The 56,332-nt window shown below is 73.6% G+C and carries 56 protein-coding genes (1 of these 56 only partly in view); 5 read left to right on the top strand and 51 right to left on the bottom strand.

The genetic code is table 11. The features are described from left to right. Window positions 1-28: 28 nt before the first annotated feature. The 29 genes from ACWEPX_RS26345 to pyrR form a co-directional block, all read right to left on the bottom strand. Window positions 29-652 (bottom strand): DNA-3-methyladenine glycosylase, encoded by a 624-nt coding sequence (locus ACWEPX_RS26345; RefSeq protein ID WP_451899924.1) that lies wholly within the window; start codon window positions 650-652, stop codon window positions 29-31. Then, the gene (argH, locus tag ACWEPX_RS26340; protein ID WP_451899933.1) at window positions 625-2,058 is read right to left on the bottom strand and encodes an argininosuccinate lyase; all 1,434 of its coding nucleotides are present in this window, start codon (window positions 2,056-2,058) and stop codon (window positions 625-627) included. Before argH ends, ACWEPX_RS26345 begins: the two co-directional genes overlap by 28 nt. Beyond that, window positions 2,055-3,254: an argininosuccinate synthase gene (locus ACWEPX_RS26335; RefSeq protein WP_451899923.1), complete on the bottom strand. Its 1,200-nt coding sequence runs from the start codon at window positions 3,252-3,254 to the stop codon at window positions 2,055-2,057. Before ACWEPX_RS26335 ends, argH begins: the two co-directional genes overlap by 4 nt. After that, window positions 3,247-3,753 carry an arginine repressor gene (locus tag ACWEPX_RS26330; protein ID WP_451899922.1) on the bottom strand — a complete coding sequence of 169 codons (507 nt, stop codon included), beginning with the start codon at window positions 3,751-3,753 and terminating at the stop codon, window positions 3,247-3,249. The genes ACWEPX_RS26335 and ACWEPX_RS26330 overlap by 8 nt, the downstream gene beginning before the upstream one ends. Next, window positions 3,753-4,670, bottom strand: a complete 918-nt coding sequence (gene argF, locus ACWEPX_RS26325; RefSeq protein ID WP_451899921.1) for an ornithine carbamoyltransferase — start codon at window positions 4,668-4,670, stop codon at window positions 3,753-3,755. Before argF ends, ACWEPX_RS26330 begins: the two co-directional genes overlap by 1 nt. Further along, window positions 4,670-5,851 carry an acetylornithine transaminase gene (locus ACWEPX_RS26320; RefSeq protein ID WP_451899920.1) on the bottom strand — a complete coding sequence of 394 codons (1,182 nt, stop codon included), beginning with the start codon at window positions 5,849-5,851 and terminating at the stop codon, window positions 4,670-4,672. Before ACWEPX_RS26320 ends, argF begins: the two co-directional genes overlap by 1 nt. After that, complete coding sequence (gene argB / locus ACWEPX_RS26315) at window positions 5,848-6,729, bottom strand: acetylglutamate kinase (RefSeq protein WP_451899919.1); 882 nt, start codon at window positions 6,727-6,729, stop codon at window positions 5,848-5,850. The genes ACWEPX_RS26320 and argB overlap by 4 nt, the downstream gene beginning before the upstream one ends. After that, window positions 6,726-7,904, bottom strand: a complete 1,179-nt coding sequence (gene argJ, locus ACWEPX_RS26310; protein WP_451899918.1) for a bifunctional glutamate N-acetyltransferase/amino-acid acetyltransferase ArgJ — start codon at window positions 7,902-7,904, stop codon at window positions 6,726-6,728. The genes argB and argJ overlap by 4 nt, the downstream gene beginning before the upstream one ends. Then, the gene (gene argC, locus ACWEPX_RS26305) at window positions 7,901-8,917 is read right to left on the bottom strand and encodes an N-acetyl-gamma-glutamyl-phosphate reductase (RefSeq protein WP_451899917.1); all 1,017 of its coding nucleotides are present in this window, start codon (window positions 8,915-8,917) and stop codon (window positions 7,901-7,903) included. Before argC ends, argJ begins: the two co-directional genes overlap by 4 nt. 220 nt (window positions 8,918-9,137) lie before the next feature. Continuing rightward, entirely contained in the window at window positions 9,138-9,785 is a 648-nt protein-coding gene (locus ACWEPX_RS26300) for an O-methyltransferase (protein ID WP_451899916.1), read from the bottom strand. A 9-nt stretch (window positions 9,786-9,794) separates the two neighbouring features. Beyond that, window positions 9,795-10,766, bottom strand: a complete 972-nt coding sequence (locus ACWEPX_RS26295; RefSeq protein WP_451899915.1) for an asparaginase — start codon at window positions 10,764-10,766, stop codon at window positions 9,795-9,797. Next, window positions 10,763-11,263, bottom strand: a complete 501-nt coding sequence (locus tag ACWEPX_RS26290; RefSeq protein WP_451899914.1) for a flavoprotein — start codon at window positions 11,261-11,263, stop codon at window positions 10,763-10,765. The genes ACWEPX_RS26295 and ACWEPX_RS26290 overlap by 4 nt, the downstream gene beginning before the upstream one ends. Next, a complete protein-coding gene (locus ACWEPX_RS26285; protein ID WP_451899913.1) occupies window positions 11,260-12,660 on the bottom strand; it encodes an RsmB/NOP family class I SAM-dependent RNA methyltransferase in 1,401 nt (466 codons plus the stop codon). Before ACWEPX_RS26285 ends, ACWEPX_RS26290 begins: the two co-directional genes overlap by 4 nt. Then, entirely contained in the window at window positions 12,657-13,583 is a 927-nt protein-coding gene (gene fmt, locus ACWEPX_RS26280; RefSeq protein WP_451899912.1) for a methionyl-tRNA formyltransferase, read from the bottom strand. Before fmt ends, ACWEPX_RS26285 begins: the two co-directional genes overlap by 4 nt. Further along, a complete protein-coding gene (def, locus tag ACWEPX_RS26275; RefSeq protein ID WP_451899911.1) occupies window positions 13,583-14,128 on the bottom strand; it encodes a peptide deformylase in 546 nt (181 codons plus the stop codon). Before def ends, fmt begins: the two co-directional genes overlap by 1 nt. A 42-nt stretch (window positions 14,129-14,170) precedes the next feature. Further along, window positions 14,171-16,186 (bottom strand): primosomal protein N', encoded by a 2,016-nt coding sequence (locus ACWEPX_RS26270; RefSeq protein ID WP_451899910.1) that lies wholly within the window; start codon window positions 16,184-16,186, stop codon window positions 14,171-14,173. 29 nt (window positions 16,187-16,215) lie between these two features. After that, window positions 16,216-16,623 (bottom strand): DUF5313 family protein, encoded by a 408-nt coding sequence (locus ACWEPX_RS26265; RefSeq protein ID WP_451899909.1) that lies wholly within the window; start codon window positions 16,621-16,623, stop codon window positions 16,216-16,218. 105 nt (window positions 16,624-16,728) lie between these two features. Further along, a complete protein-coding gene (metK, locus tag ACWEPX_RS26260) occupies window positions 16,729-17,910 on the bottom strand; it encodes a methionine adenosyltransferase (protein ID WP_451899932.1) in 1,182 nt (393 codons plus the stop codon). A gap of 82 nt (window positions 17,911-17,992) precedes the next feature. After that, window positions 17,993-19,240 (bottom strand): bifunctional phosphopantothenoylcysteine decarboxylase/phosphopantothenate--cysteine ligase CoaBC, encoded by a 1,248-nt coding sequence (coaBC, locus tag ACWEPX_RS26255; RefSeq protein ID WP_451899908.1) that lies wholly within the window; start codon window positions 19,238-19,240, stop codon window positions 17,993-17,995. Continuing rightward, a complete protein-coding gene (gene rpoZ, locus ACWEPX_RS26250) occupies window positions 19,237-19,521 on the bottom strand; it encodes a DNA-directed RNA polymerase subunit omega (RefSeq protein WP_451899907.1) in 285 nt (94 codons plus the stop codon). The genes coaBC and rpoZ overlap by 4 nt, the downstream gene beginning before the upstream one ends. Continuing rightward, window positions 19,518-20,132 carry a guanylate kinase gene (gmk, locus tag ACWEPX_RS26245; protein WP_451899906.1) on the bottom strand — a complete coding sequence of 205 codons (615 nt, stop codon included), beginning with the start codon at window positions 20,130-20,132 and terminating at the stop codon, window positions 19,518-19,520. Before gmk ends, rpoZ begins: the two co-directional genes overlap by 4 nt. Before the next feature lie 8 nt (window positions 20,133-20,140). After that, entirely contained in the window at window positions 20,141-20,458 is a 318-nt protein-coding gene (gene mihF / locus ACWEPX_RS26240; protein WP_189214409.1) for an integration host factor, actinobacterial type, read from the bottom strand. Between the two features lie 355 nt (window positions 20,459-20,813). Beyond that, entirely contained in the window at window positions 20,814-21,626 is an 813-nt protein-coding gene (gene pyrF, locus ACWEPX_RS26235; protein WP_451899905.1) for an orotidine-5'-phosphate decarboxylase, read from the bottom strand. Continuing rightward, the gene (gene carB, locus ACWEPX_RS26230; protein ID WP_451899904.1) at window positions 21,623-24,925 is read right to left on the bottom strand and encodes a carbamoyl-phosphate synthase large subunit; all 3,303 of its coding nucleotides are present in this window, start codon (window positions 24,923-24,925) and stop codon (window positions 21,623-21,625) included. Before carB ends, pyrF begins: the two co-directional genes overlap by 4 nt. Further along, window positions 24,925-26,049: a glutamine-hydrolyzing carbamoyl-phosphate synthase small subunit gene (carA, locus tag ACWEPX_RS26225; RefSeq protein ID WP_451899903.1), complete on the bottom strand. Its 1,125-nt coding sequence runs from the start codon at window positions 26,047-26,049 to the stop codon at window positions 24,925-24,927. Before carA ends, carB begins: the two co-directional genes overlap by 1 nt. Then, window positions 26,046-26,567, bottom strand: coding sequence for a PH-like domain-containing protein (locus ACWEPX_RS26220; protein ID WP_451899902.1), 522 nt, complete (start codon window positions 26,565-26,567; stop codon window positions 26,046-26,048). Before ACWEPX_RS26220 ends, carA begins: the two co-directional genes overlap by 4 nt. After that, on the bottom strand, window positions 26,567-27,841 hold the full coding sequence (locus tag ACWEPX_RS26215; protein ID WP_451899901.1) for a dihydroorotase: 1,275 nt from the start codon (window positions 27,839-27,841) through the stop codon (window positions 26,567-26,569). Before ACWEPX_RS26215 ends, ACWEPX_RS26220 begins: the two co-directional genes overlap by 1 nt. Further along, window positions 27,838-28,779, bottom strand: a complete 942-nt coding sequence (locus ACWEPX_RS26210; protein ID WP_451899900.1) for an aspartate carbamoyltransferase catalytic subunit — start codon at window positions 28,777-28,779, stop codon at window positions 27,838-27,840. The genes ACWEPX_RS26215 and ACWEPX_RS26210 overlap by 4 nt, the downstream gene beginning before the upstream one ends. Further along, complete coding sequence (pyrR, locus tag ACWEPX_RS26205) at window positions 28,776-29,363, bottom strand: bifunctional pyr operon transcriptional regulator/uracil phosphoribosyltransferase PyrR (RefSeq protein WP_451899899.1); 588 nt, start codon at window positions 29,361-29,363, stop codon at window positions 28,776-28,778. Before pyrR ends, ACWEPX_RS26210 begins: the two co-directional genes overlap by 4 nt. Before the next feature lie 251 nt (window positions 29,364-29,614). Here pyrR and bldD point away from each other — a divergent pair, with 251 nt between their 5' ends. Next, complete coding sequence (gene bldD / locus ACWEPX_RS26200; protein ID WP_018686187.1) at window positions 29,615-30,103, top strand: transcriptional regulator BldD; 489 nt, start codon at window positions 29,615-29,617, stop codon at window positions 30,101-30,103. Window positions 30,104-30,148: 45 nt separating this feature from the next. On the opposite strand, the gene nusB is transcribed toward bldD, so the two are convergent. From nusB to ACWEPX_RS26185, 3 genes are read right to left on the bottom strand one after another with little or no spacing between them, the layout of a single operon-like run. Then, a complete protein-coding gene (gene nusB / locus ACWEPX_RS26195; protein WP_451899898.1) occupies window positions 30,149-30,568 on the bottom strand; it encodes a transcription antitermination factor NusB in 420 nt (139 codons plus the stop codon). 1 nt (window position 30,569) lies between these two features. Continuing rightward, window positions 30,570-31,133 carry an elongation factor P gene (efp, locus tag ACWEPX_RS26190; RefSeq protein WP_451899897.1) on the bottom strand — a complete coding sequence of 188 codons (564 nt, stop codon included), beginning with the start codon at window positions 31,131-31,133 and terminating at the stop codon, window positions 30,570-30,572. 51 nt (window positions 31,134-31,184) lie between these two features. After that, the gene (locus tag ACWEPX_RS26185) at window positions 31,185-32,255 is read right to left on the bottom strand and encodes a M24 family metallopeptidase (protein ID WP_451899896.1); all 1,071 of its coding nucleotides are present in this window, start codon (window positions 32,253-32,255) and stop codon (window positions 31,185-31,187) included. Between the two features lie 39 nt (window positions 32,256-32,294). Between ACWEPX_RS26185 and ACWEPX_RS26180 the strand changes: the two genes are divergently transcribed. Beyond that, window positions 32,295-32,690 (top strand): B-4DMT family transporter, encoded by a 396-nt coding sequence (locus tag ACWEPX_RS26180; RefSeq protein WP_451899895.1) that lies wholly within the window; start codon window positions 32,295-32,297, stop codon window positions 32,688-32,690. Between the two features lie 473 nt (window positions 32,691-33,163). Here the strand turns inward: ACWEPX_RS26180 and ACWEPX_RS26175 are convergent, their stop codons facing one another. The 14 genes from ACWEPX_RS26175 to ACWEPX_RS26110 form a co-directional block, all read right to left on the bottom strand. Beyond that, entirely contained in the window at window positions 33,164-34,543 is a 1,380-nt protein-coding gene (locus ACWEPX_RS26175; protein WP_451899894.1) for a beta-xylosidase, read from the bottom strand. Between the two features lie 239 nt (window positions 34,544-34,782). Beyond that, the gene (aroQ, locus tag ACWEPX_RS26170; protein ID WP_451899931.1) at window positions 34,783-35,211 is read right to left on the bottom strand and encodes a type II 3-dehydroquinate dehydratase; all 429 of its coding nucleotides are present in this window, start codon (window positions 35,209-35,211) and stop codon (window positions 34,783-34,785) included. Next, window positions 35,211-36,320, bottom strand: a complete 1,110-nt coding sequence (gene aroB / locus ACWEPX_RS26165; protein ID WP_451899893.1) for a 3-dehydroquinate synthase — start codon at window positions 36,318-36,320, stop codon at window positions 35,211-35,213. The genes aroQ and aroB overlap by 1 nt, the downstream gene beginning before the upstream one ends. Before the next feature lie 29 nt (window positions 36,321-36,349). Then, window positions 36,350-36,892, bottom strand: coding sequence for a shikimate kinase (locus tag ACWEPX_RS26160; RefSeq protein WP_451899892.1), 543 nt, complete (start codon window positions 36,890-36,892; stop codon window positions 36,350-36,352). Continuing rightward, the gene (gene aroC, locus ACWEPX_RS26155; protein WP_451899891.1) at window positions 36,889-38,079 is read right to left on the bottom strand and encodes a chorismate synthase; all 1,191 of its coding nucleotides are present in this window, start codon (window positions 38,077-38,079) and stop codon (window positions 36,889-36,891) included. Before aroC ends, ACWEPX_RS26160 begins: the two co-directional genes overlap by 4 nt. 236 nt (window positions 38,080-38,315) lie before the next feature. Continuing rightward, the gene (locus tag ACWEPX_RS26150) at window positions 38,316-38,969 is read right to left on the bottom strand and encodes a prepilin peptidase (RefSeq protein ID WP_451899890.1); all 654 of its coding nucleotides are present in this window, start codon (window positions 38,967-38,969) and stop codon (window positions 38,316-38,318) included. A 114-nt stretch (window positions 38,970-39,083) separates the two neighbouring features. Next, window positions 39,084-39,914 (bottom strand): shikimate dehydrogenase, encoded by an 831-nt coding sequence (locus tag ACWEPX_RS26145; protein WP_451899889.1) that lies wholly within the window; start codon window positions 39,912-39,914, stop codon window positions 39,084-39,086. Further along, complete coding sequence (gene mltG, locus ACWEPX_RS26140) at window positions 39,914-41,089, bottom strand: endolytic transglycosylase MltG (protein ID WP_451899888.1); 1,176 nt, start codon at window positions 41,087-41,089, stop codon at window positions 39,914-39,916. Before mltG ends, ACWEPX_RS26145 begins: the two co-directional genes overlap by 1 nt. Then, window positions 41,086-41,574: a Holliday junction resolvase RuvX gene (ruvX, locus tag ACWEPX_RS26135; protein WP_451899887.1), complete on the bottom strand. Its 489-nt coding sequence runs from the start codon at window positions 41,572-41,574 to the stop codon at window positions 41,086-41,088. The genes mltG and ruvX overlap by 4 nt, the downstream gene beginning before the upstream one ends. After that, complete coding sequence (alaS, locus tag ACWEPX_RS26130) at window positions 41,571-44,225, bottom strand: alanine--tRNA ligase (protein ID WP_451899930.1); 2,655 nt, start codon at window positions 44,223-44,225, stop codon at window positions 41,571-41,573. The genes ruvX and alaS overlap by 4 nt, the downstream gene beginning before the upstream one ends. Before the next feature lie 52 nt (window positions 44,226-44,277). After that, entirely contained in the window at window positions 44,278-44,556 is a 279-nt protein-coding gene (locus ACWEPX_RS26125) for a hypothetical protein (protein ID WP_451899886.1), read from the bottom strand. After that, window positions 44,553-44,960, bottom strand: a complete 408-nt coding sequence (locus ACWEPX_RS26120; protein ID WP_451899885.1) for a DUF948 domain-containing protein — start codon at window positions 44,958-44,960, stop codon at window positions 44,553-44,555. Before ACWEPX_RS26120 ends, ACWEPX_RS26125 begins: the two co-directional genes overlap by 4 nt. Window positions 44,961-45,127: 167 nt before the next feature. Beyond that, entirely contained in the window at window positions 45,128-46,471 is a 1,344-nt protein-coding gene (locus tag ACWEPX_RS26115; protein WP_451899884.1) for a replication-associated recombination protein A, read from the bottom strand. Between the two features lie 237 nt (window positions 46,472-46,708). After that, entirely contained in the window at window positions 46,709-47,227 is a 519-nt protein-coding gene (locus ACWEPX_RS26110) for a cupin domain-containing protein (protein ID WP_451899883.1), read from the bottom strand. Window positions 47,228-47,318: 91 nt separating this feature from the next. On the opposite strand from ACWEPX_RS26110, the gene ACWEPX_RS26105 reads away from it, so the two are divergent. Both ACWEPX_RS26105 and ACWEPX_RS26100 read left to right on the top strand, forming a co-directional pair. Continuing rightward, window positions 47,319-47,927 (top strand): uridine kinase family protein, encoded by a 609-nt coding sequence (locus tag ACWEPX_RS26105; RefSeq protein ID WP_451899882.1) that lies wholly within the window; start codon window positions 47,319-47,321, stop codon window positions 47,925-47,927. 342 nt (window positions 47,928-48,269) lie between these two features. Further along, window positions 48,270-49,358 carry a pyridoxal-phosphate-dependent aminotransferase family protein gene (locus ACWEPX_RS26100; RefSeq protein ID WP_451899881.1) on the top strand — a complete coding sequence of 363 codons (1,089 nt, stop codon included), beginning with the start codon at window positions 48,270-48,272 and terminating at the stop codon, window positions 49,356-49,358. Here the strand turns inward: ACWEPX_RS26100 and ACWEPX_RS26095 are convergent. The 3 genes from ACWEPX_RS26095 to aspS form a co-directional block, all read right to left on the bottom strand. Continuing rightward, window positions 49,348-50,550, bottom strand: a complete 1,203-nt coding sequence (locus ACWEPX_RS26095; RefSeq protein WP_451899880.1) for a hypothetical protein — start codon at window positions 50,548-50,550, stop codon at window positions 49,348-49,350. The genes ACWEPX_RS26100 and ACWEPX_RS26095 overlap by 11 nt on opposite strands. A gap of 124 nt (window positions 50,551-50,674) precedes the next feature. Continuing rightward, complete coding sequence (locus ACWEPX_RS26090) at window positions 50,675-51,613, bottom strand: DUF389 domain-containing protein (protein ID WP_451899879.1); 939 nt, start codon at window positions 51,611-51,613, stop codon at window positions 50,675-50,677. Continuing rightward, window positions 51,613-53,397, bottom strand: coding sequence for an aspartate--tRNA ligase (aspS, locus tag ACWEPX_RS26085; protein ID WP_451899878.1), 1,785 nt, complete (start codon window positions 53,395-53,397; stop codon window positions 51,613-51,615). Before aspS ends, ACWEPX_RS26090 begins: the two co-directional genes overlap by 1 nt. Window positions 53,398-53,765: 368 nt before the next feature. Here aspS and ACWEPX_RS26080 point away from each other — a divergent pair, with 368 nt between their 5' ends. Beyond that, complete coding sequence (locus tag ACWEPX_RS26080; protein WP_451899877.1) at window positions 53,766-54,689, top strand: helix-turn-helix domain-containing protein; 924 nt, start codon at window positions 53,766-53,768, stop codon at window positions 54,687-54,689. A gap of 38 nt (window positions 54,690-54,727) precedes the next feature. Here ACWEPX_RS26080 and ACWEPX_RS26075 read toward each other — a convergent pair whose 3' ends face one another. Both ACWEPX_RS26075 and ACWEPX_RS26070 read right to left on the bottom strand, forming a co-directional pair. Beyond that, window positions 54,728-55,093 (bottom strand): hypothetical protein, encoded by a 366-nt coding sequence (locus ACWEPX_RS26075; RefSeq protein WP_451899876.1) that lies wholly within the window; start codon window positions 55,091-55,093, stop codon window positions 54,728-54,730. An 86-nt stretch (window positions 55,094-55,179) separates the two neighbouring features. Next, window positions 55,180-56,332, bottom strand: partial view of an intein-containing Rv2578c family radical SAM protein gene (locus ACWEPX_RS26070; RefSeq protein ID WP_451899875.1) — the 3' portion only. The gene runs 743 nt beyond the window's last position; only the last 1,153 of its 1,896 coding nucleotides appear in the window; its start codon lies off the right edge, out of view; it ends in the stop codon at window positions 55,180-55,182.

Here is a 56,332-nt window from a genome sequence, read left to right as displayed (position 1 = left end):
CTGGTACCGGATCGGTCACGTGCTGTCGTTAGGCCGGACGTGCCCTGGTGCCGCGCCGGTAGGTGCTGACCGCGGTCGACCCGGTGACCCAGAACCGCCACGGCACGTCCACCGCGACGGCCACGCCCACGCGCGGGCCGACCGACACGTCCTCGACCGGCTCGCCCTTGTAGAGGCGCACCGGCGAAGACGGCGAGGTCAGGTCGACGCCGTTGTGCCCGCGGTCGAGGTCGAGGACCCCGCACAGCTTGGCCGGGCCGCGCGCCAGGTCGGCCGCCGAACGGGCCGCGGGCCTGCGCGAGCGGGCGATGTCCACGCCGGACACCACCTCACCCGCGCGGAGGAGGACCGCGCCGGGCACGCCGTCGGTCAGCGAGACCACGTTCGCGCAGAAGTGCATCCCGTAGACGAAGTACACGTAGAGGTGCCCAGCGGGGCCGAACATCACGTCGTTGCGCGGTGTCCGGCCCCGGTAGCAGTGCGACGCCGGGTCGTCGCCGCCCCGGTACGCCTCGACCTCCACGATGCGCACGGTGACGCCCGCGCTCTCCAGGTACGAGCCCAGCAGCAGCCGGGCGGCGTCGAGCGGGTCGATGGCCAGCTCGTCCCGGGTGAACGCCGGTCCTACTTGCGCACGATCTCCTCGGCCCACGCCCGGTGCTCCTCGATCCGCCGCTCGACGCGCGTCCGCTGCTCGGCGACCCGAGGCGACGCGGTGCCACCGTACGCGGCCCGCGAGGCGATCGAGCCACCGACCGTGAGCACGTCGCGCACCGCGGGGGTCAGGGCGGGGTTGATCGCGGCGAACTCCTCGTCGGTGAGGTCTTCCAGCCCGACCCCGCGGCCCTCGGCGACGCGCACGCACGCGCCCGCGGCCTCGTGCGCCACCCGGAACGGCACCCCCTGGCGGACCAGCCACTCGGCGATGTCGGTGGCCAGGGTGAACCCGGCGGGGGCCAGCTCGGCGAGCCGGTCGGTGTGGAAGGTGAGCGTGCCGACCATGCCCGCGATCGCCGGGAGGAGCAGGCCCAGCTGCTCGACGGCGTCGAACAGCGGCTCCTTGTCCTCCTGCAGGTCGCGGTTGTAGGCCAGCGGCTGGGCCTTGAGGGTGGCCAGCAGGCCGGTCAGGTTGCCGATGAGCCTGCCCGCCTTGCCCCTGGTCAGCTCGGCGACGTCGGGGTTCTTCTTCTGCGGCATGATCGAGCTGCCGGTGGCCCAGGCGTCGTCGAGGGTCGCGTAGCCGAACTCGGCGGTCGTCCAGATGACGACCTCCTCGGCGATGCGCGAGAGGTTGACCCCGAGCATCGCCAGCACGAAGGCGATCTCGGCGGCGAAGTCGCGCGAGGCCGTGCCGTCGATGGAGTTCTCCACCGGCCCGTCGAAGCCCAGCTCCTCGGCGACGGCGGCCGGGTCCAGCCCCAGCGATGAGCCCGCGAGCGCGCCCGAGCCGTACGGCGACACCGCGGCCCGCTTGTCCCAGTCGCGCAGCCGCTCGACGTCGCGCAGCAGGGCCTGGGTGTGGGCGAGCAGGTGGTGGGCCAGCAGGACCGGCTGGGCGTGCTGCAGGTGGGTGCGCCCGGGCATCACCGCGTCGGCGTGGCGGCGGGCCTGGTCGGTCAGCGCCTCCACCACGTCCAGGACGCCGCCCGCGACCTGCCGGGCCGCGTCGCGCAGCCACATGCGGAACAGGGTGGCCACCTGGTCGTTGCGGGAGCGGCCCGCGCGGAGCTTGCCGCCCAGCTCGGGGCCCGCGCGCTCGATCAGGCCGCGTTCGAGGGCGGTGTGCACGTCCTCGTCGGCGACGACGGGCGTGAACGCCCCGGAGGCCACGTCGGCCTCCAGGGCGTCCAGCGCGGCGAGCATGCCGGAGAGCTCGGCGTCGGTCAGCAGGTCGGCGCGGTGCAGGACCCGGGCGTGCGCCCGCGACCCGGCGATGTCGTAGCGGGCCAGCCGCCAGTCGAAGTGCGTCGACAGGCTCAGCGCCGCCATCGCCTCGGCGGGGCCGCTGTCGAACCGCCCGCCCCAAAGACCGTTGCTCACTTCTCTCCCTAGCGTCAGTGGTGGGCCTGGTCGCGCTTGGCCGCGATCTTGCTGGGCAGGCCCCAGAGCTGGACGAAGCCCTTGGCCAGCGACTGGTCGAAGGAGTCGCCCTCGTCGTAGGTGGCCAGGTTGAAGTCGTACAGGCTCTGCTCGGACCGGCGCCCGGTGACCACGGCGCGGCCGCCGTGCAGGGTGAGCCGGACGTCGCCGCTGACGTGCTCCTGGGTCTTGGCGATGAAGGCGTCGAGTGCGTCCTTGAGCGGGGAGAACCACAGGCCGTCGTAGACCAGCTCGCCCCAGCGCTGCTCGACGGTCCGCTTGAACCGGGCGAGGTCGCGCTCGACGGTGACGTTCTCCAGCTCCTGGTGGGCGGTGATCAGCGCGATCGCGCCGGGGGCCTCGTAGACCTCGCGGCTCTTGATGCCGACCAGCCGGTCCTCGACCATGTCCAGGCGGCCCACGCCCTGGGCGCCCGCGCGCCGGTTGAGCTCCTGGATCGCCTGCAGCACGGTGACGGTCTCGCCGTCGATGGCGACCGGGACGCCCTTGTCGAAGGTGATGACCAGCTCGTCGGGGTCGCGGGGCTCCAGCGGGTTGGCGGTGTAGGAGTACACGTCCTCGATGGGCGCGTTCCAGATGTCCTCCAGGAACCCGGTCTCCACCGCGCGGCCCCAGACGTTCTGGTCGATGGAGTACGGCGACTTCTTCGACACGTCGATGGGCAGGTTGCGCTCCTCGGCCCAGGCGATGGCCTTCTCCCGGGTCCACGCGAAGTCGCGCACCGGGGCGATGACCTTCAGGTCGGGGGCGAGCGCGCCGATGCCGACCTCGAAGCGGACCTGGTCGTTGCCCTTGCCGGTGCAGCCGTGGGAGACGGTGCTGGCGCCGTGGTACTTCGCGGCCTCGACCAGGTGCTTGACGATCACCGGGCGGGAGAGCGCCGAGACCAGCGGGTAGCGGTCCATGTAGAGGGCGTTGGCCTGCAGCGCGGGCAGGCAGTACTGCTCGGCGAACTCGTCGCGGGCGTCGGCGACGACCGCCTCCACCGCGCCGCACTCCAGGGCGCGCTTGCGGATCGTGTCCATGTCCTCGCCGCCCTGGCCGACGTCGACGGCCACGGCGACGACCTCGGCGCCGGTCTCCTCGGCGATCCAGCCGATGCCGACGGAGGTGTCGAGTCCGCCGGAGTAGGCCAGCACCACCCTGTCACTCATTGCTCTCTCCTTGATCTGCACCGTTGGGCCGGGCGGCCAAAGCGGTGAACTTGTCGGCCAGCGCGCGGCCGGTCACGGGCTCGCGGGCGATGACCGCGAGGGTGTCGTCGCCCGCGATGGTGCCGACGACGTCGTGCAGCGCGGCGCGGTCGATGGCGCTGGCCAGGAACTGGGCGGCGCCGGGCGGGGTGCGCAGCACCGCGAGGTTGCCCGAGGCGTCGGCGGCGACGAGCAGCTCGCCGAGCAGGCGGGTCAGCCGGGAGGTGCCGCCCTCGATGCCGCGCACCGGGCTGCCGTCCTCGGGGATGACGTAGACCGGCGCGCCGCCGTCGATGCCGCGCAGCTTGACCGCGCCGAGCTCGTCGAGGTCGCGCGACAGGGTCGCCTGGGTGACCTCGACGCCCTCGGCGGCCAGCAGCTTGGCCAGCTCGGTCTGGCTGCGGATGGCCTGGTTGGCTACGATGGCGGTGATGCGCGCCTGCCGCGCGGTGCGGGTCATCATGCCGAGACCAGCCAGGTCAGCAGCGCCTTCTGGGCGTGCAGGCGGTTCTCGGCCTCGTCCCAGACGGCGCTCGCCGGGCCGTCGAGGACCTCGTCGGTGATCTCCCAGCCGCGGTGGGCGGGCAGGCAGTGCAGGGCGATGGCGCCGGGGGCGGCGCGGTCCATCAGCTCGGCGTTGACCTGGAGCCTGCGGAACGGGCTGACCCGGTCGCGGCCGTCGTTCTCCTGGCCCATCGACGTCCAGGTGTCGGTGACGATGACGTCGGTGCCGTCGACGGCGGCGTGCGGGTCGGTGAACTGGGTGATGCTGCCGCCGGTCTCGGCGGCGCGCTTCTCTGCGGCGGCGACGATGTCCGGGTGCGGCTGGAAGCCCTCGGGGGCCACGACCCGCACGTGCATGCCCGCGGTGGCCCCGCCGAGCAGCAGCGAGTGGGACATGTTGTTCGCGCCGTCGCCGAGGTAGGTCGCGGTGACGCCCGCGAGCCTGCCGTGCCGCTCCTCGATGGTCTGCAGGTCGGCGAGGACCTGGCAGGGGTGGAACTCGTCGGTCAGGGCGTTGATCACCGGGATGCGCGACGCCGAGGCCATGGCGTCCATGCGCTTCTGGGCGAAGGTCCGCCAGACGACGACGTCGACGTAGCGCGACAGCACGCGGGAGGTGTCCTCGATGGTCTCCTCGCGGCCGAGCTGCATCGTGCGCCCGTCGACCACGATCGGCTGGCCGCCGAGCTGGGCGATGCCGACCTCGAAGGACAGCCGGGTGCGGGTGGAGTTCTTCTCGAAGATCGCCGCGACCGACTTGCCCGCCAGCGGCTTGGCGCCCAGCGGGTCGGCCTTGCACGCCTTGGCCAGGTCGAGGACCGCCCGCTGCTCGTCGGGGGTCAGGTCGTCGTCGCGGAGGAAGTGCCGGACCATCAGGTGCCCTCCAGGATCGACGGCAGCGCGTCGATGAACTCGGCCGCCTGGGCGTCGGTGAGCACCAGCGGCGGGGCCAGCCGGACCGCGTCCGGCTGGACGTTGTTGACCAGGAAACCCGCGCCGAGCGCGGCGGCGGCGACGTCGGCCGACACCGGCCGGGTCAGGGCGATGCCCAGCAGCAGGCCGGTGCCGCGCACCCCGGCGATGAGCGGGTGGTCGACCGCCTCGATGCCCGCGGCCAGGTCCTTGCCGACCGCCGCGGCGTGGTCGAGCAGGCCGTCGGCGGCGATGGTGCGCAGCACGGCCAGCCCGGCGGCGCAGGCGACCGGGTTGCCGCCGAAGGTGGTGCCGTGGTGGCCGGGGCCGAACAGCTCGGCCGCCGCGCCGACGGCCACACAGGCGCCCAGCGGCAGCCCGCCGCCGAGGCCCTTGGCCAGGGTGAACACGTCCGGGACCACCCCGGCCTGCTGGAAGGCGAACCAGGAGCCGAGCCTGCCGATGCCGGTCTGCACCTCGTCGAGCACCAGCAGCGCGCCCGCGTCGGCGGTGATCTCGCGGGCGGCGTGCAGGTAGCCGTCCGGGGCGGGGACCACGCCGCCCTCGCCGAGGACGGGCTCGATGAACACCGCGGCGGTGTCGGCGTCGACCGCGGCGCGCAGGGCGTCCACGTCGCCGAACGGGATGTGCTCGACCCCGGGCACCAGCGGCTCGAACGGGGTGCGCTTGGGCGGCTGGCCGGTGAGGGTCAGCGCGCCCATCGTGCGGCCGTGGAAGGCGCCGGTGCAGGCGATGACCTTGGGGCGGCCGGTGAGGCGGGCGAGCTTGAGCGCGGCCTCGTTGGCCTCCGCGCCGGAGTTGCAGAAGACCACGCGGGCCTGCCCGGCGAGCCCGGCGACGTCGAGCAGCGCGTCGGCCAGCTCGACGGCGACCGGGTTGACGTAGAGGTTGGAGGTGTGGCCGAGCGTGGCGACCTGCGCGCTCACAGCCTCGACCACCGCCGGGTGGGCGTGGCCGAGGACGTTGGTGGCGATGCCCGCGACGAGGTCGGTGTAGCGGGCGCCGTCGGCGTCCCAGACGTGCGCGCCCTCGCCGCGCACGAGCGTCAGCGCGGGCGTGCCGTAGTTGTCCATCATCGCGCCCTGCCAGCGCGACCGGCCTTCGGCGTTGGAGCCGATCATGATTCCCCCTCGTCCGGGAGCACCAGGGTGCCGACCCCGGTGCTGGTGAAGACCTCCAGCAGCACCGAGTGGGCGAGCCGCCCATCGATGACGTGGGCGCGCGGGACGCCGCCGCGGACGGCGCGCAGGCACGCCTCCATCTTCGGGACCATCCCGCTCTCCAGGCCGGGCAGCAGCTCGGCCAGCTCGGCGGCGCGGATCTCGTGCCGCAGCGAGGACTGGTCGGGCCAGTCGGCGTAGAGGCCCTCGACGTCGGTGAGCACGACCAGCTTCTCCGCGCCCAGCGCGACGGCCAGCGCGGCGGCGGCGGTGTCGGCGTTGACGTTGTGCGGGACGCCGTCCGCGTCCGGGGCCACCGTGGACACCACCGGGATGCGGCCCGCGGCGACGATGTCCAGCACGGCGGCCGGGTCGACGGCCACGACGTCGCCGACCTGCCCGAGGTCGACCTCCTGGCCGTCGACGACCGCGGTGCGCTTCTCGGCGGTGAACAGGCGCGCGTCCTCGCCGGAGATGCCGACGGCGTAGGGGCCGTGCTGGTTGATCAGGCCGACGATCTCCCGGCCAACCTGCCCGGTGAGCACCATGCGCACGACGTCCATCGCCTCGGCGGTGGTGATCCGCAGGCCCGCGGCGCGCTCGGTCGGGATGCCGAGCCGGTCGAGCATCGCCGAGATCTGCGGGCCGCCGCCGTGCACGACGACCGGGCGCAGGCCCACCAGGCGCAGGAAGACCATGTCCTCGGCGAACGCCTGCTTGAGCGCGTCGTCGACCATCGCGTTGCCGCCGTACTTGACCACCACGAGCGCGCCGTGGAACCGGCGCAGCCACGGCAGCGCCTCGATCAGGATTGCGGCCTTGGCGGCGGGGCTGGTCATGAGCTGTACGCGCTGTTCTCTTCGACGTACCCGTGCGAGAGGTCGGTGGTCAGGACCGTGCCCGCACCGCTGCCCGCGTGCAAGTCGATCTCCACGGTGATCTCCCGCCCGGACAGGTCGGCCAGCGAGCGGTCCTCGCCGCGCCCGCCAGCGCGGCACACCGCGACGCCGTTGATGGTGATGTCGAGCGCCTGGGGGTCGAACGCGGTGGGGGCGTTGCCGACGGCCATCGCGATGCGGCCCCAGTTGGGGTCGCTGCCGAAGAAGGCGGTCTTGCACAGCGGGTCGCGGGCCACCGCGCGGGCCGCGGCGACGGCCTCGGCGTCGGTCGCCGCGCCGCGCACGGTGATCGAGACGTGCTTGGTGACGCCCTCGGCGTCGGCCTGCAGCTGGGCCACCAGGTCCGCGCACACGGCTTCGAGGGCCTGGGCGAACTCGTCGCCGTCCGGCTTGACCCCGGACGCGCCGGAGGCCAGCAGCAGCACGGTGTCGTTGGTGGACGTGCCGCCGTCGACGTCGAGGCGGTTGAAGGTCTTGGCGACGGCGGCTTTGAGGGCGGCGTCCAGCGCGGGCTGGTCGACGTCGGCGTCGGTGGTGATGACGGAGAGCATGGTCGCCATGTTGGGCGCGCACATGCCCGCCCCCTTGGCGAAGCCGCCGACGGTGAAACCGGACTGCCGCAGGGCGACCTGCTTGGGCACGGTGTCGGTGGTCATGACCGCGGTCGCGGCGGCCAGGCTGGCTTCCGCCCCTGCCGCAAGCCCTTTCGCCGCGATGTCCACACCGGACTTCACCGCGTCCATGGGCAGGCGCTCGCCGATGAGCCCGGTCGAGCACACCGCGACCTCGACCGCCCCGACGCCGAGCACGTCGGCGACCTTCTCGGCGGTGGCGTGGCTGTCCTGGAAGCCCTCCGGGCCGGTGCAGGCGTTCGCGCCGCCGGAGTTGAGGACGACGGCCCGCAGCTTGCCGGTCGTCAGCACCTGCTGCGACCAGAGCACGGGGGCGGCCTTCACCTTGTTGGTGGTGAACACCCCCGCGGCCGCCTGCGACGGGCCGTCGTTGACCACCAGGGCCAGGTCGGGGTTGCCCGACGCCTTGATCCCCGCGGCCACGCCCGCGGCGCGGAATCCCTGGGCGGCGGCGACTCCGGTGGTGCGGTCGAGAGCGGTCACGGGGCGACTCCCACAGTGGACAGGCCGGTGGTCTCCGGCAGGCCGAGCGCGATGTTCATGGACTGCACGGCGGCCCCCGCCGTGCCCTTGGTGAGGTTGTCGACCGCACCGACGGCGATCAGCCGGTTGGTGTCGGGGTCGGCGGTCACCTGGATCTGGACGGCGTTGGAACCGAGGACGGCGGCGGTGGTCGGCCACTGCCCCTCTGGCAGCACGTGCACGAAGGGCTCGTCGGCGTACGCCTGGGTGTAGACCTCGCGGACGTCGTGCGCGCCGGTCAGCTGGGCGCTGCAGGTGGCGAGGATGCCGCGGGGCAGCGGCGCGAGGACGGGGGTGAAGGAGACGCCGACCTTGCGGTTCGCCACCTTCCCCAGGTTCTGCGCGATCTCGGGCGTGTGCCGGTGCGCGCCGCCGACCCCGTAGACGCTGAGGGAGCCCATGACCTCGGAACCGAGCAGATGCGGCTTGAGCGACTTCCCAGCGCCCGAGGTCCCGGACACGGCGACCACGACGACCTCGGGCTCGACCAGACCTGCGGCGAGGGCGGGCGCCAGGGCGAGGGAGCTGACCGTCGGGTAGCACCCCGGCACGGCGATCCTGCGCGCGCCTTTGAGGGCGTCGCGCCCGCCCGGCAGCTCGGGGAGCCCGTACGGCCAGGTCCCGGCGTGCTCCCCGCCGTACCAGCGGGTCCAGTCGGCCGCGTCCTCCAGCCGGTGGTCTGCGCCGCAGTCGATGACGAGGGCGTCGGTCAGCTCGGCGGCGATGGCCGCGGAGTGGCCGTGCGGGAGCGCCAGGAAGACGACGTCGTGGTCGGCGAAGTTCTCGGCGGTGGTCTCTTGGAGGACCCGGTCGGCCAGCGGCAGCAGATGCGGCTGGTGCTCCCCCAGCCTGCTCCCGGCGTTCCCCCCGGCGGTCAGCGCGCCGATCTCGACGTCCGGGTGCGCGAGCAGCAGCCGGAGCACCTCGCCCCCGGCATACCCACTGGCCCCTGCGACCCCGACCCGAACCGTCATACGAATGATTATGCACAGTCATGCAAGGTCAATCAAGCGGGGGGCGAGGGCTGGGGCAGAGGGTGGTGCGGCGGAGAAGCTCCGGCCCGAGGAGCATGAGCGCGGGAGGGCACGGGTGAGGCGGGAAAGGGCGAGGCTGATACGGGAAGGACCGGGCCGGGGAGCGTCTGCGCTCGAGGGCCCGGGAGGGGCGGGAGGGGCGGCGAGCCGCCCCCAGCCGTCAGCGCTTTCGTGCGATGGTTACGCCGTCTCGCAGCGGGAGCATCACCACGTCTACCCGGGAATCCGCTACCACCAGCTCATTCGTCCGCAGGATTGCTGCCGTTGCCTCGTCTGCCGGGTCCGGGTTCAGCACCCGGCCGCCTCGCAGCACGTTGTCGAGCAGCACGACCCCGCCAGGTCGCAGCCGGGTGACGATCTCCTCGTAGTACGCCGGGTACGACACCTTGTCGGCGTCGATGAAGGCGATGTCGTATGACTCCTCTAGCGGCAGCCCCTGCAGCGTCTCCAGCGCGGGCGCGAGGCGGAGGTCGATCTTCTCGGCGACGCCTGCGCGCTCCCAGTAGCGTCGGGCCACCGCCGTCCACTCTTCGCTCACGTCGCACGCGAGCAGCGTCCCGTCCTCAGGCAGCCCCCGCGCGATGCAGATGGAGGAGTAGCCGGTGAACACGCCCACCTCGATGGCCCGGCGCGCGCCGGTGAGGCGGACCAGCATCGTCAGGAACTCGCCTTCGTCGTGCGAGATCTGCATGCTCAGGGCGTCGGGGAAGGTGCGGGCGGTTTCGGCGGCCAGGTCGCGGAGGACGGGGTCCGCGGGGGTGGAGTGGGCCAGCAGGTAGTTGGACAGCTCGGCGGGCAGGACGTCCATCGGGATCCCCTATCGGTACTGGTCGAACGCCTCGGTGATGCGGTCGCGGTCGGCGCCGTCGGCGAGCAGGAGGTGCAGGAGCACGCGGGCCTTGGCCGGGTCGAGGAAGCCAGCGTGGACCAGGCCGCGGTCGAGCAGGTCGCGCTCGGAGCCGGGGTAGCCGTAGGTCTGGCGCAGGACCGAGCCCGAGCCGGTGCGCGAGGCCAGCACGACCGGGATGCGGGCGGCGACCTCGGCGACCAGCGGCACCATCCCGGCCGGGACGTGACCGGCGCCCAGGCCCGCCAGCACCACGCCGTCGAAGGCGGGGGCCGCGCAGCGCAGCAGGCCGCCGTCGTCGCCGAGGGCGACGGTGACCAGGGCGATGCGGACCTCCTCGACCCGGGGGCCGATCGGCAGGGCCAGGCCGACCCGGGGGGTGCCGCGCAGCCGCGGCTCGCCCTCCACGACCAGGCCGAGCGGGCCGAACCCGGGGGAGGCGAACGCGCCGGTGCTGCTGGTGTGGTTCTTGCGCACGAACCGCGCGCCGTGGACCTCGTCGGCCATGACCACCAGGACGCCGAGGCCGCGGGCGTCCGCGGAGGTGGCCACCTTGACCGCGGCGAACAGGTTCGCTGGCCCGTCCGCGCCCGGTGAGGCGGGCGGGCGCATCGCCCCGGTGACGACCACGGGGGTGTCGCCGGGGACGGTGAGGTCGAGGAAGATCGCCGTCTCCTCGATGGTGTCGGTGCCGTGGGTGACGACGACGCCGTCGGCTCCCCCGGCGATCTCCTCCCGGACGGCTTCGCCCAGGGCCACAAGGTCGGCGAACCCGATCGACGGGCTCGGCAGAGTGCGGACGGTTCGCGCGGTGATCTCGACGTCGAGGTCGGGCAGCGCCTTGACCAGGTCGTCGGCGCCCAGCGCCGGGACGACGCCGCCGTCGGGGGCGGGGACCATCGCGATGGTCCCGCCCATCGCCAGGATGGAAACGCGCTTCACAGGGCCTCGATCAGGTCGAGCAGGGGCTCCCACGGGTCGTCCCGCGGGCCGTCTGCGATGTGGACGCCGCAGGACAGCAGCGTCTCCAGGTGCGCCTCCCACGCCGGGTGGGCGCGCTGGGCCGGGTCGGCCTGCGGTCGGACGACGACCGGGACGCCGGGGGTGCCGATGGCCTCGGTGAGCGCGGTGAGGGCCTGGTTGTCGGCGATGCCGGTGGCCAGCTTGGCCACCGAGTTCGCGGTGGCGGGCACGAACAGGAAGGCGTCCGGGATCGGGTAGGGCTTGGGCTGGTCGGGCAGCCGCGACTCCCAGCGCACCGGCAGGTCGGTCAGCGACTGCAGCCGCGCGGCCTCGCCCGCGGCCTGCATCCAGCGCGCCGCGGTCGGGGTGAAGGTGATCGCCAGCCGCCAGCCGCGGCGGGCCGCCGGGACGGCGACCTCGACCCGCAGCCGGTGCTCGACGCCGCCGCCCGCGGCCGACACCAACCCGAGGATCATGTCCTGACCAGCGCGCAGAACATGGCGTCGGTGCCGTGCCGGTGCGGCCAGAGCTGCACGGCCGGGCCGGGGCCGAGGTCGGGCACGCCGGGGAAGAACTCGCGCGCGTCGAGCTGGGTCACCCCGGTCGTGCGCACGACGTCGGCCACCACGCCCTCGGTCTCGGCCAGGTGCGGCGAGCACACGACGTAGGCGACGACCCCGCCCGGCCGGGCCAGCGCGATCGCGGCGGTGAACAGCTCCCGCTGCAGCTTGGTGAGGTCCCCCACGTCGCTGGGCTGGCGCCGCCAGCGCGCCTCCGGGCGCCTGCGCAGCGCGCCCAGCCCGGTGCACGGCGCGTCGACGAGGATCCGGTCGAAGCCCGGCTCCAAGCCGGAGTCGCGGCCGTCGGCGACGTGCACGGTGACCGGCATCCCCGCGGTGGACTGCTCGACCAGCCGGGCGCGGTGCGGCGCCTGCTCCACCGCGTCGAGCGTGCCGCCGTTGATGCCGACCAGCGCGCCCAGCAGGGCCGCCTTGCCGCCCGGGCCCGCGCACAGGTCCAGCCAGCGGGTGTCCGGCCCCTCGACCGGCACGCGGGTCAGGGCCAGCGCGCACAGCTGGCTGCCCTCGTCCTGCACGCCCGCCAGGTTCTCGCGCACGGGCGGCAGGTCGCCGGGGTCGCCAGCGCCCGCCTCCAGCCGCACGCCGTAGGGCGAGTACGGGGCCGGGTCGCCGCCGGTGAGCGCGGCCAGCTCCTCGGCGCTCAGCTCGCCGGGCCGGGCGACCAGGTGCACGGCGGGCCGCTCGTCGTCGGCGCGCAGGGCGGCGGCGAGCTCGTCGCCGGTGCTGCCCAGGGCGTCGGCGAAGGCGCGGGCGATCCAGTGCGGGTGGGCGGTGCGGGCGGCCAGGTTGCCGACCGGGTCCTGCGGGGCGAGCTTGTCCAGCCAGGCGTCCTGGTCGTGCTCGGCGACCCGGCGCAGCACGGCGTTGGCGAAGCCGGTGACCCGGGAGCCGAGGTCGGCGCGCACCAGGTCGACGGTCGCGGCGACGGCGGCGTGCGCGGGGATGCGGGTGCGCAGCAGCTGGTAGGCGCCCAGCCGCAGGGCGTCCAGCAGCGGCGGCTCCACTTTGGACAGCGGTCGGTCGATGCAGGCGGCCAGGACCTCGTCCAGCAGGCCCCAGGCGCGGCAGGTGCCGTAGGCCAGCTCGGTGGCCAGGGCCGCGTCGCGGGTGGACAGCTTGCGCTCGCGCAGCAGCTTGGGCAGCACCAGGTTGGCGTAGGCGTCGTCGGCGCGCACCGCGCGGACGACGTCGAGCGCCGCGCGGCGGGCCGGGTCGTCGATCGGCGGGCGGGCGGGGCCGTCGGTGCGGCGCGGCGGGTGCGAGCGGCGCGGGCGGGCGGGGCGGCGGTTCATGCCAGCGCCTCCCCCGGCTCGGGCCGGACGCCGCGCGCCCAGTCGGTGGCCGCCATCCGCTTCTTGCCCTGCGCCTGCACCTGGCCCAGCGCGACGGCGTGGGTCGCGGTGCCGACCAGGACGCGCTTGCGCTCCACGGCCAGCTCGCCCGGGGCCAGCTCGACCTCGGGGACGGCGGTGACCGGGCCGAGCTTGACCCGCTCGCCGCGGAACTGCGCCCACGCGCCGGGGTCCGGGGTCACCGAGCGGACCAGCCGGTCCACCGCGAGCGCCGGGTGCTTGAAGTCCACCTTGGCGTCCTCCACGAGCACCTTCGGCGCGAAGCTGACCCCGTCGGCCGACTGCTCCACCGCGGCCAGCGCGCCTGCGGCGATGCCGTCCAGTGTGGACACCAGCAGGCCAGCGCCCGCCTCGGCCAGCCTGGCCAGCAGGTCGCCCGCGGTGTCGTCGGGGCGGATCGGCTCGGTGAGCACGCCGTAGACCGGACCGGCGTCCAGCTCCTTGACGATGCGGAAGGTGCTCGCGCCGGTGATCTCGTCGCCGTGCTTGATGGCCGCCTGCACCGGGGCCGCGCCGCGCCAGGCGGGCAGGATCGAGAAGTGCAGGTTGATCCAGCCGTGCGCGGGGATGTCGAGCACCGAGCGGGGCAGCAGGTTGCCGTAGGCGACGACCGGGCAGCAGTCCGGGGCCAGCTCGGCCAGCCGCGCCTTGAAGTCCGGGTCGGCGGCCTTGGCGGGCGTCAGCACCTCGATGCCGTGCTCGTCGGCCAGCGCCCCGACCGGCGAGCGAACCAGGCCGCGGCCGCGGCCCGCGGGCGCGTCGGGACGGGTGACGACGGCGACGACCTCGTGGCGGTCGCTGGCCAGGAAGGCGCGCAGCGAGGGCAGGGCGGCTTCGGGGGTTCCCGCGAACACCACCCGCATCAGCGCCCCCCGAACAGCGGGTGCGGGTTCTGCTTCATGGTCGGCACGGTCCCGTCGAACCAGGACGCCGAGCGGATCTCGGCCATCGCCCGCTTGCGGGTGGCCTCGTCGAGCCGGTCGAGGAAGAGCACGCCGTCGAGGTGGTCGGTCTCGTGCTGGATGGCCCTGGCCAGCAGGTCGCTGCCCTGGACCTCCACCGGCTCGCCGTGCATGTTCCAGCCGCGCGCGACGACGTTCTTGGCGCGGACGCAGTCCCAGTACAGCCCGGGGATCGACAGGCAGCCCTCCTGCCCGTCCTGCTCCTCGTCGCCCACCGCCGTCCACACCGGGTTGACCAGGTGGCCCCCGACGCCATCGCAGTTGTAGGTGAACACCCGCAGCCCGACGCCGATCTGCGGGGCCGCGAGGCCCGCGCCGCCCTGGGCCTGCATGGTGTCCCAGAGGTCGCTCACCAGCGTGCGCAGTTCCTTGTCGAAGTCCACCACCTCGACGGCCGGTGTGCGCAGCACCGGATCACCGAAGAGCCGGATCGGCTGGACGGTCACACCTTCTCCCTACGGTCGGCAGGCCGCCAGTCTATTCGGGGTTCAGATCAGGTCGAGCGGGTCTACCCGCACGCGCAACGGCTCTTGGTCCTTGCGCATCGTCCGGCCGCGCTGGGCGTGGTTGAGCGCCTCGGTGAGCGCCCGGCCGCCTGCGCGCGGAACGCGGACCAGGACGCGCTCGCGGGACTCGGCGAGCGGGACCGGGCCCAGCACCTCCCCGTCCGGGGGCAGGCGCAATTCGGCCAGCAGCCCGGCGACGGCGTCCGGGCTGCCCTCCACCGACGCCATCCGCACCGCGGGCGGGAAGCCCAGCTCGACGCGGCCGGACAGCTCCAGGTCGGCGTGCCAGACCGGGTCCCAGCGGACCAGCGCCTGCACCGCGGGCAGCGCCGAGTCGGCGACCACCACGACCCGCCCGCCCTCGGCGCCCGGGCGCACCAGGGCCGCGGCGGTCATCCAGCGGCGCAGGGCCTCCTCGGCGGCGCGCAGGTCGGCCCTGGCCAGCAGCGCCCAGCCGTCGAGCAGCAGGGCGGCGCCGTAGCCGCCGTCGGCGACCGGCTCCGCGCCCGGGGTGGCCACGACCAGGGCGGGCTCGGCGTCGACGCGGGCCAGCACCTCGGCGGCCCCGGAGGTGCGCACCGGGACGTCGGCGAAGGCGCGGCCCAGCTCCTCGGCCGTGCGCTTGGCGCCGACGACCACCGCGCGCAGCCTGCGCGAGCCGCACGCCGAGCAGCGGAAGTCGGCCGCGGGCGTCGCGCACCAGCGGCAGACCGGCGGGCGGTCGGCCCCGCCCAGCAGGCCCAGCGGCCCGGCGCAGCGGCGGCAGCGGGCGGGGGTGCGGCAGTCCTGGCAGGTCACCGCGGGCACGTAGCCGCGCCGGGGCACCTGGACCAGCACCGGGCGGCCCGCCTTGATCGAGGCGCGGGCGGCGTCGAAGGCCAGGGAGGGGATGCGGGCGGTGCGGGCGGCCGGGTCGCGGGCGAGCTGGGAGTCGTGCTCGCCGACCGCGCTCACCCGCGGCGCGCTGGCCCGCACCCGGTCGCGCCCGGCGATGATCTGCGGGGCCCAGCCGGACTCGGTCAGCAGGTGCGCCTCCGCGGTGCGCGCGAACCCGGCGACCAGCACGCCCGCGCCGCCCAGCCGGGCCCGCTCGATGAGCACCTCCCGCACGTGCGGGTAGGGCGCGCGCTGGTCGGCGTGCTGGTCGTCGCCGTCGTCCCAGACCACCAGCACGCCGGGGTCGGCGACCGGCGCGTAGGCCGCGGCGCGGGTGCCTACCACGATCCGGGCCCCGCCGCGGCGCACCTTCAACCACGCCCGGTACCGCTTGGCAGGCCCCAGGTCGGCCGACAGCGCCACGACGGCGTCCTCCCCCGCGAGCGCCACGCAGGCGGCGTGCAGCCGGGCCACGTCGCGGTGGTCGGGCACGACCAGCACCGCGCCCCGGCCCGCTGAAGCCGCCGTGACCGCGACCTCGGCCAGCCGGGCGGGCCAGTCCTCCCCCGGCAGCGCCTGCCACACCGCGTTGGCCTGCCTGCCCGCCCGGATGGCGTCGAGGAAGGCCCGCCCGCGCGGGTACTCGGCCCAGCCGTCGGCGGGCGGGGCAGGCGGGACCGGGGCGGGCTCGCCGGGGGGCTCGGCCTCGACCCGGGCGTGCCGGGGCGGGATGGCCAGGCGCAGGACGTCGATCATCGCGCCCGCGTAGCGGTCGGCCACCGCGCGGCACAGGGCGGCGATCTCCGGGGCGAGCACCGGCTCCGGGGAGATCACCTTGTCCAGGAACGACGGGTTGCGGTGCTCGGAGCGCTCGACCCGCTCGATGAGGAAGGCGTCGACGAGCTGCCCGGCGAAGCGCACGCGCACCCGCGCGCCGGGCACGGCCTCGGCGTCGAAGCGGGCGGGGACGAGGTAGTCGAAGAGCTGGTCGAGGTGGGCCAGCGGCACGTCGACGTACACCTTCGCCACCGGCAGCCGGGCCGCGGGCTCCGGGCGGCCCTTCGGCGGCGGCGGGGCGGGGACCTCGACGGTGAACAGCGCGTCGGGGTCGGCGTCAGGCATGCCCGTGGTGTACCAGACCGGGGCGACGCTCAGTCGGCTCGGGGGTCGCGCCGCGACGCCTCGGAAGTGTCGTGGTAGGCCGCGTACATGGCCGCCACCTCGGCCCGGTCTTGCGGGGCCGCCTCCTCCCGGATGCGCCGGTTGAGGCCGACCGGGTAGCCGTGCTTGATCAGCCTGCGCTCGGAGGCGTCCTCCATGAACGACAGGGAGAAGTACAGCCCGGTGACGTAGCCAGCGGCGATCATGGACAGCCGCAGGCTCAGCGGGCCGGGGACGAGCAGGAGCAGCCACAGCGGCAGGAACAGCACCATCACCCGGGCGAAGTGGCGCGCCACCCAGGTGGGCGCGGTGAGGTCCCACAGCACCCACGGCCGGTACCGCTCGGGCAGCGTGCCGCCGACGGCGTACCGGAGCCACTGCACTGGACCTGGCCGCACGGTCTCGATGTTATGCCGGGTCACGCCGTCCGGTTAGCCCGGGTCGGGCCGGGCGAAACACAGCGGGCCGCCCCGGTCGGGGCGGCCCGCTGCGCAGGGGGTCGGTCAGGAGCCGACGGCCTGCTTGAGGTCGTCGGCGCGGTCGGTCCGCTCCCAGGGCAGGTCGACGTCGGTGCGGCCGAAGTGGCCGTAGGCCGCCGTCGGGGCGTAGATCGGGCGCAGCAGGTCCAGGTCGCGGATGATCGCGGCGGGCCGCAGGTCGAAGACCTCGCGGATGGCATCCTGGATGCGCACCGGGTCGGCGTTCTCGGTGCCGAAGGTCTCCACGAACAGCCCGACCGGGGCCGCCTTGCCGATCGCGTAGGCGATCTGCACCTCGATGCGCGAGGCCAGGCCAGCGGCCACGGCGTTCTTGGCCACCCAGCGCATGGCGTAGGCCGCCGAGCGGTCGACCTTCGACGGGTCCTTGCCGGAGAACGCGCCGCCGCCGTGGCGGGCCATGCCGCCGTAGGTGTCGACGATGATCTTGCGGCCGGTCAGGCCCGCGTCGCCCATCGGGCCGCCGATGACGAAGCGGCCGGTCGGGTTGACCAGCAGCCGCACGCCCTCGGTGTCCAGCTCCAGGTTCGCCAGCTCGGGCAGCACGACCTGCTCGCGGACGTCGGCGCCGAGCAGCTTCTCCAGGTCGATGCCGTCGGCGTGCTGGCTGGAGACGACCACGGTGTCCAGGCGCACCGGCTTGTCACCGGCGTACTCGATGGTGACCTGGGTCTTGCCGTCCGGGCGCAGGTAGGGCAGCACGCCGTCCTTGCGGACCTTGGTCAGCCGCCGGGCCAGGCGGTGGGCCAGGGCGATCGGCAGCGGCATCAGCTCGGGGGTGTCGTTGCAGGCGTAGCCGAACATCAGGCCCTGGTCGCCCGCGCCCTGCCGGGCGATCTCGTCCTCGACGTTCTCCACGCGCGACTCGTAGGCGGTGTCGACGCCCTGGGCGATGTCGGGCGACTGCGCGCCGATGGCGATGTTGACGCCGCAGGAGTTGCCGTCGAAGCCCTTGGCCGAGGAGTCGTAGCCGATCTCCAGGATCTTCTCCCGCACGATGGTCGGGATGTCGGCGTAGGCCTCGGTGGTCACCTCGCCGGCGACGTGCACCTGGCCCGTCGTCACCAGCGTCTCCACCGCCACCCGGGACCGGGGGTCCTGGGCGAGCAGGGCGTCGAGCACCGAGTCGCTGATGGCGTCGCAGATCTTGTCCGGATGCCCTTCGGTGACCGACTCCGAGGTGAACAGTCGGCGGCTGCCTGTTTCAGTCACGGGGTACCCCACTCATCCGTACGGGTTTGGCTCGTTGCGACCATTATCCGGCCCGGCATCAATCCGGCGACGAACCGAGCATGTTGGCGACTGCGTCCCACACTTCGGTCGCCATTTGCGCTTTCGACCCCAACGCGATGGGCTGTTCTGTCCCGTCGGCGGCCAGCAGCCACCCGGAGTTGTCCTCGGTCCCGAAGGCCTTGCCCTCGCCCACCGCGTTGACAACCAGCAGGTCACAGCCCTTGCGGGCGAGCTTGGCGCGGGCGTGGTCGAGCACGTCGGCCCCGCTGTCGCCGGTCTCGGCGGCGAAGCCGACGATCACCTGCCCCGTGCGCGCCGGGTTGTTCGACCGTGCTTCCACCAGCTCGGCGAGCACGTCCGCATTGCGCACGAGCGCGATGGGGTCCGGGTCGCGGGCGGTCTTCTTGATCTTGTACTCGGCCCGCTCGGCAGGCCGGAAGTCGGCCACCGCGGCGGCCATCACCACCACGTCGGCGTCCTCGGCCGCCGCGTGCACGGCCACCCGCAGCTGCTCGGCGGTGCCCACCCGGACCAGGTGGACCCCGGCGGGCTCGGGCAGCGGCAGCGTGTGCGCGGACACCAGCGTCACCTCGGCGCCGCGGGCGGCGGCCGTGCGGGCCAGCGCGTAGCCCTGCTTGCCCGAGGATCGGTTGCCCAGGTAGCGCACCGGGTCCAGCGGCTCGCGCGTGCCGCCCGCGGAGACCACGACCCGGCGCCCGACCAGGTCGCGCGGCAGCGCGCCCGGCCTGCTCAGCAGCAGCCGGGCCAGGTCGACGATCTCGGCGGGGTCGGCCAGCCTGCCCTTGCCGGTGTCCGCGCCGGTCAGCCTGCCCGCGGCGGGCTCGGGCACGATGACGCCGCGCTCGCGCAGCGTCGCCACGTTGGCGCGGGTGGCCGGGTGCTCCCACATCTCGGTGTGCATGGCCGGGGCCATCAGCACCGGGCAGCGCGCGGTGAGCAGGGTGCTGGTGAGCAGGTCGTCGGCCAGGCCGGTCGCGGCCTTGGCCAGCAGGTCGGCCGTGGCCGGGACGACCACGACGAGGTCGGCTTCCTGTCCGAGCCGCACGTGCGGCACCTCGGGCACGTCGGCGAAGACGCCGGTGGCGACCTTCTGCCCGGACAGCGCCTCGAACGTCGCCGCCCCCACGAACCGCAGGGCCGCCTCGGTCGGCACGACGCGCACGTCGTGCCCGGTCTCGGTGAGACCGCGCAGCACCTCGCACGCCTTGTAGGCGGCGATGCCGCCGCCGACGCCGAGGACGACGCGGGGACGGCCGGGGGTCACTCGCCCTCGGTGTGCTCGAGCAGGCCCGAGTGGATCTCCCGCAGCGCGATCGACAGCGGCTTCTCCCGGGGGCCGGGCTCGACCAGCGGGCCGACGTACTCCAGCAGGCCCTCGCCCAGCTGGGCGTAGTAGTCGTTGATCTGGCGGGCGCGCTTGGCCGCGTAGATCACCAGGGCGTACTTCGAGCTGACCTTGTCGAGCAGGTCGTCGATCGGGGGGTTGGTGATGCCTTCCAGCGGGGTGCCGGCCTGCTCGATGCCCAGCTCGGTGGGGGTGATCACTCGCAACGCTCCAGCTTGTCAGACGAATCCGTGAGCACCAAGGTTAGCAACTCGGCGGCGGCGGTCCGGACGTCGGCGTTGACCACGACGGCGTCGAACTCCTCGGCGGCGGCCAGCTCGCGCTTGGCGACCGCCAGCCTACGCGCCACCACCTCGTCCGGCTCGGTCCCGCGGCCGGTGAGCCTGGCCACGAGCGTCTCCCAGCTGGGCGGCATCAGCATGACCAGCTGCGCGTCGGGCATCGCCGCGCGCACCTGGCGGGCGCCCTGCAGCTCGATCTCCAGCACCGCGGGCCTGCCCGCGGCGAGCGCGGCCACCACCGGCCCGCGCGGGGTGCCGTAGCAGTTGCCCGCGTACTCGGCGTGCTCCAGCAGCTCGCCCGCGGCGACCATGCGGTCGAACTCCGGGCGGTCGATGAAGTGGTAGTGCGCGCCGTCGACCTCCCCGGGCCGGGCGGCCCGGGTGGTCACCGACACGCTGAAGTACAGGTCCGGGTGGAGGCGGCGCAGCTCCGCCACCACGCTGGACTTGCCGACCCCGGATGGCCCGGACACGACAGTGAGCCGGGGTCGGGCGATGTGCTCGCCCGACCCCGGCCCACGGCCGCTCATCGACTCGGTCACTCGCCGGAGAACTCGGCGAGCAGCGCCTTGCGCTGGCGGTCGCCCAGGCCGCGCAGCCTGCGGCTGGGCGCGATCTCCAGGCGCTCGATGATCTGCTGGGCACGCACCTTGCCGACGCCCGGTAGGGCCTCCAGCAGCGCGGTGACCTTCATCTTGCCCAGCACCTCGTCGTTGTCGGACTGGGCCAGGACGTCCTTGAGGGTGGTGCCGCCTCGCTTCAGGCGCTCCTTGAGCTCGGCGCGGGCGCGTCGGGCGGCAGCCGCCTTCTCCAGCGCTGCGGCCCGCTGCTCGTCGGTCAGCTGGGGAAGGGCCACGATTTCCTCCGTGGGGTGGGATTTCCGGATCGGTGCCGCGACGTTACCGACCCCTGGCCTGCGACGACAACGCGGGGGCCGGGTTGCACCGGGTGTGACCGCACCGCTAAAGTTGATCAACGATCGGTGACTGTTCGCAGGCCTGACCAGGGAAAACGGGACTAAACCGGACAGCGGCGGATTTCGTCACCGAGCGCGCTCGCCCGCCCACGTGCTGCGCACGGTGAGGCGTGCGCCACTCGCCAGGCGGCCGGAGTCCACCCGGACAGAGCAACGTCGCCACCTGCGCTAATGATGTGAATGGGGACAAAGAGGACCCGAACGGCCGCGGGTCCCCTTGCCCGCTCCGGACAAATCAGGCCACGGCGTCGCGCAGCCGCAGCGCGGCCGCCCGCAGCGCGCCCGCGTCGGGACCATGCCGCAGCACGTCGCGGGAGCTGGTGGGCAGCACGTGCCGTCCCTTGCCGAACAGGCGCGCCAGGTCGGCCGGACCCGCGCCCTGCGCGCCCACCCCGGGGGCCAGGATCGGGCCGTTGAGCGCGGACAGGTCGACCCCGGTCGCGGTCAGCGTGGCACCGATGACCAGGCCGACCGGGCCCAGCGGCTCGACGCCCGCGTTGCGGGCCGTCGCCTCGTCCACCACGGCCTGCGCCACCGACTTGCCGCCCGACTCCGCCCGCTGCACCTGCGCGCCCTCCGGGTTCGACGTCAGGGCCAGCACGAAGACCCCCCGTCCGGTGGCCTCCGCCGCGGCGATGGCGGGCTCCAGCGAGCCGAACCCCAGGTACGGCGAGAGCGTCACGGCGTCGCCCGCCAGCGGGGAGCCGTCGGACAGGTACGCCTGGGCGTAGGCGGTCATGGTGGAGCCGATGTCGCCGCGCTTGGCGTCGACCAGGACCAGCGCCCCGGCCGCCCGCGCCTCGGCGATGAGCCGCTCCAGCACGGCCACCCCGCGGGAGCCGTGCGCCTCGAAGAAGGCCGACTGCGGCTTGAGCACCGCGACCTCCCCCGCCAGCGCCTCGACGCAGGTCAGCGCGAACCGCTCCAGCCCGCTCGCGTCGCCGGGCAGCCCCCACGCGGCCAGCAGGGCCGGGTGGGGGTCGATGCCGACGCAGAGCGCCCCGCGCGCGGCGACGGTCTGCGCCAGCCGCGCGCCGAAGCCGGTCACCGGGACGCCCGCAGGGCGGTCTGCATGGCCTGCAGCGGCTGCACGCCGATCTCGTCGCGGATCAGCGCCTCGATGCCGTGCACCGCGGCCGCCGCGCCCTGGATCGTCGTCACGCACGGGATGTCGCGGGCCACCGCGGCGGTGCGGATCTCGTAGCCGTCCACGCGCGGGCCGTGGTTGCCGTACGGGGTGTTGATCACCATGTCGACCCCGCCGGAGTGGATCAGCTCCACGATGTTGTCCTTGCCCTCGAAGTGCTTGCGCACCACCGTGCACGGGATACCGTTGCGGCGCAGGACTTCCGCGGTGCCCGAGGTCGCCAGGACCTCGAAGCCCAGGTCCGCCAGGCGCTTGACCGGGAACACCATCGCCCGCTTGTCGCGGTTGGCCACCGAGACGAAGACCTTGCCGGAGGTCGGCAGCGAGCCGTAGGAGGCCGTCTGGGACTTGGCGAAGGCCTTGCCGAAGGACTCGTCGATGCCCATGACCTCGCCGGTGGACTTCATCTCCGGGCCCAGCAGCGAGTCGACGCCGTGCCCCTCGGGGGTGCGGAACCGGTGGAAGGGCAGCACCGCCTCCTTGACCGCGACCGGCGCGCCCTCGGCGAACTCGGCCCCGTCGCCCTCGGCCGGGAGCAGGCCCTCGGCGCGCAGGTCGGCGATGGTCGCGCCGAGCATGATCCGGGCCGCGGCCTTGGCCAGCGGCACCGCGGTCGCCTTGGACACGAACGGCACCGTCCGGCTGGCGCGCGGGTTGGCCTCCAGGACGTAGAGCACGTCGTCCTTGAGGGCGTACTGCACGTTCAGCAGCCCGCGCACGCCGATGCCCTTGGCGATGGCCTCGGTGGAGCGGCGCACGGCCTCCAGGTCGGTGCGGCCCAGGGTGATCGGCGGCAGCGCGCAGGAGGAGTCGCCGGAGTGGATGCCCGCCTCCTCGATGTGCTCCATGACCCCGCCGAGGTAGACCTCCTCGCCGTCGCACAGGGCGTCGACGTCGATCTCGATGGCGTCGTCGAGGAACCGGTCGACCAGCACCGGGTGCTCGGGGGTGATCTCCGTCGCGCGCTGGATATAGCCGGCCAGGGAGTCCTCGTCGTAGACGATCTCCATGCCGCGCCCGCCCAGCACGTACGACGGGCGCACCAGCACCGGGTAGCCGATCTCGTCGGCGATGCGCTTGGCCGCGGCGAAGGAGGTCGCCGTGCCGTACTTGGGCGCGGGCAGCCCGGCCGAGGTCAGCACCTCGCCGAACGCGCCGCGGTCCTCGGCCAGGTGGATGGCCTGCGGCGAGGTGCCCACGACCGGCACGCCCGCCTCCGCCAGCCGCCGGGCCAGGCCCAGCGGGGTCTGCCCGCCGAGCTGCACGACCACGCCCGCGACCGTGCCGGACATGCGCTCGGAGTGCACGACCTCCAGCACGTCCTCGAAGGTCAGCGGCTCGAAGTAGAGCCGGTCGGAGGTGTCGTAGTCGGTCGACACGGTCTCCGGGTTGCAGTTGACCATCACCGTCTCGTACCCGGCCTCGCGCAGCGCCATCGCCGCGTGCACGCAGGAGTAGTCGAACTCGATGCCCTGCCCGATGCGGTTGGGCCCGGAGCCCAGGATCAGCACCTTGGGCTTGTCGTGCTGCGGGGCGACCTCGGACTCCGCGGCGGGGTCGAGCTCGTAGGCCGAGTAGTGGTACGGCGTCCGGGCGGCGAACTCGGCGGCGCAGGTGTCGACAGTCTTGAACACCGGCCGCACGCCCAGGCGGTGCCGCAGGGCGCGCACGCCGTCCTCGCCTGCCAGCTCCGGCCGCAGCGCGGCGATCTGGCGGTCGGAGAGCCCGTTGTGCTTGGCCCGCCGCAGCAGGTCCTCGTCCAGCACCGGCGCGGCCTCGATCTCCCGGCGCAGCTCGACCAGCATCGCGATCTGGTCGATGAACCACGGGTCGATGCCGGAGGCGTCGTGCACGTCCTCGACGGACGCGCCCATCCGCAGCGCCCGCTCGACGGTGTAGAGGCGGCCGTCGTGGCCGGTGCGCAGGGCGTCGAGGGCGGACTCCTGGGTCATGGTGTCCGGGTCGGGGGTGGTCCAGAAGCCCACGGCCTTGGTCTCCATCGACCGCAGCGCCTTGCCCAGCGCCTCGGCGAAGTTGCGGCCCAGGCTCATCGCCTCGCCCACGGACTTCATCGTGGTGGTCAGCGTCGGGTCCGCGCCGGGGAACTTCTCGAAGGCGAACCGCGGCACCTTCACCACCACGTAGTCCAGCGTCGGCTCGAAGGACGCCGGGGTCTCGCCGGTGATGTCGTTGGTGATCTCGTCGAGGGTGTAGCCGATGGCCAGCTTGGCGGCGATCTTGGCGATCGGGAAGCCGGTGGCCTTGGAGGCCAGCGCGCTGGAGCGCGACACCCGCGGGTTCATCTCGATGACGACCATGCGCCCGGTCTGCGGGTGGATGGCGAACTGGATGTTGCAGCCGCCGGTGTCCACCCCGACCGCGCGCAGCACGGCGATGCCGGTGTCGCGCATGACCTGGTACTCGCGGTCGGTCAGCGTCATCGCCGGGGCGACGGTCACCGAGTCGCCGGTGTGCACGCCCATCGGGTCGATGTTCTCGATGGAGCAGATGACGACCACGTTGTCGCGGCGGTCGCGCATCAGCTCCAGCTCGTACTCCTTCCAGCCGAGGACGCTCTCCTCGATGAGCACCTCGGTGACCGGGCTCTCGGCCAGGCCGGTGGAGGCCAGCCGCTCCAGCTCCTCGTGGGTGTGGGCCATGCCCGAGCCCAGCCCGCCCATGGTGAACGAGGGCCGGATGACCACCGGCAGGCCCAGCTCGGCGACGGTCTCGCGGACCTCGGCCATCGAGTGGCACACCCGGCTGCGCGGGGTCTCGCCGCCGACCTCGGCGACGATGTCCTTGAACTTCTGCCGGTCCTCGCCGCGCTGGATGGCGTCGATGTCGGCGCCGATCAGCTCGACGCCGTACTTCTCCAGCACGCCGCGCTCGTGCAGCGCGACGGCGGTGTTCAGGGCGGTCTGCCCGCCCAGGGTCGCCAGGATCGCGTCCGGGCGCTCCTTGGCGATGACCTTCTCCACGAAGTCCGGGGTGATCGGCTCGACGTAGGTGGCGTCGGCGAACTCCGGGTCGGTCATGATCGTGGCCGGGTTGGAGTTGACCAGGCTGACCCGGATGCCCTCGGCGCGCAGGACGCGGCAGGCCTGGGTGCCGGAGTAGTCGAACTCGCACGCCTGCCCGATGACGATCGGACCGGAGCCGATGACCAGCACGTGCTGGATGTCGTCGCGCTTGGGCATCAGCGACCGCCCTCCATCAGGTTCGCGAACCGGTCGAACAGGTCCGCGGCGTCGTGCGGGCCCGCGGCGGCCTCGGGGTGGTACTGCACGGAGAACGCGGGCACGTCTAGCGCCCGCAGCCCCTCGACCGTGCCGTCGTTGGGGCAGACGTGGCTGACCTTGGCGCGGCCGTAGGGGGTGTCGAACTCCTCGCCTGCCTCGCCTTCCAGAGCGAACCCGTGGTTCTGCGAGGTGATGGCGACCGCGCCGGTCTCCACGTCGATCACCGGTATGTTGATGCCGCGGTGGCCGTAGCGCATCTTGTAGGTCGACCGGCCCAGGGCCCGGCCCAGGATCTGGTTGCCGAAGCAGATGCCGAACAGCGGGATGCGCCGCTCCAGCGCGGCCTTGGTCACCGCCACCGCGTGGTCCATCGTCGCCGGGTCGCCCGGGCCGTTGGACAGGAAGACCCCGTCCGGCTCGACGGCGAGCAGGTCGTCGATGGCGCTGGTGGCGGGCAGCACGTGGGTCTCGATGCCGCGGGCGGCCAGCATCCGCGGGGTGTTGGCCTTGATGCCCAGGTCCAGCGCGGCCACCCGGAACCGGGTCGGGCCGTCGGCCGGGACGACGTAGGGCTCGCGGGTGGTGACCTCGTCGGCCAGCGCCGCGCCCAGCATCCGCGGGCTCTCCAGCACCCGGACGACCATCGCGTCCTCGCTGGTCAGCTCGCCGCCGGAGAACACCCCGGCGCGCATCGCCCCGCGCTCGCGGATGTGGCGGGTCAGCGCGCGGGTGTCGACCCCGCTGATGCCGACCACGCCCTGGTTGTCCAGTTCCTCGGCCAGCGGGCGGCGGGAGCGCCAGTTCGACGGCACCCGCGCGGGGTCGCGGACGACGTAGCCCGCCACCCAGATGCGCTTGGACTCGTCGTCCTCGTCGTTCCAGCCGGTGTTGCCGATCTGCGGGGCCGTGGCCACCACGATCTGGCGGTGGTAGGAGGGGTCGGTCAGCGTCTCCTGGTAGCCGGTCATGGCGGTGCAGAAGACGACCTCGCCGAAGGTCGAGCCGAGCGCGCCGAAGGCGGAGCCGCGGAAGACCCGGCCGTCCTCCAGCACGAGCGCGGCCGGGGTGCGTGTGGTGGTCATGGGGTACCTCCGGTGAGCGAGCGCAGCGCGGGCACCCACGTCTGGTAGTCGTCCTTGTCGTCGGCGCGGAAGCCGGTGTCGAACTCGTGGTCGCCGATGCGCCAGCGCACGACCAGCAGCCCGGCGCCGCCCATCACCTTCCCGGCGATGCCGGGCTCGGTGCGGGCGTCGACCACGTCCGCGGCGGGGATCCAGACCGGCTGCGCGCCGGTCCGGTCGAACAGCACGCCCTCGGCGAGCAGGTGCGCGGTCGCCTCCGCGCGGAAGCCGATGTCGCCGATGGCGACCCGGTCCTGCCAGCCTGCATCGGTGACCGTGCTGGCGTAGAGGCCGGTGCTCGGCGGCAGCAGGTCGGGCGCGGTGCCCGCCCGGACCGCGGCCAGCAGCTCGGCGGGCGCCTGCGGGAAGGCGGGCAGGTGGGCCTGGCGCTTGCGGCGGTTGCGGTAGCCCCACCACATCAGCGCGGCCAGGCCGACCAGCACGGCCAGGGTGAGCAGGGTGAGCAGAGCCCGGGTCATCAGGCCACCTTCCCGTCCCGGGCGGTGAACCGCCCGCGCAGCAGGGTCGCCACGACCGCGCCCGGCAGCTCCATGCCCTCGTAGGGGGTGTTGGCCGCGATGCTGGCCAGCTCCGCGCCGCGGACCGTCCAGCGGGCGCCCGGGTCGACCAGGGCCAGCGTGGCGGGCTCGCCCACGGCGATGGGGCGGCCCTGGTCGGGCAGCCCGGCGATCTCGGCGGGCCGCTCGCTCATCACCCGGGCGACGCCGCGCCAGTCGAGCAGGCCGGGCTCGACCATCGTCTTGACGACGATGCCCAGCGCGGTCTGCAGGCCGAGCATGCCCGGGCGCGCCGCCGACCACTCGCAGTCCTTGTCCTGCGGGGCGTGCGGGGCGTGGTCGGTGGCCACGCAGTCGACGACCCCGTCGGCCAGCGCCTGGCGCAGGGCCGCGGCGTCGCCGCTCCCGCGCAGCGGCGGGTTGACCTTGTTGACCGGGTCGTAGCTGGTCAGCCGGGAGTCGTCGAGGAGCAGGTGGTGCGGGGTGACCTCGGCCGAGACCCGGGTGCCGCGGGCCTTGGCCCAGGCCAGGACGTCGACGGTGCCCGCGGTGGAGACGTGGCAGACGTGCAGGCGGGCCCCGACGTGGCGGGCCAGCAGGCAGTCGCGGGCGACGATGGCCTCCTCGGCCACCGCAGGCCAGCCCGCCAGGCCGAGCCGGGCGGCGGTCTCGCCCTCGTGCGCCTGCGCGCCGACGGTCAGCCGGGGCTCCTCGGCGTGCTGGGCGATCACCGCGTCGAGCGCCTTGGTGTACTCCAGGGCCCGGCGCATGATCAGCGGGTCGGCGACGCAGAGCCCGTCGTCGGAGAACAGCCGCACGCCCGCCTGGGAGCGGGCCATCGTGCCCAGCTCGGCCAGCTTCTCGCCCTTGAGCCCCACGGTCACCGCGCCGACGGGGTGCACGTCGACCAGTCCGACCTCGCGGCCGCGCCGCCAGACGTGCTCGACGACCACGGCGTTGTCGGCGACCGGGTCGGTGTTGGCCATCGCGAAGACCGCGGTGTAGCCGCCCAGGGCCGCGGCGCGCGAGCCGGTCTCGATGGTCTCGGTGTCCTCGCGGCCCGGCTCGCGCAGGTGGGTGTGCAGGTCGACGAACCCGGGCAGGGCGATCGCGCCCCGCGCGTCGAAGGTCTCCTCGGCGGTCAGGCCCGCGCCGATCTCGGTGATGACGCCGTTGTCGACCTTGATGTCGACCTCGTCCTCGCCGTAGGGGCGGACGCCCTTGAGCACGATCACGCTTGGTCCTCCTCTCCGGCCAGCAGGTGGTACAAGACCGCCATCCGCACGTGCACGCCGTTGGCGACCTGCTCGGTGATGGCCGCCCGCGGCGAGTCGGCGACCGCGTGGGCGATCTCCATGCCGCGCAGCATCGGGCCCGGGTGCAGCACGACGGCGTGCTCGGGGAGCAGCGCCAGCCGCGCGGCGCTGAGCCCGTAGCGGACCGCGTACTCGCGGGCGGACGGGAAGAAGCCGCCGTGCATGCGCTCGGCCTGCACCCGCAGCATCATCACCGCGTCCAACGTAGGCAGCTCGGCGTCGAGGTCGTAGGAGACCGTGAGCCCGTTCACGGGCCACTCGGCGAGCTTGGCAGGCAGCAGCGTGGGCGGCGCGACGACGACCACCTCCGCGCCGAGGGTCGTCAGCAGGTGCACGTTCGACCGGGCGACCCGGCTGTGCAGGACGTCGCCGACGATGCCGATGCGGCGGCCCGCGATGCCGCCGAGCCGGTCCCGCAGGGTCGCCGCGTCCAGCAGCGCCTGGGTGGGGTGCTCGTGGGTGCCGTCGCCCGCGTTCACCACGCTGGTGCCCACATCGGACAGCCAGCCCGCCAGCCGGTGGGCCGCGCCGGAGGCCGGGTGGCGGATGATCACGCAGTCCGCGCCCGCCGCGGCCAGGGTCAGCGCGGTGTCGCGCAGGGACTCGCCCTTGCCGACCGACGACCCGCCCGCGGAGACGTTCACCACATCCGCGCTCATCCACTTGCCCGCGATCTCGAAGGAGACCCGGGTCCGGGTGGAGTTCTCGTAGAACATCGTGATGACGGTGCGCCCGCGCAGCGTCGGCAGCTTCTTCACCTCGCGGCCCAGCAGGGTCCGCTTGAGACCGTCGGCGGTGTCCAGGATCGCCAGGGCGGTGTCGGCGTCGATGTGGTCGGCGCCCAGCAGGTGCCTCATGCCCCGCTCTCCCGGTTGAGCAGCACGGCGTCGCGGCCGTCGGTCTCGGCGAACAGGACGGAAACCTCCTCGGTGCGGGCGGTCGGCACGTTCTTGCCCACGTAGTCGGCGCGGATGGGCAGCTCGCGGTGGCCGCGGTCGACGAGCACGGCCAGCTGGACCGCGCGCGGGCGGCCCGCGTCGCGCAGCGCGTCGAGGGCGGCGCGGATGGTGCGGCCGGAGAACAGCACGTCGTCGACCAGCACGACCAGGGCGTCGTCCACGCCCGTCGGGGGCAGCTCGGTGCTCCCGAGCGGTCGGGTCGGGCGGCGGCGCAGGTCGTCGCGGTAGAGGGTGACGTCGAGGGTGCCCGTGGGCACCGTCACACCGGTGAACTCGGCGATCTTGCCTGCCAGCCGCCTGGCCAGGGGGACGCCCCTGGTGGGGATGCCCAGCAGCACTGGGCGGGCCGCCCCGCTCGCGTCGAGCGAGGTCTTCTCGATGACCTGATGGGCCATTCGGGCGATGGTGCGCGCGACGTCGCCCGGCGTCAGCAGCTCGCGCCGCCCGGCCGGGTCCGTCGCGCCACGGTCTCGCGGCGCCACGCTGGACTCCTTCCCCGCCTCGCTGGACGGGTCCTTAAAGGATGTCGGTTAGGCTCCTGACCTGGAGCCACCGCGACGGTACCAGGCGCGGGCTCGGCCCCGACCGGGTGGTGGCCCCGGTTCGGCGCGGTTTGGGAAAGACCCAGCTTGACCTGGTGACAACTCTGGGTAACCATTACTCTGCGTGTCGATTTAAAGCTACCCGCGGCAGTCCATAGCGCCGACGGGGCGAACGAATGGAGAACCGCCGCATGGGCGACTACGCCAAGGCGCTAGGAGCCAAGCTCCGCGCGATCCGCCAGCAGCAGGGGCTGTCCCTGCACGGCGTCGAGCAGAAGTCCGGTGGCCGGTGGAAGGCCGTCGTGGTCGGCTCCTACGAGCGCGGCGACCGGGCCGTCACCGTGCAGAAGCTGGCCGAGCTCGCGGACTTCTACGGCGTGCCGGTGGTGGAGCTCCTGCCCGAGGGCCGGGTGCCGTCCGGCGCCGAGCCAGCCACCAAGATCGTGATCAACCTGGAACGGTTGCAGCAGCTGCCCGCCGAGAAGGTGGGCCCGCTGGCCCGCTACGCCGCCACCATCCAGAGCCAGCGCGGGGACTACAACGGCAAGGTGCTGTCCATCCGGACCGAGGACCTGCGCTCGCTGGCGATCATCTACGACATGACCCCGGGCGAGCTGACCGAGCAGCTCATCGACTGGGGCGTGCTGCCGCCGGAGGCGCGGCCGTCCAAGGAGGACTGATCGGGCACCGGGGAGGCGCGCGGGCCGCGCGCCTCCCCGGCCCGGCTAGAGGGTGGCCCGCAGCCGGTCGGCGATCCCGCCGATGCGGCCGAGGACGCCGTTGACGAACCGGGGCGAGTCGTCGGTCGAGAGCGACTTGGCCAGCTGCACGGCCTCGTCGATGGCCACCGGGTCGGGCACGTCGGCGGCCCAGAGCAGCTCGTAGAGGCCCATCCGCAGGATCGCCAGGTCCACGGCGGGCATCCGCTCCAGCGTCCAGCCCTGGGCGTGCTCGGTGAGCAGCTCATCGATGCGCGCCCGGTGCGCGCAGACGCCCTCCACCAGGGTCACGGTGTAGTCGTTGACCGGCGGGACGTCCGGCGAGCCGACCCGGTCGGCGAGCAGGGTGACCGGGTCGACGCCGCGGACGGCGGCCTCGAACAGCAGGTCCACCGCCCGCTTGCGGGCCTTGCTGCGCGCGCCCATCTCAGCCGCTGACCCGGCCGAGGTAGCGCCCGTCGCGGGTGTCGACCTTGACCTTCTCGCCGGTGCTGACGAACAGCGGGACCTGGATCTCCGCGCCGGTCTCCAGCCGCGCGGGCTTGGTGCCGCCGGTGGACCGGTCGCCCTGCAGGCCCGGGTCGGTGTGCTCGATGACCAGCTCGACGGAGGTCGGCAGCTCGATGAACAGCGGGGTGCCCTCGTGCGAGCTGACGGTCGCGGTGCTGTTCTCCAGCATGAACTTGGCCGCGTCGCCGACGACCTTGGGGTCGATGCTGATCTGCTCGTAGGTGTGGGGGTCCATGAAGACGTACTCGGACCCGTCGTTGTAGAGGTAGGTCATGTCCCGGCGGTCCACGGTCGCCGTGTCCACCTTCACGCCCGCGTTGAAGGTCTTGTCGACCACCTTGCCGGTGATCACGTGCTTGAGCTTGGTGCGCACGAACGCGGGGCCCTTGCCGGGCTTGACGTGCTGGAACTCCACGACGGACCAGAGCTGGCCCTCCAGGTTGAGCACCAGGCCGTTCTTCAGGTCGTTGGTCGAGGCCACGGGGTTGTTCTCCTGTGTTTCCGGCGCGCCCGGGTGGCGTCCGACACCGGGTCAGACGACCATGAGCTGCTTGGTGGTCAGCGTGAGGAGTTCAGGACCTGCGTCCCGCACGACGAGCGTGTCCTCGATGCGGACCCCGCCCCTGCCGGGCAGGTAGACGCCCGGCTCGACGGTGACCGCCATGCCAGCGGCGAGTGTACCGCCGCCGGTCTTGGCGAGGCTGGGGGCCTCGTGGATCCGCAGGCCCACGCCGTGGCCGAGGCCGTGCGGGAAGAACTCGCCGCGGCCCGCGTCCTCGATCACCCGGCGCGCCGCGGCGTCGACGGCCGCGACCTCCGCGCCCGGGACCACCGCCGCCGTCCCCTCGGCCTGGGCCAGCGCGACCAGCTCGTACAGCTCGCGCTGCCAGTCCGCGGGCTCGCCGATGACCAGGGTGCGGGTCATGTCGGAGTGGTAGCCGTCGACCAGCGCGCCGAAGTCCAGCTTGACGAAGTCGCCCGGCTGCAGCACGGCGTCGGTGGGCCGGTGGTGCGGGATCGCGGAGTTGGCGCCCGCGGCGACGATGGACTCGAAGCTGGGGGCGGCCGCGCCGTGGTCGAGCATCCGCGACTCCAGCTCGCGGGCCACCTCCCGCTCGGTGCGGCCCGGGCGGATGCCGCCGTGCTCGACGAGGTCGGCCAGCGCCCGGTCCGCGGTCGCGCAGGCCATGCGCAGGGCGTCGACCTCGGCCTCGTCCTTGACCAGCCGCAGCTGCTCGACCAGGTTCGCCGCCCGGACCAGCTCCGCCGAGGTCGCCGCGGCGAGCTGGTCGAGGCCGTCGACGGTGACGTGCTGGCTCTCGAACCCCACCCGGCCCGCGGCCTCGGCGACGACGGCCGGGGCGCTGTCGCGCTCGATGACGTGCCGCAGCTCGGGCACCTGGCGCTGCGCCTGGGTGGTGTAGCGGCCGTCGGTGCAGAAGACGTCCACCCCGTCCGCGCCGACCAGCAGCGCGGCGTTGGACCCGGTGAACCCGGTGAGGTACCGGATGTTGAGCAGGTCGACGACGAGGAGCGCGTCCAGCTCGCGGTCGCGCAGGAGCGCGCGCAGGGCGTCCCGGCGTGGTGCGTGGGATTCGGCCATGTCCGCGAGCCTATGCAGGGCGGCGTCTAGTCTCCAGTGATGCGGATGTGGCTGGTGCGCGGCGGCGTGCTGGCGGTCGTCCACGCGGCGGCAGCGGTGTTCACGGCACTGCTGCGCGCCCAGGACCCGACCGACCAGTCGACCGCGTCGGCGCTGGTGCTGGGCCTGCTGGCGGGGGTGTCGGCGGTCTGGGCGGCGGTCGACGGCTGGCGGGACGTGCCGGACCGGGGCCGCACGTGGGTCATCGCGTGCCTGGTGGCGGGCTGGGGTGCGGCCGTGCTGGGGGTCGTCGGCCGGGCGGTGTTCGTCGACGAGACCGGCGTCAGCGCCCTCGGCCCCGCCCTGACCGGCGGCGCGGCCTTCACCGCCCTGCTGGTGCTCGTCCCCGCGGGCCTGGGCCTGCTGGTCGGCCCGCGCCTGACCACAGCCCGCTAGGTCCTGGTGGGCCGGCTCGATCTCCCCGCCAGGAGCCGCCGACCGAGCCGCTAGAACCGCGGAGTGGCCCTCCCCGGCCGGGGCCGATCTCCCCGACGGGAGCCGCCGACGGCAAGCAACGCCCAGCCGCGGGCCGCAGGTGGCCCTCCCCCGGCTGGGATCGATCTCCTCGGCGCAGGAACCGCCGACGGCGAGCAACGCCCGGCCGTTAACCGCGGGCCGCGAGGGTGCTCACCCACCGACTGGGGCCGACCTCCTCAGCGCAGGAGCCGCCGACCGCGAGCAACGCCAACCCGGGCCGCAGATGGTCCTCCCCCTCACTCCCCCCGGCTGGAGTCGATCTCCCTCGGCGCAGGAGCCGTCGACGACGAGCAACGCTGGCCGCTACAGCCGTGGGCCGCGAGGGTGCTCACCCACCGGCTGGACCGACCTCCTCGGCGCAGGAGCCGTTGACGGCGAGCAACGCCCGGCCGCTAGAGCCGCGGGCCGCGGGGGTGGCTGTCCCACTCGGCGGGATCGATTTCCTCGGCGCGGGAGCCGTTGATGGCGAGGAGGGCGGGGTCTGCGATGGGCCAGAGCCTGCCGTCGTCGAGGACGAAGCCGGCTCGGCTGCCGGTGCGGACGGCGGGGGCTCCGGCGGGCAGGTGCGCGGTGGCGGGGATGCCGTCGAGGCCGGGGACGCGCGGCAGGATGCGCGTGGCGATGCGCTCGGCCACCGACCGGCGCTCGACCCGCAGCACCTTGCCGTCCCGGATCACGTCGATGGTGCGCTGGGGCGACGGGACGGCGAAGCCGTCGAGGGCGGCGAGGACGCGGGCGGGGTCGGCGCAGGCGGCGGTGCCGGTCAGGTCGAGGCCGAAGTGGCGCAGGTCCGTGGGCGCGGACTCGACGCGGGTGGCCCGGATGAGGTCGACGGCGACCCGGTCGCAGGGGGCGTCGCGGGAGGGGATGGCGTGGCCCTGCGGGTCGCGGACCAGGCCGGGGCCCTCGGCCCACGGGCCGGGGACGAGGACCGGGTGGTACGGGTGGGCGCGGAAGTCGCGGTCCCAGAAGGTCAGCGTGGTCCCGCCTTCGGTCTGGTGGGCGATGGCGAAGGCGGCCAGGGCGTCGACCCACATGACGTCGACGCTGAAGGCGTCCACCACCGAGCGGGTGCGGGGGCCGGTGGTGCCGCTGGGCGCGAAGCCGTCCGGCCCCAGCGCTTCCACCTGGGACTGGAAGGTCGGATCGGGCGAGCGCAGGACGAACTGGCCCGCGCCGTTCCAGCCCGCGGCTCCGGCGGTGGTGTCGGTGAACAGCAGGTAGAAGTGGCCGTCGAGGTGGACCGCGGCGGGCTGGCCCGTGCCGTAGCCGTTCTCGCGGATCTGGTCGCGGGCCGAGGTGACGATCGGTCTGCCGCCGTTGGCCCTGGTCCAGCGCTTGCCGTCGCGGCTGGTGGCCAGCCCGATCGCGTTGCCGTGCGTGTGGTCGCCCGCGGCGCCGGTGTAGTAGAGGTAGTAGGTCCCGTCGACCTTGATGACCGAGGGGTCGCAGGTGTGCATGCCGTCGAACCCCGTGCGGCTGCCGGAGAACACCGCCTGCCCACCGCTGCCGTCCGGGCCGCGGAAGGGCGTGTCGAGATCGGTGGTCTCGGCGAGCAGCAGGTCATCCCCGGGTGGCGCGGCCGCGCCGAGCTGGCTGCACCACCACATGCGGTACTTGCCGCTCTCGCGGATCAGCGTCGGCCCATAGTTGTAGGGCGCGTCCGCGCTGCCCGCCGCGATGACCCGCTCGCTCTGCCTGCCCTGCGCCGTGCCCAGGGCCGCGGGGACGACGGGCCGCGGCTGCGCGGCAGGCGCCGTCGTGGTGCCCACCGGCTCCGCGGCGCCCGGTGGCTCGACCAGAGCCGTGCCCGACGTGCACCCGGCCACAACGAAGAGAGCCAGGACCACGGCAAGCCGCGGCCGCCGGACCCGGCAAACCATGAGCGGTGGGGACCTTCCATGCCGATGACGCGCGTGCCGCCCAGTGTAGGAGCGCCGCCGCCCCCGGAACCGCCATCGCGCCAACCGCCGAATGCATCACATTTCCAGCCCAGGCGGCGCGCCGTCGGTCAGCCCTGGGACGCGCCTGCCAGCCAGCGCAGGGCCAGGGCGTAGCCGTCGACGCCGAGGCCGACGATCACACCCGCCGCGATGTCGGACAGAACGCTGTGCCTGCGGAACTCCTCGCGCTTGTGGACGTTGGAGATGTGCACCTCCACCAGCGGCGCGCTGAGCTGGGCGGCGGCGTCGCGCACGGCGATGGAGTAGTGCGTCCACGCGCCCGCGTTGAGGACCACCGGCAGGTCGCGGTCGGCGGCCTCGTGCAGCCAGCCGACCATCTCGCCCTCGTGGTCGGTCTGCCGCACCTCGACCTCGACGCCGAGGACCGCCCCCGTCCGCACGCACAGCTCGGCCAAGTCGGCGTGCGTCGTGCTGCCGTAGACCTGCGGCTCGCGGGTGCCGAGCCTGCCCAGGTTCGGGCCGTTGAGGACGAGGATCACAGCAGCACCCCGCCCCCGCGCGGCTCGGCGGCCACCGCCGAGTAGGCCGCGGCCAGCAGCGCCGGGTCCGGGCCCTCCAGGCGGGTCGGCTTGGCCAGGCCGTCGAGGACGACGAAGCGCAGCACGCCGGACTTGGTCTTCTTGTCGCCGAGCATCGTCTCGATCAGCTGCGGCAGCGCGTCGGCGTCGTAGCTGACCGGCAGCCCCAGCGCGGTGAGGATGGTGCGGTGCCGGTCGGCGGTGGCGTCGTCGAGCCTGCCCGCCAACCGGGCCAGCTCGGCGGCGAACACCATGCCGACGCTGATCGCCGCGCCGTGCCGCCACCGGTAGCGCTCGCGGCGCTCGATGGCGTGGCCGAGGGTGTGGCCGTAGTTGAGGATCTCCCGCAGGCTCGACTCGCGCAGGTCGCTGGCCACCACGTCGGCCTTGACCTGGATCTTGCGCCGCACCAGCTCGGCGAGCACGTCGCCGTCGGGGTCGACCGCGGCGGCCGGGTCGGCCTCGATCAGGTCGAGGATCACCGGGTCGGCGATGAAGCCGCCCTTGACCACCTCGGCCATGCCCGCGACCAACTCGTTGCGCGGCAGCGACCCCAGCGTCGCCAGGTCCACCAGCACGGCGGCGGGCTCGTGGAAGGCCCCCACGAGGTTCTTGCCCGCCTCGGTGTTGATCCCGGTCTTGCCCCCGACCGCGGCGTCGACCATGCCCAGCAGCGTCGTCGGCACGTTGACCAGCCGCACCCCGCGCATCCACGTCGCCGCGACGAACCCGGCCAGGTCCGTCACCGCCCCGCCGCCGAGCGCCACGACCGTGCCCTGCCGGTCCAGGCCGATGCGCCCGAGCACCTCCCAGCAGAACCCGGCCACCGACAGCGCCTTGCCGTCCTCGGCGTCCGGGATCTCGATGCGGTGGGCGTCCACCCCCGCCGCGGCCAGCTCCTCGCGGATCTGCTCCGCGGTGGCGGTCAGCGTCGGCTGGTGCACGATCGCCGCCTTCGACGACCCCCGCACGACCTCGACGAGCTCGCCGAGCAGCCCCTTGCCGACCACCACGTCGTACGGCTGGCCGGTGGCCACCCGGATCCGCACGGGCTGCTCGGTTCCCACGGTCCCTCCAGTCCTCTCGGCCACGGCCGTCAGGCCCCGGCCAGCTCGGCGGCCAGGCGGGCCACCACGTCCTCGGCGGTGCTGCGGTCGGTGTCGACCTCCACGGTCGCCACCTCCCGGTACAGCGGCAACCGCGCGTCCAGCAGCTCCTTGAACTTCGCCCGCGGGTTGACCCCGGCCAGCAGCGGCCGCGCCGTCGACAGCCCCGTCCGCCGCACCCCCTCGGCCAGCCCGACGTTCAGGAACACCACGGTGTGCCCGCCCAGCAGCTCCCGGGTCCGCGCCGACAGCACGGCCCCACCCCCGAGCGACAGCACCCCGTCGTGCTCCACCAGCGCCTTGGCGACCGCGTCCTCCTCAGCCGCCCGGAACGCCTCCTCGCCGTCCTCGGTGAAGATCTCCGCCACGGACTTGCCCACCGCGGCCACGACATCGGCATCGGTGTCGCGGAACCCGACCCCCAACGCCGCCGCCAACGCCTCCCCGACCGTCGTCTTCCCCGCCCCCGGCGGCCCGACGACCACGGCGACCGGACGGGCCCCGCCCCCGCCCCCTCCCCCGCCCGTGGTCACCAGCGCTCCCGCAGGGACGCGAGGTAGCCGTCGAGGTTGCGCCGGGTCTCCGGCAGCGAGTCGCCGCCGAACTTCTCCAGCGCGGCCTCGGCCACGACCAGCGCCACCACGGACTCCAGCACGACCCCCGCCCGCGGCACGGCGCAGACGTCGGAGCGCTGGTGGATGGCCACCGCGGGCTCGCCGGTCACCACGTCCACGGTCGCCAGCGCCCGCGGCACGGTGGAGATCGGCTTCATCGCCACCCGCACCCGCAGCGGCTCGCCGTTGGTGATGCCGCCCTCCAGCCCGCCTGCCCGGTTCGACCGCCTGCTGACCCCGGTGACGGTGCCCTCGGCCCGGTCGATCTCGTCGTGCGCCTGGCTGCCCCACCGCGTCGCGGTGGTGAAGCCGTCGCCGATCTCGACCCCCTTCATGGCCTGCACGCCCATCAACGCCCCGGCCAGCCGCGCGTCGAGCCTGCGGTCCCAGTGCACGTGCGAGCCCAGCCCCGGCGGCAGCCCGTAGACGATGACCTCGATGACCCCGCCGACGGTGTCGCCCGCCTTCTTGACGGCCTCCACCTCGGCGACCATCGCCTCGGTCCCCGCCGGGTCGAACGCCCGCACCGGGCTGGCGTCGATCGCGGCCAGGTCGCCCGGCCCCGGCAGCGGCCCGTCCGGCGCCACCGCCCCGCCGATCGACACCACGTGGCTGACGATCTCGGCCCCGAACAGCTGCCGCAGGAAGTTGCGCGCCACCGTCCCCGCCGCCGTCCGCGCCGCCGTCTCCCGCGCGCTGGCCCGCTCGAGCACGGGCCGTGCCTCGTCGAACCCGTACTTCTGCATGCCCGGCAGGTCGGCGTGCCCCGGCCGCGGCCGGGTCAGCGGCTCGTTGCGAGCCTGGTTGGCCAGCACCTCGGGGTCCACCGGGTCGGCCGCCATGACGGTCTCCCACTTGGGCCACTCGGCGTTCTCGATCCGCACCGCGATCGGCCCGCCCTGGGTGAGCCCGTGGCGCACCCCGCCGAGGAACTCGACGTGGTCGGTCTCGAACCCCATCCGCGGGCTGCGCCCGAACCCGAGCCGCCTGCGGGCCATCTGCTCGCCCAGGTCGGCGGTGGTGACCTCGACTCCGGCCACCATTCCCTCGAGCACGGCCACCAGCGCGGGCCCGTGCGACTCTCCAGCGGTCATCCAACGCAGCACGCCCGGAATACTTCCATGCCCGCCGCGCGCCCGGTCGCCGGGATCGGACCGACCACCTCCGGCACCAGCCGAGAATCCGCAGCTCAGACCGCACACGTCCGCTCAACGAACATCAACCACCACCTTCCGAATTGCATCGACTGACCTAACGGCCCCCGTCGGCACCCGCGCTGGATCGACTGCGGGACCGACCGGACGGCACTCCCACCGGCGACGATCGGACCACCGACCCGACGTCACACGCCGACGATCGCCAAGGCGCAGGCCGCTGCGAGCATGCCCGGCCCGTGCGGCGCCCCCGACCGCCAGCGCGGCACCGCGGCGATCAGCACCAGCGTCACCGCCGAGGCGCCCACCAGCGCGATCAGCAGCGCCTCCACGCCCAGGACCCCCAGCACCGCGCCGACCAGCAGTGCCAGCTTCACGTCCCCGCCACCCACCGAGCCCGGACGCAGCAAGGCGATCAGCGCGTGCACCGCAAAGAACCCCACCGCACCGAGCACCGCGCGCACGACGACATCACCGCCTCCGCCCGCCGAAGCCGCGATCGCCAGTGCGACCCCGAGCACCGGTAAGCCGCCTAAGGTCAAGGCGTCGGGCAAGCGCCGATGGCGCAGGTCGACGAGGACGAGCGGCACCGCCACCCAAGTCAGCACGCACGCCGTCGGCACCCACCAGCCCGGTAAGCCGCCGGACACCCAGCGGGCGGCGATCACGCCCCACAGGGCCGCCGTCAGCACCTCGCAGACCCCAGGCGGCACCGGCATCCCCCGCGGCAGGGCACTCAGCAGCAACCGCGCGGCCAAGCCCGCCAGCGCACCCGCCAAGACGGCGAGGGCGACGCCGGCCCCCGGGTGGTGAACCGCCAGCGCGCAGGCCAAGGCGGCCATGCCCAGCAGAGCGGGAAGCAATCCAGTACGCATCGGGACCTCCGGTGAGATTCGGAGCAGTTGCTCCGAATCTCAACGTACGCGCGCCGGCGTGCGATGCCCAGGCCGTGCTGCTCAGAGCGGAAGGGGCAGCAGTCCGCCAGTCGCCGCGCGCAAGGCGTCGCGCATCTCCCGGCGCGGCGCTTCCTTGCCGGTGAACTGCTCCACCTGCCCGAAAGCCTGGTGCAGCAACATGTCCAGCCCGGTGGCCAGCTTCCCGTCCCGCGCCTCGGCCAGCGGCGTCGGCCACGGGTGGTAGATCACGTCGAGCACGTGCCGGGCCCGCGCCAGCGACGCCGCCAGCCCCGCCGTCGCCGCGGCCGGAGCCGTGTTCACCAGCACCGCCGCCGACGCGGCCACCGAGTCGAAGTCCGTCTCCGACCACCGCACCACCCGCAGCGGCAGCCCCAGCCGCTCGGCGCACCCCACCGCGTCCCCCGCCCGCGCGGGCTCCCGGACGACCACCACCGCGTCCGGAATCCCCAGCTCGACAACGGCAGCCAGCGCAGCGCACGCCGTCCCGCCAGCACCCAGGACCACCGCCGACCCGGAGTCCACAGTGAATCCGTTCGCCCGCAGGGCCCCGGTGACGCCATCGATGTCCGTGCTGTCCGCGTGCCACCCGGCACCGCTGCGGACCAGCGTGTTCGCCGCACCCACCGCCCGGGCCCGCTCGGTCGCCGAGTCCGCGACCGCGAGCGCGGCCCGCTTGCCCGGCATGGTCACCGACAACCCGACCCACTCCGGCCCCAGCTCGCCGACCAGGCCCGGCAGCCGCTGCTCGTCGCACTCGACCCGCTCATAGGTCCAGTCCAGGCCGAGCGCGGCGTACGCGGCCGAGTGCAGCACCGGGGACAGCGAATGCGACACCGGGGAGCCCAGCACCGCCGCCCGAGCGCGCTCCATCAGAACGCGCCGTTGCGCTTGGCCAGGTCGCGGTTGGCCTGGTGCTGCTCGAAGGTCTCGGCGAAGCAGGACGTGCCGTCCTTCTCGCACAGCACGAAGAACAGCCACTTGCCTGCGGGCGGCTCCGCGACCGCGGCCAGGGCGTCCTTGCTCGCCGCCGAGATCGGCGTCGGCGTCAGCCCCATGTTCTTGTAGGTGTTGTACGGCCCCGCCTTGTTGCGGTCGGCGTCGCTGGTGGCGATGTTCGGCCGGTCCAGCACGTAGTTGATCGTGGAGTCGAAGGCCAGCGCCATGCCGATCTCCAGCCGGTTGTAGATCACCCGGGCGACCTTGCCGAAGTCCTTGGCGATCCCCTCGCGCTGCACCAGCGACGCCATCGTGAGGAACTGGTACGGCGAGAACCCGGACGAGTCGGCGATGCTCGGCATGCCGTAGCTCTGCCAGTGCGCGGAGGAGTCCGCCAGCACCTTCTTCCACAGCTCCTCGGCCGTCGCGCCCGGCCGCACGTCGTAGACGGCGGGGGCGATCAACCCCTCCAGCCGTCGCGCGGCCGGGGCCTTGGCCGCGTCGGCCAGCGCCCAGTCCGGCACGCCGAGGGAGGCCAGGTCGCCCTTCTCGGCGACCTTCAGCAGCTCCTCGACCGGCACGCACGTGCTCTTGCCGTTCAGCTCCGCGCACGACGCCTTCGACAGCAGCGACACGACCCCGGGCGTCACCTCGTCACTGGACTTCTTGACGTCGTGCAGCTGCGTGCCCGGCTTGATCTGCAGGTTCCCGACCCGCGCCTTCGGGTTGACGATGCGCGTGACCGCGTCCTGCCCGGAGATCTTGGTCCGCATCACGTAGAACCCGGGCTGCACGGCCCGCACCTGCGCGTTGTCCTCGGCCGCGGCGACGAACGCCCGCGAACTGGCCACCACGCCCTGCTCGACCAGCGTCCCGGCGATCGCGCCGGTCGAGTCGCCCGCCTTGACCTCGATGACCACGTCGGTCTCCCCCGGACCGGCGAAGTCGTCGTAGCCGCCCAGGCCGGAGAGCTGCCGCCAGCCGTACCAGACGCCCGCGCCGATCAGCAGGACGACGAGGACCCCGAAGACCGCGAGCTTGATCCGCTTGCCTCTGGCGCCCTGCTCGCGGTCGGAGTTGTCGTCGAACAGGTCCAGTTCGTCGTTCATGGCTCCTCCGCGGTCCGGGCGAGCGCCGCCGCCCTGGCGTCCAGCCAGCCCTGCAGGATCTCCACGGCGGCGGCCTGGTCGACGACCGCGCGCTGCTTCTTCCCGCGCACCCCGCGCTGGCTGAGCATGCGCGAGGCCGACACGGTGGTGAGCCGCTCATCGGCGAGCCGGACCGGGACGGGTGCGATGCGCGCGCCGAGGGCGCTCGCGTAGGCCAGCGCGCCCTCCGCTGCCTGGCCGTGCCGACCGGCCAGCGTGCGCGGCAGTCCGACCACCACTTCCACCACCTCGTGCTCGGCGACGAGCGCGGCGAGCTGGTCGAGGTCCTTGTGCGTCCGCTCGTCGCGGGACAGCGTAACCAGCGGCGTGGCGAGCACGGGAGCCGGATCGCTGAGCGCGACCCCGACCCGCACGGAGCCGACGTCCACCGCGAGCCTGCGGCCGCGGCCGGGGTCGTCGGCTCCGGGCCGGTCGGGACGGGTCACGGGGCCAGCGCGCCGCGCAGGGCGGTGATGGCCGCCTCGATCCCGCCGGGCTCGGTGCCCCCGCCCTGGGCCATGTCGGGCTTGCCGCCGCCGCGCCCGCCGATCGCCGGGGCGAAGGCGGGCACGAGCTTGCCCGCGGCCAGCCCGGCATCGCGGCCTGCGGCGGTGGTGGCCACCACGAAGGCGACCTTGGGGCCGTCGGCGGAGAACAGCGCGACCACGCCCGGACGCGAGCCGAGCCGGTTGCGGACCTCCACGGCCAGCGTGCGCAGGTCGTTTCCGCCGATGCCGTCCGGGGCGCGCAGCGCGACCAGGGCGGTGCCGTTGACGTCCTCGGCGGCGGCCGCCAGCTCGCCCGCGGAGGACAGCAGCTGGCCGGCCCGCAGCTTGTCCAGCTCCTTCTCCGCCTGCCGCAGCCGCTCGACCAGCGCCTCGACGCGCGCGGGCACCTCCTCGTCGGGCACGCGCAGCATCGTGGCGAGGTTCTGCACGAGCGCGCGCTCCTTGGCCAGGTAGCGCATGGCGTCCATGCCGACGTACGCCTCCAGGCGGCGGCTGCCCGAGCCCACCGAGGACTCCCCGATCAGCGTGATGGGGCCGATCTGGGCCGACCGCTCCACGTGCGTGCCACCGCACAGCTCACGCGACCACGGGCCGCCGATCTCGACCACGCGCACGGTCTCGTCGTAGGTCTCGCCGAACAGCGCGACCGCGCCCATCTCCTGCGCACCGCCCATGTCGGTGTAGACCACGCGGACGGGCAGGTCGTTGCGCACAGCGAGGTTGGAGACCTCCTCGATCTCGCTGCGCGTCTCCGGCGAGAGACCGCCCGACCAGGCGAAGTCCAGCCGCAGGTAGCCGGGCTTGTTGTACGAGCCGCTCTGCAGCGCCGACGGGCCGAGCACCTCGCGCAGCGCGGCGTGCACGACGTGCGTGCCGGAGTGGCCCTGGCGGGCGCCGATGCGCCACTCGGGGTCGACGCGCGTCTGCACGGCCAAGCCCTCGGTGACCTCGCCGCTGCGCACGCGGACCTGGTGGACCCACAGCTTGCGGGCCACCTTCTGCACGTCGAGCACCTCCAGCTCGACGCCGTCGCCGACGATGAGCCCGGCGTCGGACTCCTGGCCGCCGGACTCGGCGTAGAGGGAGGTGCGGTCGACGACGACCTCGACGATCTCGCCCTCAACGGCCGAGGGCACCCGCACGCCCTCGCGGACCAGGCCGCGCACGACGGCCTCGGTGTCCAGCTCCTGGTAGCCGGTGAACTCGGTGGCGCCGAGCGCGAGCAGGTCGCGGTAGACGGTCTGGTCGCCGTGGCCGGTCTTCTTGACCGCGGCCTTGGCGCGGGCGCGCTGCTCGGCCATCAGGTCGCGGAAGCCCTGCTCGTCGACCGTCAGGCCCTTCTCGGCGGCCATCTCCAGGGTCAGGTCGATCGGGAAGCCGTAGGTGTCGTGCAGCTGGAACGCCTTGTCGCCGGGCAGCTGCGAGCCGCCTGCGGTCTTGATCTCGCCCGCGGCCATGTCGAAGATCTTCAGGCCGCTGGCCAGTGTGCCGAGGAAGGTCTCCTCCTCGTTGCGCACCACCGACTCGATGCGCGGGAAGTCCTTCACCAGGTCGGGGTAGGACGGTCCCATCGTGTCGCGGACGACGGCGGCGAACTCGGGCAGCACCGGGTCGGTGACGCCCAGCAGGCGCACGGAGCGCACGATGCGGCGCAGCAGGCGGCGCAGCACGTAGCCGCGGGCCTCGTTGCCGGGGGTGACCCCGTCGCCGACCAGCATGACGCCGCTGCGGGCGTGGTCGGCGATGACGCGGAAGCGCACGTCGTCGACCGGGTTGCCCGCGCCGTAGCGGCGGCCGGACATCTCCTCGGCCTTGGTGATGACCGGGCGCACCAGGTCGGTCTCGTAGACGTTGTCGACGCCCTGCAGCAGGTAGGCGACGCGCTCGATGCCCATCCCGGTGTCGATGTTCTTCTCCGGGAGGACGCCGATCGGCGGGTTGCCCTGCTTGGGGCTGAGCTCGCCACGCACGTCCTGCATGAAGACCAGGTTCCAGATCTCCAGGTACCGGTCCTCGTCGACGACCGGGCCGCCCTCCCGGCCGTGCTCGGGGCCGCGGTCGTAGTAGATCTCCGAGCAGGGGCCACCGGGGCCGGGGATGCCCATGTCCCAGTAGTTGTCCAGGCCGCCGCGGCGCTGGATGCGCTCGACGGGCAGGCCCGCGACCTTCTGCCAGAGCTCGTAGGCCTCGTCGTCGTCCTCGTAGACCGTCGCCCAGATGCGGTCGGGGTCGAAGCCGTAGCCGCCCTCGTCCTGGCTGGTGGTGATCAAGCTCCAGGCGTGCTCGATCGCGCCCGCCTTGAAGTAGTCGCCGAAGGAGAAGTTGCCCGCCATCTGGAAGAAGGTGTTGTGGCGGGTGGTCTTTCCGACCTCATCGATGTCACCGGTGCGCACGCACTTCTGCACGCTGGTCGCGCGCGGGTAAGGCGGTGGGGCCTCGCCCAGGAAGTACGGCTTGAACTGCACCATTCCGGCGTTGACGAACAGCAGGTTCGGGTCGTCCAGGATCAGCGAGGCGCTGGGCACCTCGGTGTGCCCGGCGTTGGTGAAATGCGACAGGAAGCGGCTGCGGATCTCGTGGGTCTGCACGATCATGGTCCTCGGTAGGTCTGGCAGGCGGGCTGGCGGCGGCGGACGGCGGTCAGGCGCGGCCGTCCGCCCGGCGCGCTCGCGCGTCGGTGCGGCGGGTGCGCACGCCGCTGCGGCGCTCCACCATGTCGGCGAGCTCGTCCTCGCGCTCGGCCATGCCCGCGCGCACGTCGGCGCCGAACGCGCCGATGGCCCCCGCCAGCTCGCGGACGGCGTCGCCGACGTTCTCGGCCATCCCCGATGGGGTGACGGCGTGGGCGGTGCGGCGGGCCTTGCGGGAGAGGGCGACGCCCGCGGCCAGGCCGACGCCCATCCAGAACAGGCGGCTCACGACCGGGCTCCCCGGCGCCCGCGGCGGGCGTGCTTGCCCTCGGCCTCGCCCTTGGCGCGGCGGCGGGCCTTGATCGCCTTGCCGATGCCGTAGGACAGGGCGGCGGCCTTGACCAGGGGGCCGCCGAGGGTCGCGGTGAACACCGAGGTCAGCGCGGAGACGTTGCCGGTGACGGCCTGGGCGTTGGCGGTGATGCCGTCGACGCGCTCCAGCTGGGTGTTCACGTGGCTGATCGTGGTGTTGGCGCCGCTGAAGAGCGGGTCGCTGTTGCGCTCCGCCTTCTGGACGGCGCTGGTGACGGCGTCGAGGGTGCGGCCGAGCTTGAACAGCACGATGCACAGCACGATCGCCACGACCGCGAACGCGCCCGCGCCGATCAGCCAGGCAATCTCCCCTGCGGTCACACGCCCTCCTCGTCCCGGATTGATCCGCGTCAGGCTACCGCGCGGTCCGCCGGCCGGTGCTGCCGGACCAGTGTCCGGGGCGGCGTCGCACGCGGCCACTCAAATTCCGCGAATGTGGACAACCAGGGCCTGTGGACAACCCCGCCGCCCCCTCCCCGATTCCCGGTTCACTGGTCCCGTATGACCCGTCGCAATTTCGGGAGGCGATCAGCCAATGGACGTTCGGAACCACGATTCGTGGGGTGGTAGTAGTCGCGGCCGACGAGGTCGTCCGGCGGGTACTGCTGGGCGAGCACCCCTTCGGGCACGTTGTGCGGATAGCGGTAGCCGGTGGCGTTGCCGAGCTTCTTGGCGCCCGCGTAGTGCCCGTCCCGCAGGTGGGGCGGGACGCTCCCCGCCGCGCCCGCGCGCACGTCGGCCATCGCGGCGTCGATGGCGGTGATGACGGCGTTGGACTTGGGCGCGGTGGCCAGGTGCACGGTGGCCTGCGCCAGCGCGAGCCTGCCCTCGGGCATGCCGATCAGCTGCACGGCCTGCGCGGCGGCGACCGCGACCTGCAGGGCGGTCGGGTCGGCCATCCCGATGTCCTCGCTGGCGTGCACGATCAGCCGCCGGGCGATGAACCGCGGATCCTCGCCCGCCTCGATCATGCGCGCCAGGTAGTGGAGGGCGGCGTCCACGTCGGAGCCGCGGATCGACTTGATGAAGGCGCTGACGACGTCGTAGTGCTGATCGCCCTGGCGGTCGTAGCGGACGGCGGCCTTGTCCACTGTGGCCTCGACGGTGGGCAGGTCGATGACCTTGGCCTGGGTCGCGCTCGCCGAGTCCGCCGCGGCCTCCAGCGCGGTCAGCGCCCGGCGGGCGTCGCCGCCTGCGAGCCGGACGATGTGGTCCTCGGCGCCGGCGTCGAGGGTGACGCTGCCCGCCAGGCCGCGCTCATCCTCGATGGCGCGGCGGACGAGGGCGCGGACGTGGTCGTCCTCAAGCGGTTTGAGCTGGAGCACGAGCGAACGGGAAAGGAGTGGTGAGACGACGGAGAAGAACGGGTTCTCGGTGGTCGCGGCGACCAGCAGCACGGTCCGGTCCTCGACCGCACCCAGCAGGGCGTCCTGCTGGGTGCGGGAAAAGCGGTGGACCTCGTCGATGAACAGGACGGTCGACTCCCCGGAGCGGGCTAGCCTGCGGCGGGCGTCGTCGATGACGGCGCGGACCTCCTTCACGCCCGCGGTGAGCGCGGAGAGCGCGACGAAGCGCCTGCCGATGGCGGAGGAGACCAGCGTCGCCAGGGTGGTCTTGCCCGTGCCCGGCGGTCCGTACAGCAGCAGGGAGGCGGGGGCGGCGCCCTCGACCAGCCTGCGCAGCGGAGCCCCAGGCCCGAGCAGGTGGTCCTGCCCGACAACCTCGTCCAACGACGCCGGGCGCATCCGCACGGCCAACGGCGCCTGCTGGTCGACCCGCTTGGCCGGGGCGGGCTCGCTGCCGTAGAGGTCGAAGTCGAACTCCTGTTCCACGGGGCTCGACGCTACCCGCTACCACCCACACGGCTACCGGAAGGCAGCCCACCTCTCCCCTGCACACCCGCGACCGGGCCCCGCGTGGGCCGCCATGACGGTCCGGCAGACCGGGGGAGGCGGTGTGGGACTGGCCTGGGCTCCTACCGGGCGGCTGGTCCCTGCGGACTGGTAGCACAGGCTGTGGTCTCCAGGCCGCGGCGTGCCGTGGGCAGCGGCGGGGCTCGGGGCCTCGGGTCAGCTGTCGACCATGAACTGGTCGTGGCGGGCGTAGAGGGCGGTCCATTCTTCTGGGGTGAGGTCGAGGCCCTTGTCGGCTACCTCGGCCAGTTCCTGGAAGTAGTTCTCCCGCGGCGAGCCGGGGGCGAAGAGGATCAGCATGTCGGCGGGGGCGTCGGAGTCGTTGCGGAAGGCGTGGATGCCGCCTTCGGGGACGAAGAGGAAGTCGCCTGCGGTGGCGTCGACCCACTTCTCGCCGTTGTAGAGGCGGACCGTGCCGTCGAGGATGTAGAACGACTCGGAGAAGGTGCGGTGGAAGTGGGCGCCGGGGCCGCCTGCGTGCGGGGCCATCTGCCAGCGGAAGAGGCCGAACTTGCCGTCGGTCGCCGAGCCGGGGGCGACGAACAGGGCGGTCGACTTGGGGCGGACCAGCGCCTCGATGCCGTCTGCGGGGTGGTAGACGCCGCTCACCTCGCCGGTGTCGCCCTGGTAGGGGTCGGACGACTGGGCGGCTGAGTGGGAACCGAGGTACGACATGTCTCCCCCTGGGCTGTCGGTGGCTGCGGTTCATCCTGGCACGGTGGACGATCAGCGGGGCGGCGATGGCGGCATGGGATAATGGCGTCCCGTGGCGCTGATTCCGGTGATTCTGCTGTCGGGTCCCTCCGGGTCCGGGAAGTCCACGCTGGCGGCCGGGCTCGGCCTGCCGGTGCTGCGGCTGGACGACTTCTACCGCGACGGCGACGACCCGCTGCTGCCCCGCGACGCCGCTGGCCGGGTCGACTGGGACGCGCCGGGGTCCTGGCACGCCGACGAGGCGCTCGCGGCCGTCGTCGGGCTGGCGACCGCCGGTGAGGCCGACGTGCCCCGCTACGACATCGCCAGCGACCGCCGGGTGAGCACCAGCCGGATGGTCACGACGGGCGCCCCCGCCTTCGTGGCCGAGGGCCTGTTCGCCGACCGGATCGTCGCGGGCTGCCAGGCCGCGGGCGTGCTGGCCGACGCCCTGGTCCTGTCCCCCGGCGGCGCCCGCACCTTCGCCCGCCGCCTGGCCCGCGACGTCGCCGAGTCGCGCAAGGCCCTCCCCCTCCTGGTCCGCCGCGGCCTCCGCCTCTGGCGCGAGCACGGCACCGTCGTCCGCCGCTGCGCCGACGCAGGCATGTGGCGCTGCACCCCCGAAGACGCCCCCCGCCGCCTAGCCCGGTGGACAACCGAACACCGCACCGAACCCGTCTGACCCCAGCCCGACCGCCACCACGCACAAGCGTTGAGCCGGTCCCCAAAGAAGCGGAACCACTGACCGCACCCCGCCCAGGCACGGCGTAGAGCCCGTCCCCAACCAAGCGGAACCACCGACCGCACCCCGCCCAGGCACGGCGTTGAACCGGTCGCCCGCACCGGGCGGGAGCTGACCGTTACCTGCCACGCGCCAGGGTTGAACCGGTCCGGCACCGAGCGAGCCCACCGACCAACCGCTGGCACGAGCCGACTCGGCACCAGTCCCTGGACGCCGAGCGGGAGCCAGGCGTTTGACCGCTGGGCACGCGCGGGCGGTGGGGGCGAACGTAGGGTGGCAGGCATGCCACTGGTCGACCGCACGCTGCTGGGCCCTGGTCCGTCCAACCCCTATCCGGAGGCGACTGCCGCGTTGGCCGCGCCGCTGCTGGGGCACCTCGACCCGGAGTTCCTCCGGATCCTCGACGAGACGTGTTCCCGGCTGCGGACGGTCTGGGGTACCGCCAACGCCCGCACGCTCCCCCTGTCCGGCACCGGCTCGATCGGGATGGAGGCGGCGTTCGCCAACTTCGTCCATCCCGGGGACACCGTCGTCGTCGCCGTGAACGGGTTGTTCGGGGAGCGCATGACCGATGTGGCCGCGCGGTACGGGGCTGAGGTCGTGCGGGTCGACCACGAGTGGGGGCGGCCGGTGGACGTGCAGCGGGTCGTGGAGGCGCATCCGAATCCCAGGATCATCGCCGCCGTGCACGCCGAGACGTCCACCGGGGTGCGCAGCGACATCGCCGGGCTCGCCGAGCAGGCCCCCGAAGGGGCGCTCGTCCTGGCCGACTGCGTCACCTCGCTGGCGGGCATCCCCGTCGAGGTCGACGGGTGGGGTGTCGACATCGCCTACGCGGGCACGCAGAAGTGCTTGGGCGTGGCTCCCGGGCTGGCGCCGTTCACCGTGTCCGAGCGGGCGTGGGAGCGTCGGGTGCAGCGGCCGCCGACGTGGTACCTCGACCTCAACCTCATCGGCGCCTACGTCGACGGCTCGCAGGGCGGTCGGACCTACCACCACACCGCGCCCGTCGCCCTCATCGCCTCGCTGCACGCCGCCCTCGGGCGGATCCTCGACGAAGGGCTCGACGCGGTCTACGAGCGGCACCGCGCCGCGGGTGAGCACCTGCAGCGCGGGCTCCAGGACCTCGGCCTCACCCTGTTCGCCGAGGAGGGGCACCGGCTGCCCGAGCTGACCACCGTCAACGTCCCCGACGGCGTCGACTCGGCCAAGATCCGGCAGGTGCTGCTCGGCGAGCACAACATCGAGATCGGCGCTGGCGCGGGCAAGTACGCCTCGTCGGTCTGGCGGATCGGGCTGATGGGCCACAACGCGCGGATTGAGCGGGCCGATCTCATCCTGGCGACGCTGGGCCGCCTGCTCAGGAGCTGAACGCCGGGTACAGCGGCAGCGGCGCGTCGCCGAAGCGGGCCCGCATGGCCCGGGCGACGGCCACGGCGTGCTCGGCGACGTGGTCCGCGCCGCCGCGGTGGGCCGCGGTGGCCAGACCTGTCCACCGGGCGGCCAGCAGCGGGCCCTGCGGCGGCGTCGGCCCGGAGTGGCGCGAGCCGACCCGCTCGGCCGACGGGCTGACCAGGTGCCGCCAGGTGGCCACCCAGACCCAGAACAGGTGCGCCTCCAGCAGCCGGGGCAGCAGCACGGCGTCCTCGGCCAGGTCCGGCCACATGGCCCGGACCTCGGCGCGCCAAGCGGCGATCATCGCCTCGATCATCCCCGGCGGCAGCGCGAAGGCGCACCAGCACGACGGGAACGGCACGGCGATGGCGGCGGCGTCGAACATCATGCTGCGCACGCAGCCGCCCTCGAAGTCCAGGAACCGCACGCCGCGGCTGGTGATCAGGTTGTTGTCCGGGCAGGTGTCGGACGGGCTGAAGGCGCGGTGGCGGGCGGTGTCGAGCAGGCCCAGGGTGGCCACGGCGCTGGAGATCACCTCGTCGGCGGTGGTCACGCCGAACTCGGCGGCCAGCAGCCGGGGCAGGTCGGCGATGGCGATCGGCCCGTCGTCGGCCAGCGGGTCCTTGGTGGTCGGCGGGTTCAGCCTGCGCAGCAGGGCGTCGAAGTCGGCCTCGCGCCCCGCGGTCGTGGCGTGCAGGCGGCCCAGCGAGCGCGCCCAGGACAGCAGGGCGGCCTCCGCGGCGCGGGAGTCGCCGCCGTGCAGCTTGTCGGCCAGGGTGGGGGCGCGGCCGAGGTCTTCGAGCACCAGCAGCCCGGCCTCGCCGTCGTGGGCGAACAGCTCCGGGCACATCCGGTCCTCGGCGGCCAGCGCGTTGAACATCTGGTAGCTGACGGCCTCGCGCACCCAGGAGTCGCGCGGCGTGGTCCCGGTCGGCACGTACCGCTTCACCGCCAGCGTCCTGGGCAGCGAGAACGGGCTGGCGGCCACCTTCACCCGCAGCACCACGGAGCGGTCGCTGCCGCCGAGGTCCTCCGGGTCGCCCAGCCGGATCCGCGCCCCGAACCGCTTGCTGAGCACCGATTCGGCCGCGACGACGGTGGCCAGGACCTCTGCCGCCGCGGTGTCGCGGCTGTCCTCGGGGGGATCGGTGGTGATCTCCACAGTCATCCTCTCCGACCCTACTCCCGCTCCGATTCCCGCAGGGCACCCGTGCCCGCGTTCCGAGGCGACCGTACTGGTGGTCATCGATCAAGAGGGAGGTCCGCCCGGCGAAATAGCGAGGTCGGACCAGTCAGCCCGGCGACAGCGGGCGGCTGGCGTCCCCCGCGGTGCGCCGACGCACGACGAGCACCGCGGCGGCCGCGGCGACGATCCCGACGAGGTTGATCGACAGCTGGGCCAGCGACTGCCCCATCCGGTCCCACTGGCCCAGGATCGCGGCCACCGCGGCGTACCCGGCCGCGGGCACGGTGGTGACCGAGATGAACACCCCGACGAGCGCGGCGGACTTCGCCGAGGTCATCGACAGCATGCCCGCCGCGCCCGCGAGCACGGCCACGATGAGCGACCACGGCCCGACCTCGTAGACGAAGTCGACCTGGTGGTCGTCGCCCGCGATGGCCGAGGCGTCGAACAGCCCCGCCGAGCTGCCCAGCCACGCCCCGAGTGCGGTGACGGCGATGGCCAGCGGGAAGCCCACGGCCAGCGCGAGCGCGGCGCGCCGGACCAGGTCGAACCGCTTGCGGACCAGCCCGACGGCCACGCCCGCCAGCGGGCCGAACTCCGGGCCGACGACCATCGCGCCGACGATCGTCACCGGCGAGTCGGTGATCACCCCGACCGCGGCCAGCAGGCAGGCGATGACCAGGAACGCCAGGAAGGTGCCGTTGAGCCGGGACTCCTCGCCGGTCTTGGCCAGCAGGTTCTCCCACACCACCGCGTCGGCTGCCTCGCCGGGCGCGGCTGCCTCGGCCGCGTCGGCGGCGTCGGAGAGCACCACGTCGAGCTGCTCCAGGCTCAGCCCACCGGTGTGGTCGACGCCCAGCTCGGCGAGGGCGGCCAGGATCTCGTCGGCCGACTCGCGGGCCACCATCGCCTCGACCACATCGCCCGCGGGGTGCACGGCCGCGCCCGGCAGGTGGACCAGGTGCGCCGCGCCCGGGTGCGTCCGCAGCACGGACAGCACGCCGGGCGCGGCGGCCGGTGGGCACACCGCGCGCAGGTGCAGCATCAGGCGGTGGGGGTCGCCTTCGGCTTGGCGTCCACGCCCGCCTCCTTGCGCTGCTCGGCGGTGATCGGGGCAGGCGCGCCGGTCAGCGGGTCGTAGCCGCCGCCGGTCTTGGGGAAGGCGATGACGTCGCGGATGGACTGCTCGCCCGCCAGCAGCATGACGATGCGGTCCCAGCCGAAGGCGATGCCGCCGTGCGGGGGCGGGCCGTAGGCGAAGGCCTCCAGCAGGAAGCCGAACTTCTCCTGCGCCTCCTCCGCGCCGATGCCCATGAGCGCGAAGACCCGCTCCTGCACGTCCTTGCGGTGGATACGGATGGAGCCACCGCCGATCTCGTTGCCGTTGCAGACCAGGTCGTAGGCGTAGGCCAGGGCGTTGCCCGGGTCCTCCTCCAGCCGGTCGATCCACTCCGGGGTGGGCGAGGTGAAGGCGTGGTGGAGCGCGGTCCAGCGGCCGCTGCCGACGGCGACGTCGCCCGCGCTGGCGGCGGCCTCGGCCTCCTCGAACAGCGGGAAGTCCACGACCCAGACCAGCGACCACGCCGACTCGTCGATCAGCCCGCAGCGGCGGCCGATCTCCAGCCGGGCCGCGCCGAGCAGCCCGCGCGCGGCGTTGGCCTCGCCCGCGGCGAAGAAGACGCAGTCGCCCGGCTCGGCGCCCGCGGCCTTGGCCAGGCCGTCGCGCTCGGCGTCGGAGAGGTTCTTGGCGACCGGGCCGCCGAGGGCGCCGTCCTCGCCGACGAGCACGTACGCCAGGCCCTTGTGGCCGCGCTGCTTGGCCCACTCCTGCCAGGCGTCGAGCTGCTTGCGCGGCTGCGAGGCCCCGCCCGGCATGACCACCGCGCCGACGTAGGGCGCCTGGAACACCCGGAACGGGGTGTCGGCGAAGTACTCGGTCATCTCGGTCAGCTGCAGGTCGAACCGCAGGTCGGGCTTGTCCGAGCCGTAGCGGGACATGGCGTCGGCGTAGCTGATGCGCGGGAACGGGGTGGGCAGGTCGACGTCGGCCAGGCCCTTCCACAGCGCGCTGACGATCTTCTCGCTGAGCGCGATCACGTCGTCCTGCTCGACGAAGCTCATCTCGATGTCGAGCTGGGTGAACTCCGGCTGCCGATCGGCGCGGAAGTCCTCGTCGCGGTAGCAGCGGGCGATCTGGTAGTACCGCTCCAGGCCGCCGACCATCAGCAGCTGCTTGAACAGCTGCGGGGACTGCGGCAGCGCGTACCAGGAGCCGGGCTGGAGCCGGGCGGGCACCAGGAAGTCGCGCGCGCCCTCGGGGGTCGAGCGGGTCAGCGTCGGGGTCTCGATCTCCAGGAAGCGCTCGGCGTGCAGCACCTCGCGGGCGATGCGGTTGGCCTCGCTGCGCATGCGCATCGCCCGGGCGGGCCCGGAGCGGCGCAGGTCGAGGTAGCGGTGGCGCAGCCGCGCCTCCTCGCCGACCGTCAGGTGCTCGTCAATGGGGAAGGGCAGCGGCGCGGCCTCGCTGAGCACCTCCAGCTCGGTGGCCAGCACCTCGATCGCGCCGGTGGCGATGTCGGGGTTCTCGTTGCCCGCGGGCCGGGCGGCCACCTCGCCGACGACGCGCACGCAGAACTCCGCGCGCAGGCGGTGGGCGCGCTCGGCCATCTCGCCCTCGCGGAAGACCACCTGCGCCACACCGGATGCGTCGCGCAGATCGATGAAGATGACGCCGCCGTGATCCCGCCGCCGGGCCACCCAGCCGCTCAGGGTGACGGTCTGCCCGGCGTGCTCGGCGCGGAGGGTTCCGGCCTCATGGGTGCGGATCACGGTGTTCGCCTACTCCTAGTCCAGGTGACAGTGGGGATGAGGCTAGCCAATCCGCCTGCCGCGCCGTCCATCAGGTTTCCCGCCCGCGGCCGTCACCCGGCCGTGGGCGGCTGCCCGACCCGGGTGGTCCCCTCAGTGGGTGCTATACACCCGATTGGTCGTATAGTTTTGCCGCTAACCGCACTATCCGGTCACCGCTGGCAGCGATTTGGTTACCCATTAATTAACACTGCGGCTACCCACGCGGGCGTCCACGACGTAGTGTGACCCGCAGGGCGTAAGGGGTAACCCAGGGAGTGAACATGGGTAGCGGTATCACCCGCGAGCCAGTTCGTGAACTTCACCAGAACGGGAGGGTCCGCCACGCGATGACGGCAGAGCAGCCGGAATCCTTGGCAGCCGACGCCTTCCCCACCGCGCTGCGGGCCGCGATCCAGGCCAGCGGGTTGAGCCTCGACCGCATCCAGTACCGGCTGCGGGCGCGCGGTGTCTCGATCAGCGTCACGGCGCTGAGCTACTGGCAATCAGGCAGACGCAGGCCGGAGCGGGCGGAGTCGCTGGCGGCCCTCGGGCACCTGGAGGACGTCCTCGGCGTGCCGACCGGGTCGCTGATCGCCCTGCTCGGCCCGCCGCGGCCGCGCGGGCGGGTCAACCGCGAGTCCTCCCGGCTCTCGCTGGAGGCGCTGTGGGGCAACACCGAGCCGATCGCGCAGCTGCTCAAGCGCATCGACTTCACCTCCGACGCCGCGCTGACCCGGATCAGCCAGCACGACCGGATGGAGGTCGGCGCCGACCGCGGCGACAAGATGACCAACATCCGCCAGGTGTTCCGCGCCGAGCGCGACGGGGTGGACCGCACGGTGATGGTCTACGACCTGGAGCTGCCGGGCAGGCCGTTCCCCCGGGTCGTCGAGGGCGACACCTGCCGCATCGGCCGGGTCGCGCGCGACGAGGGCGCCGGGCTGATCGCCGCGGAGATCCTGCTGGACCGGCCGCTGGCGCGCGGTGAGACGACGATCGTCGACTACGCCCTGCTGCACCCCGGCCCGCCCTACTCCCGCGGCGACGACAGCTACTGCAGGCGGTTCACCAGCCCGGTCCGGGAGTTCGTGCTGGAGCTGCGGTTCGACCCGCGCATGCTGCCCACGTACCTGGAGCAGTGCACCACCGACCCGGACGACCAGGTGACCAGCAGGCGCAAGCTGGAGGTCACCCCCGACGGCAAGGCGCACGCGGTGGTGCTGGACTTCGGGCCCGGCAGCATGGGCGTGCGCTGGGAGTGGCCGGACTGACCCCGGTCTCCGCTGGGGGGTTGCCCTGCGAACACCCCTCAGCGGATGGTCAGCGCCAGGTAGGCGCGCGCGACCCGGCCCTTCGGGCAGGTCGCGGTGAGCGTGAGCGAGTGCGTGCGGCGGTGGGCCGCGGCGCCGACCGACACGGTGAGCCTGCCGTCCACGCCCGCGTCCAGGCAGCGCGGGTCGCACAGCGCGAGCACCGCCTCCGGCAGGCCGGACACGGCGAGGGTGAGCCGCAGCGGGTCGGCGCCCGCCCAGGTGCGGATGAGCGCGCTGCCCTCGGCGAGCTGCCCCACGCGCAGCGACAGCGGGTGCACGGCGATCCCGAAGTCGCCGTGCGGGGCGTCCTCGTCGAGGAACGGGTCGTATGCGTAGACCACGAGCCCTCCTGCGATGGTCATGTCGGTGACCACGATCGCGGGAGCTGAGCGGGCCTATCAATCCGTACGTCTCGCCGTAGAGGTACGCAATCAACTGCGGACGGTACTCACAGAAGCGTCAGCTGCCGCGGCGCTTCGTCCTCCGGCGGGGCTTGCAACCTCGGCAGGCCGCGGTCGAGGCCGTGCGCGCGGGCCAGCGGGGCGAACCGCTCGGCGAGCGCGGAGCGGTAGTGCGCGCCCGCGTTCGCGCCGCCGCGGTAGAGGTCGCGGTAGGCCGCCACCAGCTCGGGCCGTTCGCGCGCTAACCACGCCAGGTACCACTCGCGCGCCCCGCGCGGCAGGCGCAGCGGGATCATGCTGACCCCGGTGGCCCCGGCCGCGGCGATCTCGGCGAGCAGGGCGTCCAGCTGCTCCGCGGAGTCGGTGATGCCGGGCAACACGGGCGCGACCATCACCCCGCACGGCAGGCCCGCGTCGGTGATCCGGCGGACGAGGTCCAGCCGCGCCTTGGGGCTGGGCGTCCCCGGCTCCAGCGTCCGCTGCAGGTCGCGGTCGAGCAGCGCGATGGACACCGCCAGGTGCACCGGCACGTCGACGCTCGCCAGCAGCGGCAGGTCGCGGCTGAGCACCGTGCCCTTGGTGAGGATCGAGAACGGCGTGCCGGAGTCGGCCAGCGCGGCGATGATCCCGGGCATGAGCCGGTAGCGCCCCTCCGCCCGCTGGTACGGATCGGTGTTGGTGCCCATCGCCACCTGCTCGCGCCGCCACGACCGCGCCCGGACCTGCCGAGCCAGCACCTCGGCGGCGTTGACCTTGACCACGATCTGGCGGTCGAAGTCGGCGCCGGGGTCGAAGTCGAGGTAGGTGTGCGACTCGCGGGCGAAGCAGTTGTGGCTGACGACGCCGTTGGCGATGAAGTCGCCGGTGCCGGTGGTGATGTCGTAGAGGGGTAGCTCCAAGCCGAGCGGGGCGACCGAGACCACGCGCAGGTCCACGTCGGACTTGATGGCGGCGCCGTCGATGGCGCGCTTGGCGGTGACGGCGGGGTCGATGGTGTGGAACAGGCGCAGGTGCTCGGCCAGGCCGCCGTCGACCCGCACGCACGCCTTGCCGTCGGGGGCGCGGCGCAGTTCGACGGCGTGGCGGAAGCCGAAGGCGGTCAGTGCCTCGGTGACGGCGGCCAGCGCGCGGGCGCCGAGGTTGGGCAGGCGGACGATGCGGTTGGCGTAGGTGCCGTCGGCGTCGAACACGCCCGCGAGC

This window comes from Actinokineospora sp. NPDC004072 (assembly GCF_053604195.1).
Note: the sequence above shows the minus strand (reverse complement) of the source record. Positions and strands in the feature narration are given on the sequence as shown.

Excerpts from the sequence above, each read along its gene's own strand:
- ACWEPX_RS26150 (WP_451899890.1), bottom strand. The coding sequence starts at position 38,969 with ATGGCCGCCTTGGCCTGCGCGCTGGCGGTTCACCACCCGGGGGCCGGC.
- carA (WP_451899903.1), bottom strand. The coding sequence starts at position 26,049 with ATGACCACCACACGCACCCCGGCCGCGCTCGTGCTGGAGGACGGCCGG.
- ACWEPX_RS26095 (WP_451899880.1), bottom strand. The coding sequence starts at position 50,550 with ATGACTGTGGAGATCACCACCGATCCCCCCGAGGACAGCCGCGACACC.
- ACWEPX_RS26335 (WP_451899923.1), bottom strand. The coding sequence starts at position 3,254 with ATGAGTGACAGGGTGGTGCTGGCCTACTCCGGCGGACTCGACACCTCC.
- ACWEPX_RS26145 (WP_451899889.1), bottom strand. The coding sequence starts at position 39,914 with ATGGAGCGCGCTCGGGCGGCGGTGCTGGGCTCCCCGGTGTCGCATTCG.
- gmk (WP_451899906.1), bottom strand. The coding sequence starts at position 20,132 with ATGAGCGGCCGTGGGCCGGGGTCGGGCGAGCACATCGCCCGACCCCGG.
- ACWEPX_RS26210 (WP_451899900.1), bottom strand. The coding sequence starts at position 28,779 with ATGAGGCACCTGCTGGGCGCCGACCACATCGACGCCGACACCGCCCTG.
- ACWEPX_RS26330 (WP_451899922.1), bottom strand. The coding sequence starts at position 3,753 with ATGACCCGCACCGCGCGGCAGGCGCGCATCACCGCCATCGTAGCCAAC.
- ACWEPX_RS26220 (WP_451899902.1), bottom strand. The coding sequence starts at position 26,567 with ATGACCCGGGCTCTGCTCACCCTGCTCACCCTGGCCGTGCTGGTCGGC.
- argC (WP_451899917.1), bottom strand. The coding sequence starts at position 8,917 with ATGACGGTTCGGGTCGGGGTCGCAGGGGCCAGTGGGTATGCCGGGGGC.
- ACWEPX_RS26090 (WP_451899879.1), bottom strand. The coding sequence starts at position 51,613 with ATGCTGCACCTGCGCGCGGTGTGCCCACCGGCCGCCGCGCCCGGCGTG.
- carB (WP_451899904.1), bottom strand. The coding sequence starts at position 24,925 with ATGCCCAAGCGCGACGACATCCAGCACGTGCTGGTCATCGGCTCCGGT.
- ACWEPX_RS26270 (WP_451899910.1), bottom strand. The coding sequence starts at position 16,186 with ATGCCTGACGCCGACCCCGACGCGCTGTTCACCGTCGAGGTCCCCGCC.
- ACWEPX_RS26100 (WP_451899881.1), top strand. The coding sequence starts at position 48,270 with ATGCCACTGGTCGACCGCACGCTGCTGGGCCCTGGTCCGTCCAACCCC.
- argF (WP_451899921.1), bottom strand. The coding sequence starts at position 4,670 with ATGGTCCGGCACTTCCTCCGCGACGACGACCTGACCCCCGACGAGCAG.
- bldD (WP_018686187.1), top strand. The coding sequence starts at position 29,615 with ATGGGCGACTACGCCAAGGCGCTAGGAGCCAAGCTCCGCGCGATCCGC.
- ACWEPX_RS26285 (WP_451899913.1), bottom strand. The coding sequence starts at position 12,660 with ATGAACCGCCGCCCCGCCCGCCCGCGCCGCTCGCACCCGCCGCGCCGC.
- fmt (WP_451899912.1), bottom strand. The coding sequence starts at position 13,583 with ATGCGGGTGGTGTTCGCGGGAACCCCCGAAGCCGCCCTGCCCTCGCTG.
- ACWEPX_RS26110 (WP_451899883.1), bottom strand. The coding sequence starts at position 47,227 with ATGTCGTACCTCGGTTCCCACTCAGCCGCCCAGTCGTCCGACCCCTAC.
- nusB (WP_451899898.1), bottom strand. The coding sequence starts at position 30,568 with ATGGGCGCGCGCAGCAAGGCCCGCAAGCGGGCGGTGGACCTGCTGTTC.
- argB (WP_451899919.1), bottom strand. The coding sequence starts at position 6,729 with ATGACCAGCCCCGCCGCCAAGGCCGCAATCCTGATCGAGGCGCTGCCG.
- mltG (WP_451899888.1), bottom strand. The coding sequence starts at position 41,089 with ATGAACGACGAACTGGACCTGTTCGACGACAACTCCGACCGCGAGCAG.
- ACWEPX_RS26180 (WP_451899895.1), top strand. The coding sequence starts at position 32,295 with ATGCGGATGTGGCTGGTGCGCGGCGGCGTGCTGGCGGTCGTCCACGCG.
- ACWEPX_RS26300 (WP_451899916.1), bottom strand. The coding sequence starts at position 9,785 with ATGGACGTCCTGCCCGCCGAGCTGTCCAACTACCTGCTGGCCCACTCC.
- ACWEPX_RS26075 (WP_451899876.1), bottom strand. The coding sequence starts at position 55,093 with ATGACCATCGCAGGAGGGCTCGTGGTCTACGCATACGACCCGTTCCTC.
- ACWEPX_RS26290 (WP_451899914.1), bottom strand. The coding sequence starts at position 11,263 with ATGATCCTCGGGTTGGTGTCGGCCGCGGGCGGCGGCGTCGAGCACCGG.
- ACWEPX_RS26080 (WP_451899877.1), top strand. The coding sequence starts at position 53,766 with ATGACGGCAGAGCAGCCGGAATCCTTGGCAGCCGACGCCTTCCCCACC.
- ACWEPX_RS26320 (WP_451899920.1), bottom strand. The coding sequence starts at position 5,851 with ATGATCGGCTCCAACGCCGAAGGCCGGTCGCGCTGGCAGGGCGCGATG.
- ACWEPX_RS26185 (WP_451899896.1), bottom strand. The coding sequence starts at position 32,255 with ATGGCCGAATCCCACGCACCACGCCGGGACGCCCTGCGCGCGCTCCTG.